Origin of the sequence: Actinoplanes sp. NPDC023936 (genome assembly GCF_040639325.1) — a bacterium.
In the GTDB taxonomy this organism is placed as follows: domain Bacteria; phylum Actinomycetota; class Actinomycetes; order Mycobacteriales; family Micromonosporaceae; genus Actinoplanes.
This window is the reverse complement of record NZ_JBEZZR010000003.1, coordinates 92,651-148,696: the sequence shown is the minus strand read 5'-3', so window position 1 is coordinate 148,696 and position 56,046 is coordinate 92,651. Positions and strand designations below refer to the sequence as shown.

General features: G+C 71.5%; 55 protein-coding genes (2 of these 55 only partly in view). 32 read left to right on the top strand and 23 right to left on the bottom strand.

The genetic code is table 11. The features are described from left to right. The 5 genes from AB0F72_RS05225 to AB0F72_RS05205 all read right to left on the bottom strand — a co-directional run. Positions 1–187, bottom strand: the 5' end (the start) of a protein-coding gene (locus AB0F72_RS05225; RefSeq protein WP_360425428.1) for a hypothetical protein. It extends 518 nt beyond the left edge of the window; only the first 187 of its 705 coding nucleotides appear in the window; its start codon is at positions 185–187; the stop codon falls past the left edge of the window. Further along, positions 184–2,964 (bottom strand): FtsK/SpoIIIE domain-containing protein, encoded by a 2,781-nt coding sequence (locus AB0F72_RS05220; protein ID WP_360425425.1) that lies wholly within the window; start codon positions 2,962–2,964, stop codon positions 184–186. The genes AB0F72_RS05225 and AB0F72_RS05220 overlap by 4 nt, the downstream gene beginning before the upstream one ends. Positions 2,965–2,994: 30 nt before the next feature. Continuing rightward, a complete protein-coding gene (locus tag AB0F72_RS05215; RefSeq protein ID WP_360425422.1) occupies positions 2,995–3,936 on the bottom strand; it encodes a hypothetical protein in 942 nt (313 codons plus the stop codon). Positions 3,937–3,940: 4 nt separating this feature from the next. Next, on the bottom strand, positions 3,941–4,201 hold the full coding sequence (locus AB0F72_RS05210; RefSeq protein ID WP_014445512.1) for a hypothetical protein: 261 nt from the start codon (positions 4,199–4,201) through the stop codon (positions 3,941–3,943). 475 nt (positions 4,202–4,676) lie between these two features. Further along, complete coding sequence (locus AB0F72_RS05205) at positions 4,677–5,141, bottom strand: hypothetical protein (protein WP_360425419.1); 465 nt, start codon at positions 5,139–5,141, stop codon at positions 4,677–4,679. 152 nt (positions 5,142–5,293) lie between these two features. Here AB0F72_RS05205 and AB0F72_RS05200 point away from each other — a divergent pair, with 152 nt between their 5' ends. Further along, positions 5,294–7,897 carry an ATP-dependent Clp protease ATP-binding subunit gene (locus tag AB0F72_RS05200; RefSeq protein WP_360425416.1) on the top strand — a complete coding sequence of 868 codons (2,604 nt, stop codon included), beginning with the start codon at positions 5,294–5,296 and terminating at the stop codon, positions 7,895–7,897. A 402-nt stretch (positions 7,898–8,299) separates the two neighbouring features. Here the strand turns inward: AB0F72_RS05200 and AB0F72_RS05195 are convergent, their stop codons facing one another. Further along, a complete protein-coding gene (locus AB0F72_RS05195) occupies positions 8,300–9,292 on the bottom strand; it encodes a LysR family transcriptional regulator (protein ID WP_360425414.1) in 993 nt (330 codons plus the stop codon). A gap of 116 nt (positions 9,293–9,408) precedes the next feature. After that, positions 9,409–9,975: a hemerythrin domain-containing protein gene (locus AB0F72_RS05190; RefSeq protein WP_360425411.1), complete on the bottom strand. Its 567-nt coding sequence runs from the start codon at positions 9,973–9,975 to the stop codon at positions 9,409–9,411. Positions 9,976–10,030: 55 nt separating this feature from the next. On the opposite strand from AB0F72_RS05190, the gene AB0F72_RS05185 reads away from it, so the two are divergent. Together AB0F72_RS05185 and AB0F72_RS05180 are read left to right on the top strand one after the other, a co-directional pair. Beyond that, on the top strand, positions 10,031–11,338 hold the full coding sequence (locus AB0F72_RS05185; RefSeq protein ID WP_360425409.1) for a M20/M25/M40 family metallo-hydrolase: 1,308 nt from the start codon (positions 10,031–10,033) through the stop codon (positions 11,336–11,338). A 21-nt stretch (positions 11,339–11,359) separates the two neighbouring features. Further along, positions 11,360–12,022, top strand: a complete 663-nt coding sequence (locus AB0F72_RS05180) for a hypothetical protein (protein WP_360425406.1) — start codon at positions 11,360–11,362, stop codon at positions 12,020–12,022. Between the two features lie 192 nt (positions 12,023–12,214). On the opposite strand, the gene AB0F72_RS05175 is transcribed toward AB0F72_RS05180, so the two are convergent. Continuing rightward, a complete protein-coding gene (locus AB0F72_RS05175; RefSeq protein WP_360425403.1) occupies positions 12,215–12,406 on the bottom strand; it encodes a DUF5703 family protein in 192 nt (63 codons plus the stop codon). A 33-nt stretch (positions 12,407–12,439) separates the two neighbouring features. Continuing rightward, positions 12,440–13,429: an aldo/keto reductase gene (locus AB0F72_RS05170; protein ID WP_360425401.1), complete on the bottom strand. Its 990-nt coding sequence runs from the start codon at positions 13,427–13,429 to the stop codon at positions 12,440–12,442. A gap of 114 nt (positions 13,430–13,543) precedes the next feature. On the opposite strand from AB0F72_RS05170, the gene AB0F72_RS05165 reads away from it, so the two are divergent. The 6 genes from AB0F72_RS05165 to AB0F72_RS05140 all read left to right on the top strand — a co-directional run bounded on the left by AB0F72_RS05165 (position 13,544) and on the right by AB0F72_RS05140 (position 18,836). Then, on the top strand, positions 13,544–14,566 hold the full coding sequence (locus tag AB0F72_RS05165; protein ID WP_360425398.1) for an LLM class F420-dependent oxidoreductase: 1,023 nt from the start codon (positions 13,544–13,546) through the stop codon (positions 14,564–14,566). Beyond that, positions 14,566–15,243 carry a histidine phosphatase family protein gene (locus AB0F72_RS05160; RefSeq protein ID WP_360425395.1) on the top strand — a complete coding sequence of 226 codons (678 nt, stop codon included), beginning with the start codon at positions 14,566–14,568 and terminating at the stop codon, positions 15,241–15,243. Before AB0F72_RS05165 ends, AB0F72_RS05160 begins: the two co-directional genes overlap by 1 nt. A 109-nt stretch (positions 15,244–15,352) precedes the next feature. Then, a complete protein-coding gene (locus AB0F72_RS05155) occupies positions 15,353–15,952 on the top strand; it encodes a DUF3090 domain-containing protein (protein ID WP_360425392.1) in 600 nt (199 codons plus the stop codon). After that, positions 15,949–16,764 (top strand): SCO1664 family protein, encoded by an 816-nt coding sequence (locus AB0F72_RS05150; protein WP_360425389.1) that lies wholly within the window; start codon positions 15,949–15,951, stop codon positions 16,762–16,764. Before AB0F72_RS05155 ends, AB0F72_RS05150 begins: the two co-directional genes overlap by 4 nt. Positions 16,765–17,072: 308 nt before the next feature. After that, on the top strand, positions 17,073–18,317 hold the full coding sequence (gene mshC / locus AB0F72_RS05145) for a cysteine--1-D-myo-inosityl 2-amino-2-deoxy-alpha-D-glucopyranoside ligase (RefSeq protein WP_360425386.1): 1,245 nt from the start codon (positions 17,073–17,075) through the stop codon (positions 18,315–18,317). A 228-nt stretch (positions 18,318–18,545) separates the two neighbouring features. Then, complete coding sequence (locus AB0F72_RS05140) at positions 18,546–18,836, top strand: hypothetical protein (RefSeq protein ID WP_360425384.1); 291 nt, start codon at positions 18,546–18,548, stop codon at positions 18,834–18,836. A 22-nt stretch (positions 18,837–18,858) separates the two neighbouring features. On the opposite strand, the gene AB0F72_RS05135 is transcribed toward AB0F72_RS05140, so the two are convergent. Both AB0F72_RS05135 and AB0F72_RS05130 read right to left on the bottom strand, forming a co-directional pair. After that, positions 18,859–19,548, bottom strand: coding sequence for a response regulator transcription factor (locus tag AB0F72_RS05135; RefSeq protein WP_360425381.1), 690 nt, complete (start codon positions 19,546–19,548; stop codon positions 18,859–18,861). A 64-nt stretch (positions 19,549–19,612) separates the two neighbouring features. Next, entirely contained in the window at positions 19,613–20,716 is a 1,104-nt protein-coding gene (locus AB0F72_RS05130) for a histidine kinase (protein ID WP_360425378.1), read from the bottom strand. A gap of 134 nt (positions 20,717–20,850) precedes the next feature. Between AB0F72_RS05130 and AB0F72_RS05125 the strand changes: the two genes are divergently transcribed. Continuing rightward, complete coding sequence (locus AB0F72_RS05125; RefSeq protein ID WP_360425375.1) at positions 20,851–22,212, top strand: hypothetical protein; 1,362 nt, start codon at positions 20,851–20,853, stop codon at positions 22,210–22,212. A gap of 36 nt (positions 22,213–22,248) precedes the next feature. Here AB0F72_RS05125 and AB0F72_RS05120 read toward each other — a convergent pair whose 3' ends face one another. Both AB0F72_RS05120 and AB0F72_RS05115 read right to left on the bottom strand, forming a co-directional pair. After that, a complete protein-coding gene (locus AB0F72_RS05120; protein ID WP_360426041.1) occupies positions 22,249–22,929 on the bottom strand; it encodes a response regulator transcription factor in 681 nt (226 codons plus the stop codon). Between the two features lie 53 nt (positions 22,930–22,982). Next, positions 22,983–24,134 carry a histidine kinase gene (locus AB0F72_RS05115; RefSeq protein WP_360425373.1) on the bottom strand — a complete coding sequence of 384 codons (1,152 nt, stop codon included), beginning with the start codon at positions 24,132–24,134 and terminating at the stop codon, positions 22,983–22,985. Positions 24,135–24,243: 109 nt separating this feature from the next. Here AB0F72_RS05115 and AB0F72_RS05110 point away from each other — a divergent pair, with 109 nt between their 5' ends. Continuing rightward, on the top strand, positions 24,244–25,533 hold the full coding sequence (locus AB0F72_RS05110) for an alpha/beta hydrolase (RefSeq protein ID WP_360425370.1): 1,290 nt from the start codon (positions 24,244–24,246) through the stop codon (positions 25,531–25,533). Here AB0F72_RS05110 and AB0F72_RS05105 read toward each other — a convergent pair. Then, positions 25,525–26,316 carry a GntR family transcriptional regulator gene (locus tag AB0F72_RS05105; RefSeq protein ID WP_360425367.1) on the bottom strand — a complete coding sequence of 264 codons (792 nt, stop codon included), beginning with the start codon at positions 26,314–26,316 and terminating at the stop codon, positions 25,525–25,527. The two genes, AB0F72_RS05110 and AB0F72_RS05105, sit on opposite strands and share 9 nt — an antisense overlap. 370 nt (positions 26,317–26,686) lie before the next feature. Here AB0F72_RS05105 and AB0F72_RS05100 point away from each other — a divergent pair, with 370 nt between their 5' ends. The 3 genes from AB0F72_RS05100 (at position 26,687) to AB0F72_RS05090 (ending at position 28,742) form a co-directional block, all read left to right on the top strand. Continuing rightward, positions 26,687–27,106: a DUF6232 family protein gene (locus tag AB0F72_RS05100; RefSeq protein ID WP_360425364.1), complete on the top strand. Its 420-nt coding sequence runs from the start codon at positions 26,687–26,689 to the stop codon at positions 27,104–27,106. 58 nt (positions 27,107–27,164) lie between these two features. Then, complete coding sequence (locus AB0F72_RS05095; protein ID WP_360425361.1) at positions 27,165–28,073, top strand: helix-turn-helix transcriptional regulator; 909 nt, start codon at positions 27,165–27,167, stop codon at positions 28,071–28,073. 363 nt (positions 28,074–28,436) lie between these two features. Further along, a complete protein-coding gene (locus tag AB0F72_RS05090) occupies positions 28,437–28,742 on the top strand; it encodes a DUF397 domain-containing protein (protein ID WP_360425358.1) in 306 nt (101 codons plus the stop codon). A gap of 60 nt (positions 28,743–28,802) precedes the next feature. Here AB0F72_RS05090 and AB0F72_RS05085 read toward each other — a convergent pair whose 3' ends face one another. After that, complete coding sequence (locus AB0F72_RS05085) at positions 28,803–29,672, bottom strand: PAC2 family protein (protein ID WP_360425355.1); 870 nt, start codon at positions 29,670–29,672, stop codon at positions 28,803–28,805. Positions 29,673–29,788: 116 nt separating this feature from the next. Here AB0F72_RS05085 and AB0F72_RS05080 point away from each other — a divergent pair, with 116 nt between their 5' ends. Genes AB0F72_RS05080 through AB0F72_RS05070 form a run of 3 tightly spaced genes read left to right on the top strand, consistent with a single transcriptional unit; the run spans position 29,789 to position 31,174 of the window. Next, positions 29,789–30,343: a hypothetical protein gene (locus AB0F72_RS05080; RefSeq protein WP_360425352.1), complete on the top strand. Its 555-nt coding sequence runs from the start codon at positions 29,789–29,791 to the stop codon at positions 30,341–30,343. Positions 30,344–30,401: 58 nt separating this feature from the next. Continuing rightward, positions 30,402–30,731, top strand: a complete 330-nt coding sequence (locus AB0F72_RS05075; protein WP_360425349.1) for a metalloregulator ArsR/SmtB family transcription factor — start codon at positions 30,402–30,404, stop codon at positions 30,729–30,731. Continuing rightward, entirely contained in the window at positions 30,728–31,174 is a 447-nt protein-coding gene (locus tag AB0F72_RS05070; protein ID WP_360425346.1) for an SRPBCC domain-containing protein, read from the top strand. The genes AB0F72_RS05075 and AB0F72_RS05070 overlap by 4 nt, the downstream gene beginning before the upstream one ends. A gap of 1,280 nt (positions 31,175–32,454) precedes the next feature. Here the strand turns inward: AB0F72_RS05070 and AB0F72_RS05065 are convergent. From AB0F72_RS05065 to AB0F72_RS05055, 3 genes are all read right to left on the bottom strand, one after another. Next, positions 32,455–34,992 carry an ABC transporter permease gene (locus AB0F72_RS05065; RefSeq protein WP_360425343.1) on the bottom strand — a complete coding sequence of 846 codons (2,538 nt, stop codon included), beginning with the start codon at positions 34,990–34,992 and terminating at the stop codon, positions 32,455–32,457. Further along, positions 34,992–35,759 carry an ABC transporter ATP-binding protein gene (locus AB0F72_RS05060; RefSeq protein WP_360425340.1) on the bottom strand — a complete coding sequence of 256 codons (768 nt, stop codon included), beginning with the start codon at positions 35,757–35,759 and terminating at the stop codon, positions 34,992–34,994. Before AB0F72_RS05060 ends, AB0F72_RS05065 begins: the two co-directional genes overlap by 1 nt. Positions 35,760–35,951: 192 nt before the next feature. Continuing rightward, positions 35,952–36,929 (bottom strand): aldo/keto reductase, encoded by a 978-nt coding sequence (locus AB0F72_RS05055; RefSeq protein WP_360425337.1) that lies wholly within the window; start codon positions 36,927–36,929, stop codon positions 35,952–35,954. An 86-nt stretch (positions 36,930–37,015) separates the two neighbouring features. Here AB0F72_RS05055 and AB0F72_RS05050 point away from each other — a divergent pair, with 86 nt between their 5' ends. From AB0F72_RS05050 to AB0F72_RS05040, 3 genes are read left to right on the top strand one after another with little or no spacing between them, the layout of a single operon-like run. After that, positions 37,016–37,714, top strand: a complete 699-nt coding sequence (locus tag AB0F72_RS05050; protein WP_360425334.1) for a neutral zinc metallopeptidase — start codon at positions 37,016–37,018, stop codon at positions 37,712–37,714. A 52-nt stretch (positions 37,715–37,766) separates the two neighbouring features. Then, positions 37,767–38,414, top strand: coding sequence for an HAD family phosphatase (locus AB0F72_RS05045; protein ID WP_360425331.1), 648 nt, complete (start codon positions 37,767–37,769; stop codon positions 38,412–38,414). A 15-nt stretch (positions 38,415–38,429) separates the two neighbouring features. Beyond that, on the top strand, positions 38,430–38,678 hold the full coding sequence (locus tag AB0F72_RS05040) for a hypothetical protein (RefSeq protein WP_360425328.1): 249 nt from the start codon (positions 38,430–38,432) through the stop codon (positions 38,676–38,678). Positions 38,679–39,131: 453 nt separating this feature from the next. Here AB0F72_RS05040 and AB0F72_RS05035 read toward each other — a convergent pair whose 3' ends face one another. Both AB0F72_RS05035 and AB0F72_RS05030 read right to left on the bottom strand, forming a co-directional pair. Continuing rightward, entirely contained in the window at positions 39,132–40,061 is a 930-nt protein-coding gene (locus AB0F72_RS05035) for a response regulator transcription factor (RefSeq protein ID WP_360425325.1), read from the bottom strand. A gap of 163 nt (positions 40,062–40,224) precedes the next feature. Then, positions 40,225–41,268: a PD-(D/E)XK nuclease family protein gene (locus AB0F72_RS05030; RefSeq protein ID WP_360426038.1), complete on the bottom strand. Its 1,044-nt coding sequence runs from the start codon at positions 41,266–41,268 to the stop codon at positions 40,225–40,227. 410 nt (positions 41,269–41,678) lie between these two features. Here AB0F72_RS05030 and AB0F72_RS05025 point away from each other — a divergent pair, with 410 nt between their 5' ends. Genes AB0F72_RS05025 through AB0F72_RS05015 form a run of 3 tightly spaced genes read left to right on the top strand, consistent with a single transcriptional unit; the run spans position 41,679 to position 44,474 of the window. Beyond that, positions 41,679–42,824 carry a site-2 protease family protein gene (locus tag AB0F72_RS05025; RefSeq protein WP_360426035.1) on the top strand — a complete coding sequence of 382 codons (1,146 nt, stop codon included), beginning with the start codon at positions 41,679–41,681 and terminating at the stop codon, positions 42,822–42,824. 43 nt (positions 42,825–42,867) lie between these two features. Further along, the gene (locus AB0F72_RS05020) at positions 42,868–43,824 is read left to right on the top strand and encodes a tRNA (adenine-N1)-methyltransferase (RefSeq protein WP_360425322.1); all 957 of its coding nucleotides are present in this window, start codon (positions 42,868–42,870) and stop codon (positions 43,822–43,824) included. A gap of 59 nt (positions 43,825–43,883) precedes the next feature. Further along, positions 43,884–44,474: a hypothetical protein gene (locus AB0F72_RS05015; protein WP_014445473.1), complete on the top strand. Its 591-nt coding sequence runs from the start codon at positions 43,884–43,886 to the stop codon at positions 44,472–44,474. A gap of 28 nt (positions 44,475–44,502) precedes the next feature. Here the strand turns inward: AB0F72_RS05015 and AB0F72_RS05010 are convergent, their stop codons facing one another. Further along, complete coding sequence (locus AB0F72_RS05010; RefSeq protein WP_360425319.1) at positions 44,503–44,793, bottom strand: ferredoxin; 291 nt, start codon at positions 44,791–44,793, stop codon at positions 44,503–44,505. 174 nt (positions 44,794–44,967) lie between these two features. On the opposite strand from AB0F72_RS05010, the gene arc reads away from it, so the two are divergent. From arc to AB0F72_RS04965, 9 genes are all read left to right on the top strand, one after another. Then, positions 44,968–46,749, top strand: coding sequence for a proteasome ATPase (gene arc / locus AB0F72_RS05005; RefSeq protein ID WP_360425316.1), 1,782 nt, complete (start codon positions 44,968–44,970; stop codon positions 46,747–46,749). Between the two features lie 59 nt (positions 46,750–46,808). Then, positions 46,809–48,002 carry an acyltransferase gene (locus AB0F72_RS05000; RefSeq protein ID WP_360425313.1) on the top strand — a complete coding sequence of 398 codons (1,194 nt, stop codon included), beginning with the start codon at positions 46,809–46,811 and terminating at the stop codon, positions 48,000–48,002. Between the two features lie 47 nt (positions 48,003–48,049). Next, positions 48,050–49,567 (top strand): depupylase/deamidase Dop, encoded by a 1,518-nt coding sequence (dop, locus tag AB0F72_RS04995; protein ID WP_360425310.1) that lies wholly within the window; start codon positions 48,050–48,052, stop codon positions 49,565–49,567. 80 nt (positions 49,568–49,647) lie between these two features. Beyond that, positions 49,648–49,863, top strand: coding sequence for a ubiquitin-like protein Pup (locus AB0F72_RS04990; RefSeq protein ID WP_014445468.1), 216 nt, complete (start codon positions 49,648–49,650; stop codon positions 49,861–49,863). 196 nt (positions 49,864–50,059) lie between these two features. Continuing rightward, a complete protein-coding gene (prcB, locus tag AB0F72_RS04985) occupies positions 50,060–50,899 on the top strand; it encodes a proteasome subunit beta (RefSeq protein WP_360425306.1) in 840 nt (279 codons plus the stop codon). 33 nt (positions 50,900–50,932) lie between these two features. After that, positions 50,933–51,748, top strand: coding sequence for a proteasome subunit alpha (gene prcA, locus AB0F72_RS04980; RefSeq protein ID WP_360425304.1), 816 nt, complete (start codon positions 50,933–50,935; stop codon positions 51,746–51,748). 144 nt (positions 51,749–51,892) lie between these two features. Continuing rightward, the gene (gene pafA / locus AB0F72_RS04975; protein WP_360425301.1) at positions 51,893–53,251 is read left to right on the top strand and encodes a Pup--protein ligase; all 1,359 of its coding nucleotides are present in this window, start codon (positions 51,893–51,895) and stop codon (positions 53,249–53,251) included. A gap of 23 nt (positions 53,252–53,274) precedes the next feature. Beyond that, entirely contained in the window at positions 53,275–53,481 is a 207-nt protein-coding gene (locus AB0F72_RS04970) for a hypothetical protein (RefSeq protein ID WP_360425298.1), read from the top strand. Positions 53,482–53,520: 39 nt separating this feature from the next. Further along, the gene (locus tag AB0F72_RS04965) at positions 53,521–54,171 is read left to right on the top strand and encodes an O-methyltransferase (RefSeq protein WP_360425295.1); all 651 of its coding nucleotides are present in this window, start codon (positions 53,521–53,523) and stop codon (positions 54,169–54,171) included. A gap of 17 nt (positions 54,172–54,188) precedes the next feature. Here the strand turns inward: AB0F72_RS04965 and AB0F72_RS04960 are convergent, their stop codons facing one another. Both AB0F72_RS04960 and AB0F72_RS04955 read right to left on the bottom strand, forming a co-directional pair. Beyond that, entirely contained in the window at positions 54,189–55,271 is a 1,083-nt protein-coding gene (locus AB0F72_RS04960) for a DUF3866 family protein (RefSeq protein WP_360425292.1), read from the bottom strand. Positions 55,272–55,290: 19 nt separating this feature from the next. Continuing rightward, on the bottom strand, positions 55,291–56,046 hold the 3' portion of the coding sequence (locus tag AB0F72_RS04955; protein ID WP_360425289.1) for a cation diffusion facilitator family transporter. The gene runs 213 nt beyond the window's last position; 756 of the gene's 969 nt are visible here — the last part of the coding sequence; its start codon lies off the right edge, out of view; its stop codon occupies positions 55,291–55,293.

Here is a 56,046-nt window from a genome sequence, read left to right as displayed (position 1 = left end):
CGGCCCGCGCCTCGCGTACCTCGTCCTCGGTGGCCCGGACCGCCTCGGACGCGGACGCGGCCCGCTCGGCGTGCCACCGCTCGGCTTCCTCGCGCAGCCCGGCGGCGCGCTGGTCCAGCGTGGTGAGACGGCGCAGGACGGTACGGTAGTCGGCCCGCTCGAAGTCGGACGGCTGCAGTTCGCTCATGAGGTTCCGTAAGGGATGATGACCTCGGCGCCCCGGTGCACCGAGCGGTCGAAGTGCAGGGCTCGCCACGGGCGCGGGTACCAGTTCGGCGCCCCGGTGCCCGGGTAGTACGGCGCGAGCTCGCTGCCGTGCACGTCCAGCGCCACCCAGGCGCCGATCGGGTCGGTCCGGGAGGCCTGCCCGCCCAGGCTGTCCCGCAGCAGACCCGCCCCGCGCCACCAGCCCAGCACGTGCAGGCGCCGTTCCGGGCCCTGCCGCAGCACGGTGCGCAGCTGATCGGCGGCGGTCCGGCCACCGGGCAGCGCGTCCGCCGCGTAGATCAGGATGAAGTGCGGCCGGTCCGCCGGCCACGCGGCGGTCGCCTCGGCGGCGGCGTCCTCCAGCAGCCAGTCCACGTTCTCGGTGTCGTACCAGCCGCACTCCGGCAGGCGGGCGTGCAGCGCCTCGGCGGCGGCCCGGGCGTCCTGGTCGAGACAGACCACCGAGAACCGGGCGCCCTCCGGCGGGAACTGGGCGGCCAGCGAGCGGCCGGCGGTGGCGAGCACCGCGCAGGCCTCGTCCACCCGGGTGCCGAGCACGGCCAGGTTGCGGCCCGGCGCACGGCGCAGCACGGTACGCGCGGAGCGTGCCGTCACGTCGATGGTCTCGCCGAGCAGGGCGATCGGGGCGGCCGGCGACTCGGACGCCCGCAGCCCCCGGAAGTCCGGGCTCTCCGCGAGCCGCGGCACCACGTCGCCGTCGAAGAGCCGGGGCGGCCCCAGCTCGGCCGGCCGCCGGCGCCAGAGCCGGTGCTGCAACGCGCTCCACTGGTCCCGGTCGCCGGCGGCGGGCACCCGCACCACCCGGTTCGCCTCGGCGGCGCCGGAGTCGGCGTTCACCACGGCGTGGTACCGGGGCAGCGTGTCGGCGGCGTTGTTCTGCTCGGCGAGCACCCGGCGGGCCTTGGGCAGGGCGATCCGCAGCGAGAACTGGGCGACCAGCGCGGGACGGCCCCAGAGCGCCTCGATGCCGGAGATGTCCTGGCTGGCGAGGACCAGGTGGATGCCCTGCGAGCGGCCCCGCCGGGCCAGGTCCTCGAGCAGGTCGACGGCTTCGGCGGCGACCGCGTCCCGGCCGGCGAGCAGCACCTGGAACTCGTCGACCACCGCGACGATCCGCGGCCACGAGCCCTCCGGGTCCTCGGCGCGCAGCTCGGCCAGGTTCGTCACCTCGTGCTGTTTCGCCGCGTCGGCCCGCCGGCGCAGCTCACCGCTGAGGAACCGGAGCAGCGCGAGCCCGAACTCCCGGTCGGTGTTGACGTTCACCCCGACCAGCCGGACGTGCGGCAGCCAGCTCGGGTCCCGCCGGCCCGGCGCGAACCGGGCGAACGACACGCCCTCCTTGAAGTCGAGCAGGTAGAACGCCAGCTCCTCGGGGGAGTAGCGGGCGGCGAGCGCCCCGAGCCAGGCGTAGATGAAGTTGGTCTTGCCGGTGCCGGACGGCCCGGCGATCAGCGCGTGCGGCGGGTAGTCGCTCAGCGTCACCTGCACCGGCGAGCCCTGCGGGCTGTCGCCGAGCGGCGCGGTCAGCGCGGCCGCCGAGCTCTGCCGCCACTCGTCGCCGGGCTCCGGCAGCAGGCTGTCCAGCGCCACCGGGGCGGGACCGGCGGCGACCGTCTCGGCGATCTGCCGGCAGGTCGCGGTGACCAGTTCCGGCCACGGGCCGCGGTCCAGGCGGACCGGCAGGTCACCGGCCCCGGAGACGCGCGCGTCGTCACCGGCGGCCGCGTGCACGAACTCGATGCCCGGCCCCGGATCGACGGCGATCCCGCGGATCACCAGGTGCACCCCGCAGGCGGCGCCGGAGCGCAGCAACCGGTCCAGCTGGGAACGCTCGTGCCGGGACAGCTCCGGCGCGCCGAGCAGCACGGCCACCCGCCACGGCTCCGGCCGCCGCTTGGTCGCCGCGTGCAGCTCGCGCAGGGACGTGTACTCACCGGCGAGGACCTTCTCGTTGATCCGGCGCACGTGGCCGACCAGGTCCTCCAGCAGACCGGGCAGCTCGCTCGGCCCGGAGAAGGTGAGCACGCCCGCACCGGCGAGCGGGGCGAAGCCGGCCAGTCCGCCACCGAGGTGCTCGGGGTCGTACCCGATGATCCGCACCCGGCCGGGCTCGCTGGTCCCGAGCGCGCGCAGCAGCAAGCTCGCGACCAGCTCGTCGGCGAGCCGGTCGTCGCCACCGATCACGATGTGCCCGTGGTCGAGCAGCGGGACCAGCGCCGGCACCTCCGGCGGGTCGGCCACCTCCGTCGCCGGGCCCTCTGGCGCCAGGCCGTCCGCCGCCGGGCCCTCCGGCGCCGGTTCCCGCGGCGTGCCCGGCGCGGTCGCCCACGGACCGGTCTCGGCCCGCCGGGTGCGCTCCGGGTGCGGTATCGGCGCCTCCGGCAGCAGCAGCCGGCCCACCCGCAGCTCGGCCGCCCGCGGCAGCGGGGTCGGCTCCCAGCTGTGCCAGGGCTCGCCGGCCGCGCCGGGCGCGGCCCGGTCCGCCGCCGCGGCGGCCGCTCCGGCGAGCGCCGCCAGCTCGGTGTCGTGCCACTCGTCGATCTCGGAGATCCGCTCGTCCCGCGCCGCCGCGAGCTTCCGCCGCCGGGCCGTCACGGCGCCGGTGACACGACGGCGGCGCTCGTCCGCGGCGGCCGCCGCCTGCTGGGCGATCTCCAGCGCGGTCTGCGCCGCCCCGAGCGCGTGCGAGAGGCCGGCCCGGATCTCCATGACCCGCTGCTTGGTGGATTCAGCCATTTCCTACCATTTTGGGAAGCGGGGGTTTGTTCATCGACGGTCCTCGTCCGCCTCGGTCGGCCGGCGCACCGGCTCCGGTGCGTCCGGGTTCAGGGCCGCGGCGTCCCGGCCGAGCCGCGCGAGCAGCACCCCGGTCAGCACGCTCGCGGTCACCGCGTTGTCGGCGGGGTGAGGGCTGCCCGCGGGGTGCCCGCTGCCCGCCGGATCCGTGGCCGGGTCCGCCGCCGTGCCGCCGCGCGGCTGCTCCTTGACCGGCGCCCGGCAGATCCGGCCGATCAGCGTCTCCAGCACCGCCGGGGGCGTGCCCGGCAGCAGCGCCCGCACCCGGGACTCGGCCGCGCTGCGCAGCCGGGGCACGTCCTCCGGGCGCGGCTCGTGACCGAGCAGGTCGCCGGCGAGGCGGTGCAGCACCGGCGCGGTCACCGCGGACAGGCCCAGCCCGGTCGACGCGGTCACCGCGTGCAGCTCCCGGCCGAGGCGGGCGCGGTCGCCGGCCCGCACCCCGGCGGCCACCCGCCGCAGCAGCTCGGGCGTGCCGGTCTGCTCCGGTGGCTGCTGTTTCTCCGGGGCGGGCTCGCCGGTCAGCTGTGCGACGCGCTGCTGCCACCAGGGGCCGAGCGCCTCGGGCTTCTCCGCCGGGCCGGGCGCCTCCGCCGTCGGGCGGTCGTCCTCGCGCAGGGCGGCCCGCCACTCCTGACCGGGCGCGGCCCCGGGCGTCCCGGCCAGCCCGATCGCCGCCAGATAGGCCTCGATCGCGTCCTGCGTGGCCCGCAGGGCCGCTGCCGCGCGTTCCGCGTGCTCGGTGGCATTTCCCAGCATCGGTACGCCCAGATCGTCGACGGACTGCTCGCGAACCCAGTTCAGAATCTCGGTGGCGTTGCGCAGTCGTTCCATCGCGGCCGTGACGAGGCCGGTGGGTAGCTCGTCCGACGTGGCGCGAAGCTGGGCGCCGAGCTCCTGCAGCAGCGACATCGCGTCAGAGCTGCGCCGTGTAGGTCTGTGCCTGCTCGACTGCCACGAACGTCGCGCCCAGGCACTCCTCCAACTGCTGATCCGCTTGCGAGAGTGAGGCGTGCGCCGCGCCGACCAGGTCGCTGGCGCTGCCGTCGAGGGCCGCCGCGAGGCTCTGCTGCGCCTCGCCGATCCGCTGCCGAGCCGCCTCGATCGCCGCCTGGCCCTCGGAGACCTGCTGAAGAGCGGCGTCCACGGCAGCTCTGACTTCGGCGACACTGGCCACCCGTGCAGCCTCCTGTACGAAACTCTTGCTTGCTGTGCAGCCTACCGCCCGATTCTCGCCCGGCCGTCCTCGGATGCCCCAATTTGGCAGAGCCCGGGGTATCCGGTGTTCGGTGTGGACGTAGCGCCGGACGAGCGATCCGCCCTGGTGATCGCCGCGTCCATTGTGGATCATGGCGTGTTCCGGGGCGTCGCCGGGGCCCCGATAGATCCACTCGCCCGTGGCACACGCCCGCCCGCACAGTGTGCTGACGTGGGGCGCGCCCCGCACCTGGAGTCCCCACGGTCCCGACACCACCACCACGCGTGTGGAGTTGGGGTTCGCTCCGCGCCCTATTTCCACACGCTGCGGGTGTTCCGGTTGTGCGTGTGGAGTTGGGGTTCGCTCCGTGCCCTATTTCCACACGCTGGGGGTGTTCCGGTTGTGCGTGTGGAGTTGGGGTTCGCTCCGCGCCTGAACTTCACACGCGGATGGGTCAGCGGGGGACCGCGGACGGGCCGCGCACCTCGGCGCCGAGCGCCGTCACCCGCTGCCGCAGGCCGCGATCGGCGGTGACCACGACGACCCGGCGGCCGGACGCCGCGGCGGCCAGCTCGACGATCGTGTCGTCGCCGGAGCCGGCGGCGCGGACGACCCGGACCGGGCCGGGACCCGCCGGGATGTCGCGCGCCCGGCCCTCGACGACGAGCGCCACCTCGACCGGCCCCGGCAGGTCGGCCAGGCCGGCCGCCGGCACCGTGGCCAGGCTGTCGCGGAGCCGGACGGCCGCGCCCGCCCGGTCGCGCCACCAGCCGTCCGGGACGGAGCCCACCACGTTCGCCCCGTCCACGACGATCAGCGGGACTCCGATCTCGCGGGATATGGGCTCGCGCTCGCCCGGCTCCTGGAACTCTGGTGTCAGAGACCCTGCCGAGGAGGGGGCGGGCTCCGGTGAACTCATGAAGTTGAGCGTACTCCAGTCAACTTTTTCGCCGAATCGGGAATCAGGAGGGCGATGCGAGCGCTGTGATCCCCGGCAACGCCGTTTGTTGCCTGGATCGGCCGGGTAGGCCGCCATCCGCCTGAGTGAGGTACCAGAGAGAAGAGACCCTGATGAGCATCGGACCGTTCGGACCAGCTGGGTCCGGTAGTTGGGACGACCTGTTCGCACGCTTCTTCGGCGCCACCGGAGGTGCCGCCGGTCCGCAGCGGCCGTCGCAGCGTTTCGACATCGCGCGTTACATGAGCAACGACGCCCGGCAGGTTCTCGCCGACGCGGCGCGGCGGGCCGCCGAGCTTTCCGGCGGCGGGAACGCGCTCGCCGATCTGGACACCGACCACCTGCTCTGGGCCGTGCTCCAGCAGGAGCCGATGAAGCAGACCGTGCGCCGCGCCGGCACCGACCCGGTCGCGCTCCTCACGGAGCTGGACACGCAGGCCAACAACGAGGTCGCCCGCACCGCCGCCGCGAACCGTCTCGCCGACATGGGCGCGGCCGGCCGGGAACTCCCCGAACAGGTCGCACTGACCCCGGCCGCCAAGCGCGCGCTGCTGGACAGCCTGCAGATCTCCCGGGCCGTCGGCGCCTCCTACATCGGGCCGGAGCACATCCTGATGGCGCTCGGCCTGAACACCGACTCCGCGGCGGGACGGCTGCTCGCCGGCCGGCTCGACCCGCGCACCATGCCGCACCCGGAGACCACAGCGGGCTCCGGCGGGGGCGGTCACCAGCCGCACCAGAGCAACCCGAACACGCCGACTCTGGAGCAGTTCGGCGTGGACCTCACCGAGTCCGCCCGCCGCGGCGAGATCGACCCGGTGATCGGGCGTGCCGACGAGATCGAGCAGGCCGTGGAGATCCTCTCCCGGCGTACCAAGAACAACCCGGTCCTGATCGGTGAGGCCGGCGTCGGCAAGACCGCGATCGTCGAGGGCCTGGCCCAGCGGATCGTGGACGGCGACGTCCCGCTCACCCTGCAGGACAAGCGGGTCATCCAGCTCGACCTGGCCGGCCTGGTCGCGGGCACCCGCTACCGGGGCGACTTCGAGGAGCGCCTGCGCAAGGTGATCGAGGAGATCCAGTCCTCCGGTGACGGCCTGATCGTCTTCCTCGACGAGATCCACACCCTGGTCGGCGCCGGTGGCGGCGGCGGCGAGGGCGGCGGCATGGACGCGAGCAACATGCTCAAGCCGGCGCTCGCCCGCGGCAAGCTCCGCGTGATCGGCGCGACCACCCTCGACGAGTACCGCAAGAACATCGAGAAGGACGCCGCCCTGGCCCGCCGGTTCCAGCCGGTCCTCGTCGGCGAGCCGTCGGTCGAGGACACCGTGGCGATCCTGCGCGGACTGCGGGACAACTACGAGGCCCACCACCAGGTACGGATCACCGACGAGGCGCTGGACGCCGCCGCGGTGCTCTCCGACCGCTACATCACCGACCGGTTCCTGCCGGACAAGGCGATCGACCTGATCGACCAGGCCGGCGCGCGGGTGCGGCTGCGCACCAAGACGCCGGACGCCGGGCTGCGCGAGCGGGAGCGCCGCCTCGAGCAGCTGTCCCGGGACCGCGACCAGGCGGTCGCGGCCGAGATGTACGAGCGTGCCTCCGCGCTCCGCGACGAGATCAACGCGCTGAAGGAGCAGATCTCCAGCGCCGGCGTCGGCCCGGACGGGGTGCCGCAGGTGACCCAGGACGACATCGCCGAGGTGGTGTCGCGGTCCACCGGCGTGCCGGTCGCGCAGCTCACCGAGGCCGAGCGGGACCGCCTGCTCCGGCTCGAGCAGCACCTGCACGAGCACGTCATCGGCCAGGAGGACGCCGTCGAGGCGGTCGCCGAGGCGGTCCGCCGCTCGCGGGCCGGACTGGGCGACGAGGACCGGCCGGTCGGCAGCTTCCTCTTCCTCGGCCCGACCGGTGTCGGCAAGACCGAGCTGGCGCGTTCGCTCGCGGAGGCGCTGTTCGGCGAGCCGGACCGGATGATCCGCCTGGACATGAGCGAGTTCCAGGAGCGGCACACCGTGTCGCGGCTGGTCGGCGCCCCGCCCGGCTACGTCGGCTACGACGAGGCGGGACAGCTGACCGAGGCGGTGCGGCGGCGTCCGTACAGTGTGGTGCTGCTCGACGAGATCGAGAAGGCCCACCCGGACGTCTTCAACATCCTGCTCCAGGTGCTCGACGACGGCCGTCTCACCGACAGCCAGGGCCGGACGGTCAGCTTCAAGAACACCGTCCTGATCATGACGTCGAACCTCGGTTCGGACCTGATCAGCGGCTCGACCCGCAGCGTCGGCTTCGGCGCGGCCGACAACGGCCGGTCCGCCGACGACGAGCTGCGTGACCGCCTCGACCGCCGGCTCAAGGAGTCGCTGCGGCCGGAGTTCATCAACCGGATCGACGAGATCATCATCTTCCGGCAGCTGGAGACCGCGCAGCTGCACAAAATCACCGAGATGATGCTCGACGAGACGCGCCGCCGCCTGCACGCCCAGGACGTCCAGATGGAGATCACCGACGCGGCCGTGGACTGGCTCGCCGACCGTGGCTTCCAGCCGGAGTTCGGCGCGCGCCCGCTGCGCCGCACCATCCAGCGCGAACTCGACAACCGGCTGTCCAGGATGCTCCTCGCCGCCGACCTGGCGCCGGGCCGCAGGGTCCGCGTCGGCGTCGCCGACGACAAGCTGACCTTCGAGGTGGAGTCCTCGGTGGCAGCCCACTAAGGCAAGTGCACGGAAGGGGCCGGAGCTGACGCTCCGGCCCCTTTTGCGTTCCCGCCGCCGCGTTCCCGCCGCCGCGTTCCCGCCGCCGCGTTCCCGCCGCCGCGTTCCCGCCGCCGCGTCCGCTGCCGCCGCGTCCGCTGCCGCCGTCGCCTCCCCCTGCCGCCGTCGCCTCCCCCTGCCGCCGCGATCTTGGAGGGTTGGGTTCGGACGTTGTTGGACGTCGTTGTGGAGTTCGCCAAGATCGGGGAGAGGTGGCGGGGAGAGGTCGTGGGGCGGGGAGCGGTATACGCGGGCCGTGGGGGGACGCCGGGGCCGGCGGCGGGTCGCGCCGGCGGGAGGGGCGTCAGTCAGGGGAGGTGGCGGGACGGGGGGAAGTGCGGGGGCGGCGGTGCGCGTACCCGATCAGGCTGCTGCCAACTGGGTGGGTACCGGTCCGATGCCGCTGAGGTCGGGGTGGGCGGCGACCCACTTGACGTAGTTCTCGTTGCGGGCGATGACGTCCTGGTACGCCTCGGTGGCCATCTGCATGAGCTTGGGCGCGCTGCGGGCGGCCGGGGACTCGGGGTGCCAGCCGACGGCGATGCGCCAGCGCAGGGGGGCGCCCTTGAGCGGGCGTGAGGTGAGGCCGACCGGTGGACGGAAGGTGGGCTGGCAGAGGCCGACCGCGAGGCCCAGCTCGACCATGTCGACGCAGGCCCGGGGGTCGGTCTCCAGGACCTTCTTCGGTGCGAAGCCGGACCTGGCGCAGGCCGCGGCGAAGCAGTCGGCGAAGCAGCCGTCGCCGGCGCCGGCCACCCACTGCTCGGCGGCGAGGTCGGCGAGGTCGACCTCGGGCTCGCCGGCCTGGGGGTGGTCCTCGCGCAGCAGGGCGCAGACCGCGTCGACCGCGACGGTGTTCCAGACCAGGCCGTACTCCGCCGAGGGCAGGGCGTCGCCGCAGACGCCGACCTGGGCGTAGTCCAGTTTGCCGGCGAGGACCATGGTGGCCAGCTCGTCCACGTAGTACGACGCGTGGGTGGAGATCTGGGCGTCCGGCTGGGTCACCGAGAGGCGGTGCAGCAGGTGGGCGACGACCGGGCCGCCGATGGCGCCGATCCGGTACCGGGTCATCAGCATGTCGTCGCCGCCTGCTGCCAGGCGTGCGGCCTCGTCCTGCAGGCCTTTCATCGCGGGCAGCAGCACCCTGGCGCGGGAGAGCACCAGTTCGCCCAGTGCGGTCGGGCGCGCGCCGCGACGGTCCCGGTCGAAGAGCGGGCCGCCGAGGGTCCGCTCGATGCGCTGTAGTTGCGCGGTGAGCGCCGGCTGGGCGAGGCCCAGTTGCGACGCGGCCTTGGTGACGCTGCCGGTCTCCGCGATGGCGCAGACCACCTTCAGATGCCGCAGCTCCAGGTTCATAGCGTGACGTTAGGACCAAGACACGATTTAACGCTAGCCCTGTGAGCGGGGGAAAGATCGGCAACCTGTGACAAACGTATTAACGAACATGACAAAATGTACGAATCGCCCGCTCGTTACAGATCGCGCGTATATGTGGTACGTGCGGTGACGACATCGCGGACCTTGTCGACCACCCCGACGAGCGGGTCGACGACCTTGTTCCACGGTGGCGTCGACGGGGTCGCCGGGTGCGGGCGGGTCGGCGCGGCCTCCGCGGCCGTCTCCATCCGGTTGCCGAGCCGGACCAGATCGTCGGACGGGACCATCTGCTCCAGCATCGGCAGCAGCTCCTCGGCGTCGGCCGCGACGTGCCGGCGGATCGCCGCGGCGGCGTCGGTGATCGAGCCGTCCTTGAGCAGGTTCAGCAGCGCCTGGTCCTCGGCGAGCTCGCGGTCGGCCAGGTCGTCGCCGCCGGGCACCGCGGTGCGGATCGCGGGGTAGAGGTACTGCTCCTCGGCGCAGAGGTGCCGGGAGGCCGTGGCGACGAGGACGGAGGCGAGCTTCTTGTCGCCCGGATCGGTGTCCAGACGGGTGATCAGGTCGAGGAGCTCCCGGTGCTGCTTGTTGACGATATCGACGATGCTGCGCCCGGGAGTCTCACCGCCGGTCGGCGGCAGCGGGGGAAGATTCACTTCTGACACGGCCGCCAAGTTCCCCGTCCGGATCGTTGTTACACCTTGCTGGTATGAAGGGCGGATGGACACCACCGCCGTGGACGAGGTCGTCGGCCTCTGCCGTGACCTGCTGCGTATCGACACCACCAACACCGGGGACCCGCGGACGACCGTCGGCGAACGCGTCGCCGCCGAGTACGTCGCCGAGCGCCTCGACGAGGTCGGCATCGAGACCCGGCTGCTGGAGTCCGCGCCGACCCGGGCCAACCTGATCGCCCGGATCCCCGGCGCCGACAGCTCCCGCGGCGCGCTGCTCGTGCACGGCCACCTCGACGTGGTGCCGGCCGACGCCGGCGAGTGGTCGGTGCCGCCGTTCGCCGGCGAGGAGAAGGACGGGTACCTCTGGGGCCGCGGCGCTGTCGACATGAAGGACTTCGACGCGATGGCGCTCGCGGTGGTCCGCGAGTGGAAGCGGACCGGGTACGTCCCCCCGCGTGACATCGTGCTCTGCTACACGGCCGACGAAGAGGCCGGGATGGAGTACGGCTCGCAGTGGCTGGTGCGCAACCACGCCGACGCGTTCGAGGGCGTGACCGAGGCGATCGGTGAGGTCGGCGGGTACTCGTACACCGTCAACGACGACCTGCGCCTCTACCTCGTGCAGACCGCCGAGAAGGGCCTCGACTGGCTGCGCCTGCACGCGCACGGCCGGCCCGGCCACGGCTCGTTCATCCACGACGACAACGCGGTCACCGCGCTCGCCGAGGCGGTCGCCGCGGTCGGGCGGCACCGGTTCCCGACGGTCGTCACGCCGACCGTGCGGCAGTTCCTCGAACAGGTCAGCGAGGCCCTGCACATCGACCTGAACCCGGACGAGCCGGAACTGGCCATCGCGAAACTCGGCCCGATCGCCAACCTGATCGGCGCGACCATCCGGAACACCGCGAACCCGACCCGCCTGGAAGCCGGTTACAAGGACAACGTGATCCCCGGCAAGGCGTCCGCCACCATCGACTGCCGGACCCTGCCCGGACAGGCCGACTCCTTCCTCGCCGAGCTGCGCGACATCATCGGGCCGGACATCGAGATCGAGCACGTGCACCAGCAGTCGGCCGTCGAGACCAGCTTCGACGGTGACCTGGTCGACGCGATGGGTGCCGCGCTGCGCGCCGAGGACCCGGGTGCGCGTACCGTGCCGTACCTGATGTCCGGGGGCACCGACGCCAAGGCCTTCGCCACCCTCGGGATCCGCTGCTTCGGCTTCGCGCCGCTGCGGCTGCCCCCCGACCTCAACTTCAGTGCACTGTTCCACGGCATCGACGAGCGGGTCCCGACCGAGGGGCTAAAGTTCGGCGTGCGTGTGCTGGACCGACTGCTTCGAAACAGCTGAATCCGGAAGGAACCAATTTCGATGACCGACCAGAATGCGGAGCTCGACGCCGCCCTCGAAGCTGTGATCGAGGCGGCCCGGGCGCACCTCGCGGCCGTCAAGGCAGCCGCCGGCCGCATTGACGACGACGACGTGTGGCAGGCGTACGTCCACCTGAACAACACCTCGTACGCGTACGACGAGAAGCTGCTCGACGCGTTCGGCGAAGTCACGCCGTGGGACGTCGAGTCGATCGACCCGGACGAGGCGGACCAGCGGTTCGGGATGGCCGGCGCGGGGGCGGACGGCGCGGCCGACGACCCGTACGACCAGGTGATCTCGGTCCGGCAGCGCCGTGACTACCGGGTGCCGAGCGTGGCCGCCCTGCTGAAGGTGGCCGAGACCGCCCGCCGCGGCGCGGTGCCGGAGGACGAGGACGCCGGACCGGTCGAGTCGGTCGGCGAGGCCGTGCTGGAGCTGCTCCAGGCCGGCGACGGCTCACTGGCGTCGCTGGACGTGCCCGAGCTGGAGCCGCTCGACGGCCTGCTCACCGTCACCGAGGTGACGGCGCCGCTGGACCTCGAGGCGTTCGACGACGCGGACGGGGCCGGTCCGTTCGCCCCGGCCGAGGGCGACCAGCTGGTCGGGCGCCTCGACGAGCACCCGTTCCTGCCCGACGACGAGGACGACCACAACCATGCCTGATGGCCTCGCTCCGCTCGGCGGGCGTTTCGCCCCTGAGAGTCGATGACGAGAGCACCGGAAACGACCACGCTTCGCTAGTCGTTTCCGGCACTCTCGTCATCGACGGGCGAAACGCGACTCCGGTTGCGCAGCGACGGCGTGGCCTCGGTTGCACAGCGACGGCGTGGCCTCGGTTGCGGCGACAGCCCGGCCTCAGTAGCTGAGGCCGGGCTGTGGGTTGCCCGCGAGCCGGCGGCGGAGCATGACCTTCCGGGTTCCGTCGGCGAAGAGCTGGACCCGGGCCAGCTCCCATCCGGAGAACTCCGCCTGAATCGCGAGCTGCGCCGCGGCGGTCAGCCGATCGACATTCGAGGGCAACCGCAGCGGCGCGTATTCGTAGTCCATGACCTCTAATATGCGTCAGCCACCAGGGCGGCCTCAAGCTTCTGGATAGCCTGTTCCCTCACGTTCCGGGTACCCCACGTCGATCGCCGACACGTCGTCCAGCGCGGTAGCGATCTCGGCCGGCAGCACCAGTTGCTCGCTGCGCAGAGCGCCCTGCAACTGCCCCGCGGTGCGGGCGCCGAGGATCGCCGACGCCACACCGGGCCGGTCCCGGATCCAGGCGAGGGCCACCTCGAGCGGGGAGACGCCCAGCCCGCCGGCCGCTATCACCACCGCCTCCACGATGCTCGAGCTGCGCGGCTCCAGGTAGGTCCGCACGAACGGCGCCATGTGCTCGGAGGCGGCCCGGGAGTCCAGCGGCCGGCCGTTGCGGTATTTCCCGGTGAGCACGCCCCGGCCCAGCGGCGACCAGGCGAGCACCCCGAACCCCAGCGCCGCGGCGGCCGGCAGCAGCTCGCGCTCGATGCCGCGCTCCAGCAGCGAGTACTCCATCTGGGCGGCCACGATCGGGGCGCGTCCCGGGTACGCGGACTGCCACGTCGCCGCCCGTGCGGTCTGCCAGGCCGCGAAGTTGGAGACCCCGACGTACCGCACGCGGCCGCTGGTGACGGCGTGGTCCAGCGCGGCCAGGGTCTCCTCGAACGGGGTCTGGCCGTCGTAGCCGTGCACCTGCCACAGGTCGACGTAGTCGGTGCCGAGCCGGCGCAGCGACGCGTCCAGCGAGCGCAACAGGTTGCCCCGCGAGCCGTCCCGGGCACGCCAGCCGCGCGGGGTGAGCCCGGCCTTGGTGGCGATCACCACCTGGTCGCGGGGCACGAGGTGGTCGAGCAGCGAGCCGATCACCGACTCGGCGTCGCCGTCGCCGTACACATCGGCGGTGTCGATCAGCGTGCCGCCGGTCTCGAGGAACAGCTTCAACTGGGCGGCCGCGTCATCGGGGTCGGTGTCACGGCCCCAGGTCATGGTGCCGAGCGCGAGCCGCGAAACCGCTAGCCCGCTTCGGCCGAGCGGTCGCTGGTGCATGAGTGAACCTTATTCAGACCTCGCACTTCGCGAAATGGCCGAGCACCCGCGTGGCGCGTCGGTTACCGGACGGAAATATGCTTTGCGGCGAAGACCACCATCTCGGGAGGGCATGTGCGGCTCGGACTCAACCTCGGCTACCAGACGGCGTGGAGCACACCCGCTGACCATCTCGCGATGGCACAGGAGGCGGATCGCCTCGGATACGCCGTGGTGTGGGCCGCCGAGGCGTACGGCTCGGACGCCGTGACCATGCTGGCCTGGATGGCCGGGCAGACGCAGCGGATCGACCTGGGCGCCGCGGTCATGCAGATCCCGGCCCGCACGCCGGCGATGACCGCGATGACCGCCGCCACTCTGGACACGCTCTCCGGTGGCCGGTTCCGCCTCGGCCTCGGGGTGAGCGGCCCGCAGGTCTCCGAGGGGTGGCACGGCGTGCGGTTCGCCAAGCCGCTGGCCCGGACCCGGGAGTACGTGGACATCGTGCGGATGGCCCTGGCGCGGGAGCGGGTCGCCTACGACGGTGAGCACTACCGGCTGCCGCTGCCGGACGGCGCGGGCAAGGCGATCAAGCTGGGCTTCCACCCGTACCGCTCGGAGATCCCGCTCTACCTGGCCGCGGTCGGCCCGAAGAACCTGAAGCTGGCCGGCGAGATCGCGGACGGCTGGCTGGCGATCTTCTTCGCGCCGGACATGGCGGGGGAGTACATCGAGCAGATCGGCCCGAAACCGGGTTTCGACATCGCCCCCACGGCCCCGGTCGTGGTCGGCGACGACCTGGCCGCGTGCGCCGACGTGATCCGCTGGTACGCCGCGCTCTACATCGGCGGCATGGGCAGCCGAGAGCAGAACTTCTACAACCAGCTGGCGGTCCGGATGGGCTACGCGAAGGAGGCGAAGCTCGTCCAGGACCTCTACCTGAACAAGCAGGTCGCCGAGGCGGCCGCCGCCGTCCCGCAGGAGTTCATCGAGCGCACCTCGCTGATCGGCACCAAGGAGCGGATCCGGGACCGGATCCGCGAGTACGCGGCGGCCGGCGTCGGCACGCTGTCGGTCAGCCCGTACGTGGGCGACCTGGAGGACGGCATCCGGACGCTGCGCACTGTCGCCGAGGCGTTCGAGGAGTCCGGCGTCTGATGGCCACCGTTCTGTTGCTCCGGCACGGCCGGACCACCGCCAACGCGACCGGTGGGCTGGCCGGCCGCCGGCCCGTCGAGCTCGACGACACCGGCCGCGACCAGGCCGCCCGGGTCGGCGAGCGGCTGCGCAAGCTGCCGATCGTGGCGGTCGTGACGAGCCCGCTGATCCGCTGCCGGCAGACCTTGGAGATCGCGCTGCCGGACGCCGTCCACGAGCCCGAGGAGGGCTTGATCGAGTGCGGCTACGGCGACTGGGAGGGCCGGCCGCTGAGGGAGCTGGCGAAGGATCCCCTCTGGCCGGTCGTCCAGCAGCACCCGAGCGCGGTGGTGTTCCCGAACGGCGAGGCCATGTCGGACATGTCCGCCAGGGCGATCAAAGCCGTGAAGAAGTGGGACGAGCTGGTGACCCGGGAGCACGGCCCGGAGGCGGTCTGGGTGGCGTGCAGCCACGGCGATGTGATCAAGGCCATCGCGGCCGACGCGCTCGGCCTGCACCTGGACCAGTTCCAGCGGATCGTGGCCGATCCGGCGTCGATCACCGCGATCCGCTATACCCCGACCCGCCCTTTCCTGGTGCGGCTCAACGAGACCGGGGACCTGGCCTCGGTCGTACCCCCGAAGCAGGTCGACAGCGACGCGGCGGTCGGCGGAGGCGCCGGAGGTGGCACCGTTTGACGACGCTGCGTGACCGATGGATAGCCGCAGCGTGCAGGGCGTTGCGCCCTCGGCGAACCGGCCTGGACGACCCGCGCGGTTGCCGTCGCGGATGGCTAGGGTTGTCGGTATGACCCACCAAGTGCATGCCTTCGAGCCGCCGGAGCGGTTCGTCGCCGGGACGGTGGGCGAGCCGGGGGACCGCACGTTCTTCCTCCAGGCCCGCGGTGGCGGCCGGGTGATCAGCGTGGCGCTGGAGAAGGTCCAGGTGTCACTGCTCGCCGAGAAGCTCGAGGAGCTGCTTCTCGAGGCCAACAAGCGCTTCGGCGTGAGCCTCCCGGACGGCGTTCTGCCGGCCGTGCACGACAACGAGCCCCTGGACACCCCGGTCGACGAGGAGTTCCGCGTCGGCACGCTGGGCCTGGCCTTCGACGTCGACACCAGCACCGTCGTGATCGAGGCGATCGAGGCCAGTGAGCCGGAGACCGACCTCTCCGGCGGCCCGCTCGACGACGACGCCGACGAGGACGACGACGCCGATGAGGACGACGACGAGCCGGACGACGACCTCGATCGCCTGCGGGTGCGGCTGACCCCCGAGGCGACCCGGGCGTTCATCGACCGCGCGCGCCGGGTGGTCGCGGCCGGGCGTCCGCCGTGCCCGCTCTGCGGCCAGCCGCTCGACCCGGCCGGCCACCTCTGTCCCCGGCACAACGGTTACCACCGGTGACGGCGGAGCCCACGGCGGTGCTGGCCGAGGCCGACGCCCTCGAACTGCTCGGCCGGGGCGCCATCGAGATCGAGGGGCGTCTCGTCGACGCCTCCAACACCACGCTGCGTGCCGAGATCAGCCTGGGCGGGCTGACCCGGCGCTGTGTCTACAAGCCGGTCCGCGGCGAGCGCCCGCTCTGGGACTTCCCGGACGGGACGCTCGCCGGCCGGGAGGTCTCGGCCTACCTGGTGTCCCGCGCGACCGGCTGGGACCTGGTGCCGCCGACGATCCTGCGCGACGGGCCGCTCGGCCCGGGCGCGCTGCAACTCTGGATCGACGAGCCGTCGGAGGTCGACGGGCTGATCGGTTTCGTCCCGGCCTACGACGTGCCCGAGGGCTGGCTCCCGGTCGCCGCCGCCCGTGACGACGACGGCGACGCCTACGCCCTCGCGCACGCCGACGACCCCCGCCTGGCCCGCCTCGCGGTCTTCGACGCGGTGATCAACAACGCCGACCGCAAGGGCGGCCACGTGCTGTACCCGTCCACCGGCGGCGTGCACGGCGTCGACCACGGCGTCAGCTTCCACGTGGAGAACAAGCTGCGCACCGTCCTCTGGGGCTGGACCGGCAAGCCGCTGTCCGGCGAGGCCGTCGACGTGCTCACCAAACTCGGCGCCGACCTCGCCGGCCCACTCGGCGAGGCCCTGGGGGAGCACCTGACGCTCTCCGAGGTGCAGCATGTCCGCCTGCGCGTGAAAAGGTTGCTGCGCGCCGCACGCTTCCCGCAACCCCCCACGGACTGGCCGGCCATCCCCTGGCCGCCCATCTGACAAACCCCATTCGGGTACGCGTCCCGGCCCTCCCCACCCGCACCAACCCACGTGAGCGTGTTGAGTTGGGGTTCGCTCCGCACCCGAAATGCACACGCCTGGCTGGTTCCACGTGAGCGTGTTGAGTTCGGGTTCGCTCCGCACCCGAAATGCACACGCGGGGCTGGTTCCATCCGAGCGTGGTGATTTCGGGCGCGTTCGGTGCCCCGGGAACCACGTGCGCGCTGTCCGGCCGTACCCCATCGGGGGTGACGAGGTTTAGGTCACGCGGTGGGCCATGTCGGTCATCGCCTGGATAGGCTCCGAGCATGGATGCTTGGACCGGCCATGACGTGCCCCGCCTGCCGGACACCCCGGGGCGACCGCCGCTGCGGCTCTACGACACGGCGCGCGGCTCGGTCGAGCCGAGCACGCCGGCGGGGACCGCGACCATGTATGTCTGCGGGATCACCCCCTACGACGCCACGCATCTCGGGCACGCCGCCACGATGATCGCGTTCGACCTGGTGAACCGGATGTGGCGGGACGCGGGCAACGACGTCGACTACGTGCAGAACGTGACCGACATCGACGACCCGCTGCTGGAGCGCGCGGCCCGCGACGGCGAGGACTGGATCGTCCTGGCGATGCGCGAGACCGCGCTCTTCCGGGAGGACATGGAGGCGCTGCGGATCATCCCGCCGGCGCACTACGTGGGCGCCGTCGAGTCGATCCCGCGCATCGTCGAGCACGTCGTGGAGCTGGTGGGCAAGGGCGCGGCCTACCGTCTCGAGGACGGCACCGGTGACGTCTACTTCGACATCACGTCCGCGCCGGACTGGGGTTACGAGTCGCACCTCTCGGCCGCCGAGATGCGGGTGCTCTCCGCCGAGCGCGGCGGCGACCCGGACCGGGCCGGCAAGCGTGACCCGCTCGACCCGCTGCTGTGGCGCGGCGCCCGCGAGGGCGAGCCGGTCTGGGACGGCGGCGAGCTCGGTCCGGGACGCCCCGGCTGGCACATCGAGTGCGCCACGATCGCGCTGGGGCTGCTCGGCGACACGATCGACGTGCAGGGTGGCGGCAGCGATCTGCTCTACCCGCATCACGAGTGTTCGGCCGCGCACGCCGAGGTGCTCACCGGCGTCGCGCCGTTCGCCCGGCACTACTCGCACGCCGGCATGATCGGCCTGCAGGGCGAGAAGATGTCGAAGTCCAAGGGGAACCTGGTCTTCGTGTCCCGCCTGCGCGGTGACGGCGTCGACCCGATGGCGGTGCGGCTCGGGCTGCTCTCCGGGCACTACCGCAGCGACCGGGAGTGGACCGACGAGGTGCTCAAGGAGGGCCTCGAGCGGCTGGCCCGCTGGCGCCGCGCGGCGGCCGCGGCGTCCGGGCCGTCCGGGGCCGGGCTGCTCGGCGCGGTCCGGGAGGCGGTCGCCGACGATCTGGATGCTCCGGCCGCGCTCGCCGTGGTGGACGCGTGGGCCGAGGCGGCGCTCGCCGGCGCCGGCGACGACACGGAGGCGCCGGCCCTGATGGCCCGGACCGTGGACGCGCTGCTCGGTATCCGCCTCTAGGCGCGCTTTTCGACAAAGGCCCCCGTTCGCGGGGGCCTTTTTGTTTTCCCGGCCCCTTCCGTTCGCAGGGTAGGTGGCCCCCGCGGCGACCCTAGACGCCCCTGACCTGGTACGTAGCGAGAATCAATAAAAAATGCACCATTGTTCTTTTGTCACGGAAAATGCGCGCAATGCGGATCGCGAGAGGCAAGACTGAGTCCGGTCATAACATCTCTGAAGGGAAGAATCATGCGTCGTACGGCTCTGTTCCTCGGGGGTCTCGTCCTGGCCGCCGGCTCGAGCCTCGCGCTCTCCGGCCCGGCCCTCGCCACCGACAGCACGGCCCAGCGGGATGCCGGCGCCACCGCCGTCGTCCGCACCGCCGACTGGCCCTACCCGGGCCCGTACGCCCACTACTACCCCGGCCACGGCTACGTGGGGTACAGCTCCCACTACTGGCTCGGACTGGGCTTCAACTTCCACGTCGGCGGCGGCGGCCACTACTACCCGGGTTACGGCTACGGGTACTGGTACTGGTAGAGACTCGGCACCAACAGGAACATCACAGGCCCGGGACGCCGCCGCGTTCCGGGCCTGACCCGTTCCCGGCCCGGACCAGTCCCGACTCGTACGCGTAGACGACCGCCTGCACCCGATCCCGCAGCCCCAGCTTCATCAGCACCCGCGCCACGTGGGTCTTCACCGTCGCCTCGCCCACGATGAGCGCCGCGGCGATCTCACCGTTCGACATGCCCCGGGCGATCAGCCGCAGCACGTCCGTCTCCCGCGGTGTCAGATCACCGAGCTCGGGCGGCGGCACCGGGCCCGGCCGTCCCGCGAAGGCCGCGATGACCCGGGTGGTGACCGCCGGGTCGAGCAGCGAGTCCCCGGCCGCCACCACCCGGATCGCGGTGATCAGATGCTCCGGGGACGACACCTTCAGCAGGAAGCCGCTCGCGCCGGCCCGCAGCGCCCGATGCAGGTTCTCGTCGGTGTCGAACGTGGTCAGCACGATGATCCGGGGCGGGTCGGCGTCGGCGAGCAGGGCCCCGGTGGCGGTCAGGCCGTCCTGGCGGGGCATCGCGATGTCCATCAGGACCACGTCCGGACGCATCCGCCGGACCAGCGCCACCGCCTCCGCGCCGTCGCCGGCCTCACCGATCACGGTCATGTCGGGCTCGGTCTCGATCACCATGCGCAGGCCGGCGCGCACCATCTTCTGATCGTCGGCGACGACTACCGTGATGCTCATCGGGGCGCCCTTCTCCGTGGGTGCCCGCTGTCACGGCTCATCGGGGCGCCCTCGCTGCGACGGCTCATCGGGGCAGCCTCGCCGTGATCGCGAAGCCGCCGCCCGGGCACGGCCCGGCGGTCAGCTCGCCGCCGAAGAGGGCGGCCCGCTCCCGCATCCCGATCAGCCCCTGCCCGCCGCCCGCCGGCGCCGCCGCGACCGGCCCGTCATTGACCACCGAGAGATGCACCCCGTCCCCGCGATAGGCGATGCCGACCGTCACCCGCACCGGCCCGGCGTGTTTCAGCACGTTGGTGAGCGCCTCCTGGACGATCCGGTACGCCGAGAGATCGACAGCGGGCAGCAGCGGCGCCGGCGTTCCCTCCCGGCGCACCGACACGGTCAGCCCCGCCTCCCGGACCTGGCCGATCAGCTCGTCCAGGCGGTCCAGCCCGGCCGGCGGCAGCACCGCGTCGGTCTCCTCGCCGCGGAGCAGGCCCAGCGTGCGGCGCAGCTCGCCGACCGCGTCCCGGCCGCCGGACTCGATGCTGCGCAGCAGGTCGTGGTCGACGTCGAGGCCGGCCTCCATCCGGCGGCGCACCACCCCCGCCTGGATCACCATGACGGTCACGCTGTGCGCCACCATGTCGTGCAGCTCGCGGGCGATCCGGACCCGTTCCTCCATGATCGCGTCGTGCGCCTGCTGCTCGCGGAGGTCGGCGAGCGCCCGCGCCGACTCCGCGCTGCGCCGGGCCTGGGTCGCCACGCCCAGCCCCAGCAGGTAGGGCGCGATCGGGAAGAAGATGTCGGCCATCGGATCGCCGGGGTTGAAGCTGAAGTACATGACGAAGGTGAACGCGACGGCCGCGATGCCACGCTTGTCGGACGGCCGTTCGCGGCCCACCGTGTAAGAGATGATCATCATCGAGACGACCTGCCAGAGCCGGAAGTTCACGGTCTTCTCGGCGTCGATGGTCGCCTCCACGTAGAACACGTGGATCGCGGCCAGGGCGTTCGCGACCATCGCTAGCAGCGGGATCCGCCGGCGGAACAGGATCAGCAGGGTGAAGCCGGCCAGGGCGTAGGGCCACCAGCCCCCGGGCATCCGGATGGTGAACTCCTCGAAGAGCGCGAAGACGGCGAACGCCGCGGCCACCGCCACGTCCGACCGCTTCACGCTCACGCTCACGTCACGACGGTAGGGGTTGGACGGTGCGGCGCGGACCCACCTCGGGGATGACTCGCGGATCCCCCGTGCGGGGGAGAACCGATCATTCCGGGTACGGGTGACGACGGGTCCCGGCCTTCCTAGCGTCCGATGACATGTCTACCAAGGATTTCCTCGGCGCCGCCTGCCTCGTCACGGCGCCCGTGCTGCTGGCCGTGGCGACCGGAGTCGACCCGGCGCTCGGTCTCACCGAGGGCTACGGGATCTACCGGCAGCATCCGGACGGCGTGCTGGCCCATGCGATCCTGCTGCACTGGGCATGGGTTCTGTTCGTACCGGGTCTGCTCGCTCTTCTCGCACCCGTCCGCCGGCGCGGCGCCGTCCTCGCCCGGATCGCCTGGATCGCGGTGATCATCGGACTGACCACGTTCTCCGCGCTGATGGCGAACGACTTCGTGCTGCTGGCCCTGGAACAGACTCTGCCGGACGCCCAGGTGGCGGCGGTCGACGAGCGTTTCCGGTCGCTCGGCGTGACGGTCGCCGGCTGGCAGTGGCCGGGCCTGATCGGCTGGGGACTCGCGCTGGTGCTCACCCCGATCGCCGCGGCGCGCGGTGGCGTGATCGGCTGGTGGACCGCCGGGGCCGCGCTGCTCGGCACCGGCCTCTACTTCGCGTTCGCCATCTCACCGGTCCCGCTCTGCCTGCTCGGCCCGCTCGTGATGACCGGCGCCTACGCGACGGCCGCCGCGCGCCTGCTGCGCCCACGACCGGAGTCGGCATTGGCATTGGCATCGGCATCGGCATCGGTCGAGCCGGACACCTTCGGCGCCTTCCGGCGCCGGTTCGGCCTGGTTGCCCTGTACGCGGCCCCGCTCACGTTCGCCGCCGGAATGGCCACCGTCCCGGACCACACCGGTGACATCACCGAGTCCCTGGCGGCGCCGGTGCAGACCCAGATCAGCGCGTTGCTCCTGCACCTGGGCTGGCTGCTGTTCATCCCCGCGGTGCTGCTCCTCGCCGCACCCGGCGCGCCCTCGCGGGCAGGCGCGCCCTCGCGGGCAGGCGCGCCCTCGCGGGCAGGCGAGTCCTCGCGGGCGGGCACGTTCACCAGGGTGGCCGCGACGATCACGGTCATCGCGCTGATCAACTTCAGCGGGCTGATGGTGGGCGACAGCGCCGACCTGGCCGCCCACCAGGTCCTGGACGAATCCACCGCGACGAGGGTGAGCGACACTCTGGGCGGATATCCGGCGTTCACGTTCGGCTGGGCGCTGCCCGGCATGGCCTTCAGCCTGCTCGGCCTGATCGCGGTGGCCGCCGGCGCGGCCGCGAGCCGGACGGTCCGCTGGCCGGGGGCGGCCCTGGTGGCGGCCGGCATCGTGGCGTTCCTGACCCTGGGGCTGGGCCCGATCGGCGTGACCGGCCCCCTCCTGCTGCTGGCCGGCTGCGCCCTGATGGCCCACGACCTGAACCGTCCCGCCGCCCTGCCCACCCCGGCCCCGGCCGTCCCGGCCTGACCCGTCCCGGCCTGACCCGCCCCGGCCACCGCCGGGTCAGAGCAGCTCGGCGTCGTGGACCAGCAGGGCTATCTGGACCCGGTTGTTCAGGTCGAGTTTGGTCAGCAGCCGGGACACGTGACCTTTCACGGTCGGCACGCCCATGCCCAGATCACCGGCGATCTCGGCGTTGGAACGACCGTGGCCGACCAGCACCGCGACATCGGTCTCCCGGCCGGTCAACTCGGCGAGCCGGGCTCGTGCCCGGGCCCGCCGGTTGCCGGCCGCCGGGTCGGCCACGTGGTCGATCAGCTGCCGGATCGCGGTGGGGGAGAGGATGGCGGCCCCCGACGCCACGGTGCGCACTGCTTCCAGGATCTCCCGCGGCGGCGTGTCCTTCAGCAGGAACCCGCTGGCCCCGCCGCGGAGAGCCTCCAGCACATACTCGTCCACGTCGAACGTGGTCAGCACGATCACCTGCGGCGCGTTCGCCCGGCCGCGGATGCGCCGGGTGGCGACAAGCCCGTCGACCCGCGGCATCCGGACGTCCATCAGGATCACATCGGGCCAGTGCGCCTCGGCGGCGGTCACGGCCTGCGCCCCGTCGCCGGCCTCACCCACGATCTCGATGTCGTCGGACCCGCCCACCAGAATCCGCAGACCGGCCCGCACCAGCGGATCGTCATCCACCAGAAGCACCCGAATCGGTCGCGCCCCGCCGGTCACCCCAGCGTCGATCGCCCCCGGACCGGCCGCCCCCGGACCGGCCGCCCCAGTGCTCAACCCGGCGGTCACCTCGGCCACGGCAGCTCCGCCTCCAGCCGGAACTCGTCCTGCTCCCTGCCGAACCGGACGGTCCCGCCGGCGAGCGCCACCCGCTCCGCGATGCCGACCAGACCGAGGCCGTCTCGCGGGGCGGCTGCTCCACCCGTACCCGCAAGGGGGTTGATGATCGTGATGCGCAGGCCGTGCCCGGCGGCACCCCGCACGCGAACCGACGCGGCCGGCCCGGACCCGTGCCGGTGCGCGTTGGTGAGGCCCTCCTGGATGATCCGGTAGGCGGTGCGCCCGAGCACCACCGGTGGCCCGTCGGCCGCAACCGCGCTCGTGAAGTCGACGCTCATCCCGGCCTCGCGCACGCCCGCCACCAGGTCCGGAAGGTCACCGAGACCGGGCTGCGGCGGCTCCGGACGGCTGCGTGCCACCCCGACGACCGCCCGCAGCTCGTCGAGGGCCTCGTGCGCGCCGGTCCGGATCGCCCCGGCCGCGATCGACAGCTCCTCCGGGGAGACCGTCCCGCGCACCTCGAGAGCGCCCGCATGCAGGCTGATCAGCGACATCCGGTGCGCGAGGACGTCGTGCATCTCCCGGGCGATCCGGGCCCGCTCGGTGAGTTTCGCCTGGTCGGCGCGGAGCTGCTGCTCGGCCTCGAGCCGGGCCGCCTGCTCGCGCAGCGAGGCGGTGAGCCGCCGGTACGCCTGCGTGAACAGCCCCCAGCCGAGCGCCGCCACGGTGACCACGCCGCGCATCGCGAAATCCACCCAGATGTCGAAGGCCGGACTGTCGTGCAGCAGGAAGTAGAGACCGGCGGTGGCCACGTTGAGCGCGCCGAGCAGGAGCGCCACCCGCGGGCGCAGCCGGATCGCCGCGGTGAAGAGCGCGATCAGAATCGGACCGGTGGCCATCACCGAGATCGCGCCGAGCGGCAGCAGGGCCACCGTCACGCCGAGCGGATGCCGGCGCCGGACCAGCAGCGCGGCCGCGGCGGCGACACCGATCGCCACGTCGGCCGGGAACGGCAGGAGAGCGCCCGGATCGGTGGCGTCGCCCAGCACCACCATGACCGACCCGTAGGCCAGCGCCAGGACGATCGCGATGCCGTCGGCGAGCCGGTCCCGGTGACCGGTGTCGCCGGTGTCCGGCACCAGCAGCGCGAAAAGCATCTCCGAAGCCTAGAAGCCGGGACGGCCGCCGAACACCTACCAAAGTATCGCCGGCGGTATATCCCCCGGCCGGTGTGCCCGGACCAGCGCCGCCGCCATCGTGTTCGCCATGATCTGGTTGCTTCCCGCCGTGCTCTGGGGCGCGGTCTGCGCCTGGTGGATGCCGCGCGGCCCGCTCACCAATCCGGAGGCGATCCTGACGATCGCCATCAGCTTCGCGGTGGGCCGGCTCGCGGCCCGCTTCCGCTGGGCGTTCCTCATCGCCCCTTTCCTGTACGTGGTGACCTGCGAACTCGTCCGCCTCCGCATCTCCGGCCCGTCCGTCGACGCGCCGCACCTCAGCCCGTTCGGCGTGATCGCGCTGGTCACCGGCCGGGGCGTGCACGGCTTGCTGGCGCTGCTGCCGATGACGCTCGGCGCGCTGACGCCCTGGCTCCTCCGCCGACGGATCCTCGCCGGGACGGCGGCCGCGCTGCTCCTGACGCTGACCGTGGCCGTCGCGATCCCGGCCCGCACCCCACCGATCCCCGGCGGCGTCGCCGAGCTGACCAGCGTGAACGGCCTGAGCCTGCTGATCCGGGGCCGGGACGCCGCGCGGCCGGTGCTGCTCTTCGCGCCGGGCACGCCGGGCGGCTCCGAGCAGGGCGCCATGCGCACCCACCTGGCCGGTCTGGAGCGGACGTTCGTGGTGGCGACAATGGATCGGCGCGCGTACCCGTCCCCGGACGTGACGGTCGCCGACGAGGTCGCCGACGTCCTGGCCGTCACCGACTACCTGCGTGACCGCTTCCACCAGCCGAAGATCTACCTGCTCGCCTTCTCCGGCGGCTCGATCCCGGGTGTGCTGGCGGCAGCGCGGGAGCCGAGTCGGTATCACGCCTACATCGGGACCGGCCAGGCCGTGGATCTGCGCGCCAGTGATCAGATCTTCTACGCCGACATCCTGGGATGGGCGCGCTCCACCGGTCGTGACGACGTGGCAGCGCAGCTGGAGCAGCAGGGCCCACCCCCCTATCCAGATTTCTGGGGGTACGAGCCGTTTCTTCAGTACGAGAACGCGGCTTACGAGCAGCGCACTCCGGCCCTGGAGCTCGGCGCCTCGGAGTACACGCTCCTGCGGAAAGCGCACACCCTGACCGCGATCATGGACACCTGGCACCTGCTGTATCCCCGGATGCAGGAGGTGGACCTGCGCCGCGACGTGCCCCGCCTGGAGGTGCCCGCCTACTTCGTCCAGGGTGAGCGCGAGATGCGCGGGCTGGCCGAGCTGTTCCAACCCTGGTACGAGTCGTTGCGGGCCCCGTCCAAGCGGCTCTTCGTGCTGCCCGGCACGGGACACCGGGCGATGTTCGAGGACCCGGACGGATTTCTCGCCGTGATGACGGAGATATCAGGCTAGCGTCAGGCCCGGATCGGGGTCGGGATCCGGTGCGGGCGCCGGGATCCGGTACTCCTCGGTCAGCGTCGTCATCGGCCCCGGCCAGGTCGCCTGCGCCACCTCGATCGGCTTGCGGGTCTCGTCGAACGCGACGTGCAGCAGGTGCAGCACCGGGGTGTCCGGCCGGATCTGGAGGATCTCCGCCTCCTCCCGGCTGGGCTGCCGGGCGCTGATCGTGTCGGTGGCCTGGGCGTACCGGCGGCCGATCGCCTCCTCGGCCTCCTGGTAGAGCGGGCGGCCGAACGCTTCGAGGCGTTCCAGCGAGGTGCCGCTCGCGTCGGTGACCCGGAACCAGGACGCGCCGAGCTCGACCGTCGCGTCGTCGGTGCGGACCACATGGCGGCGGACCAGCAGCTCGGTGCCGTCCCGCACCCCGAACGCGTCGGCCACCTCCGGCGGGGCGGGCTCGCGGCCGACCCGGACGAGCTGCTGGCGGTATCGGGCGGCGAGGTCGGCGTGGTAGCCGCGGTGCGCGCCGTACCGGCCACGGGACAGTCGGTTCAGGCGGCGGCGGGTGCCCCGGACGTACGTACCCGATCCGGGTTTGGTGATCAGGATGCCCTCGACCCGCAGCTGGTCGACGGCGCGCTGGACCGTCTGTTTCGCCACCCCGAACATCTCGGCCATGGCCGGGATCGAGGGGAGGCGCTCGCCGGGCTGCCAGTCGCCGCGCCGGACCCGTTCCTTGAGCTGGTTGGAGATCTGCCGATGGGGAAACTCCGGGTTCCCCGGATTGATCGTCATCTGCCCTCCCGGACGTCCGCCTTCCGGCTAGGTTCCTAGGATGCCCTACCGAGCGGGTCACCACGTGGCGACACGCCTTGTTTGCCGATCACCGGTGCATGAGGCTCCGTTCAGCAGCCGTCACCGGCCGCTGCCTGATGCTATATAGCAGGTATGAGGCACTACAGTCGCGCGCATCGCCACGCTCAGCATGCATTTTTATCACTATTGTCGGCTTTGATGGCGCGTCGTACACTGGTCAGGCGGTCAGGTTTTTTCGCTATCAGCTACGTAGCAGTCAGAGGGGTGGTGCTTGCCCGCAGGCTGTCGGATAGTCAGCAGTCAGGGAGGACCCGTCCGAGGTCATCTCGCTGGAGCGGGGAGGTGGCGCATGCCGATCTACTATCGGGCGCCGGATCTCGTGGTCAGTCACCGGTCGATCGACGTCACGATCACGGTGCGGCGTGCCTACGCGTTGTCCGAGCTCACCGATCTGCACATCGTCGCTCCGGTCCGGCCCGGGGTCACGGGCCCGCGGTTGCTCGGGGTGTCGTCGCTGGCGGGTGCGCTGGTGACGGTTCCGGTGATCGGCCCGATGTCCCAGATGCTGATGCTCGTCGTGGTGGGCCTCCAGGTGGCGGCGGCCTGCGCGTGCCTCCGGGTCCGTTCCCGCCCTGCGTGGCAGCTGAGGGCGTGGTACCGCGGCGAACCGGTGCGGCTGTACGAGTCGGGCGATCGGCGTACGTTCGACGCGGTGTGCCGTGCGGTCGCCCGGGCACGGGAGTACGACGCGGATCAGAGGCTGGAGTGACAGTGGGACGCGAAGCCGCGCCGTGTGCCTCGATTCGGGCACACGGGGAGGCTGGCCGGTGACGGCCCCGGAGGAGGATCTGCCGGCGGTCGCCCGGCGGCGAGTCCGTCTGGCCCTGCGCCGGGCGCGCGACGAGCGCGGGAGCAGCCAGGGTGAGATCGCGCGGGAACTCGGCTGGTCGCTTTCGAAGCTGCAGCGGATCGAGTTGGGCGACGTCGCGGTCTCGCCGGCTGACGTGCGGGTGCTGCTCTCCTGTTACGGGATCGGTGACGAGCAACTGATCAATCGGCTGGTCTCCGACGCGAAGGTCGCCCGGCGTGAGCGTTACTGGGCCGAGATGGAGAATCGTCATCTGCTGCGTCCGGTCGTGCGGCAACTGATGCAGTTCGAGGAGGCCGCGACCAGCGTCAGTGTGTTTCAGCCGCAGGTGGTGCCCGGGTCGCTGCAGACGCCGGAAACGGTTCACACGATCCTGGACCGGTGGCGTGCCAGCCATACCGACGAAGAGTCCCGCGCCCTGGCCGAGAGCCGCGCCCGGCGCCGTCGGCTGCTGACCGAGGAGAGCGGTGCTCCCGAGTACCGGCTGCTACTGGATGAATGTGTGCTGCAGCGGGTGATCGGCGGATATCGCACGGCTGCGGAACAGTGGGACGAGGTCGCCAGGGTGGCCGAACGTCCCAATGTCCGGATCCGCCTGCTTCCGGCAGGAGAGGGAGCGTTCGCCGGCGCGATGGGTGGTTTCTCGCTCATGCAGCTCGACCCGAACGATTCCTCCGACGCGGTTCTCTACGTCGAAAGTTTCTTGTCCGGCGAAATCATTCAGGCGGGTACGACGGTCGAGATCTATCGCAAGTATTTCGAGGAATTCTGGGCGCGGGCCCTGGATGAGACGGCGACGACATATGCGATCCGAGCTCGAGCTTTCGCGCTCCACGCGGAGCACGCGCGCGGTCAGGGAGGGCAATGACGCTGATCACCCGGAATGATGATTCAGGTGTGACGAAGACGAACTGAGCAGGGTGTACGGCCCCGGGTCAGCCGGGGCCGTTCCCCTTGCCGGAGGCCGCGTGGCGACCGCGCGGGGCGCCGGCACCCCGTCGCTCCGATGTGGAACTCAGAAAGTTCCCAGCTGCAGTCTCTTGACACTGCAGCCTTCCAAGATGCGATTCTGAAAGGGTCGCTTGTGTTGTCGGCGGCCTTCTCGAGGAATGATCATTTGTGGACTTAGGACATTGCGCGAATGGGTATTGTTAAACTGAGTTCGATCGTTGGATAGTTTGCTGGACGTGGTCGCTTCTGCTGACAGTCGGCCTCGTTATGCTGGCACCTGGTGATCGAATCGCAGCATCAACTTCCGTTCGGCAATGGTTGCCGGGTGGATGCGCATGTTCATGAGTGTGAGTGGAGGATTTGGATGGTTCGGCTGGCGGAGCCCACGCGGCAGTGGACTCGAAGCACCTTCTGCGCTGATAACGCCTGCGTGGAGGTCGCGCCCACCAGGGGAGGGAACGTCCTGGTCCGGGACTCGAAGAATCCGGAACAGCCATTTCTCAAATTCTCGAAAGACGACTGGTCGATCTTCCTGGACAGAATCCGCGACGGGCGGTACGGATCCCTCGACCCGAGCCTTTCCTGAATTCTAAGAAAGCGCAGGCCGCAGCGGCCTGCGCTTTCTCGTGCGTGTCGCCGGTGGGTCCTACCAGGAGCCGGCCGTCGGGCCCGCCGATCCGCCCCGCCTCCGCAGGTACTTCTCGAACTCGCTGGCGATCTCGTCCCCGGTCAGCGGTTGGATCCCGGCGTCCCCCACGCGCTCCTCCAGCTCCCGGACATACTCTCCGAGCTCCGCGTCCTGCTCCGCCGCCGCCCGCACCCGCTTCTCCCACTCGTCGGCCTGCTCGGCCAGGTCGGCCATCGGCACCGGCAGATCGAGGACGTCCTCGATCCGGCTGAGCAGGGCGAGGGTCGCCTTCGGGCACGGGGGATTGTTCGCGTAGTGCGGCACGTGCACCCAGAACGACAGCGCGTCCACGTCGGCGCGGGTGGCCGCCTCCTGGAGGACGCCGACGATGCCGGTGGGGCCGTCGTACCGGGTCGGGACCACGTTGTACTTCTCGGCGACCTCGCTGTGCGAGGCGCTGCCGCTGATCGGCAGGGGCCGGGTGTAGGGGACGTCCGCCAGCAGCGCGCCGAGCAGGACGATCCGGTTCACCTCGAGGCTGTGGCAGATCTCCAGGACGTTCTCGCAGAACGTGCGCCACCGCATGCTCGGCTCGATGCCGCGGATCAGGACCACGTCGCGGTCGCTGCCGGGCGGGCTCGCCACGGTGAACCGGGTGGTCGGCCACTCGATCTTGCGGGTCTCGCCCTCGGCCATGGTGATGGTGGGGCGGCTGACCTGGAAGTCGTAGAAGTCCTCCGGGTCGATGCTGGTGATCTCCTTGGCCTGCCACACCTGTTCGAGGTGTTCCACGGCCGCGGTCGAGGCGTCCGCCGCGTCGTTCCAGCCCTCGAAGGCGGCGATTGCCACAGGCGAGCGGAGGATCGGGAGGCCGTCGAACTCAGTCATGCAACACAGCCTACGTGCGGGCTCGCGGAGGCACCCGGCGGCCGCGCCGTGGGTCAGGCCACCCGGAGTACCTCATCTATCGGATCAACCGGGTGAAATCCGCGCATAATCGCACCATGACCGACCACGTGGATCAGGTGCTCGGACCCACCGACGACACCGTGAGCTTCGTCCAGGCGCGCGGCATGTTCTTCGTGACAGCCCTCTGGGTTCTCGCCGCCGCCTGGGTGCCGATGCTCGCCCTGTACCTGCTCATCAAGATCGCCGCGGGGCACCGGCCGGAGCCCGCGGACATCGTGATCTACATCGAGGCGGCCCTGATCGTGCCGGCCGTCTCCGCGGCAGTGGTGATGCTGGTCGTCTGGCGCCGTCTCGGCTGGCTGCACACCTCCGTGCACGGCCTGGACTTCGCCGCGACCGGCCGCCGCCCGGTGCACATCCCCTGGTCCGGCATCGCGTCGGTGGCCCTGCACGGGCGGGGCGCGTTCACCGAGTTGATCGTCACGCCGGTGAGCGACGACTACGCGACCGAACTGTCCGGTAAGGGCGGCCATCCGCGCATCCGCCGTCGTGGGGCCGAGACCGCCTACGTCGTCGACGTGGGGCTGATGTCGCCCGGCCCCGAGGTGCTCCTCGCCGAGCTGCATCGCCGCGTACCCAGCAAGGTTTGACGCCGTGACGAGAGGGGTCTATGTTCTTAACGCATCCGTTAATTAACAGAGGTGTTAAGTGCCCGACGACCGGCTCAGCGTGATCTTCGCGGCCCTCGCCGACCCGACGCGCCGCGCCATCCTGGCCCGGCTCGCCGAGGGCGAGGCGACCGTGACGCAGCTGGCCGAGCCGTTCGACATCAGCCTCCCGGCGATCTCCCGGCACCTGAAGGTCCTGGAGAACGCGGGTCTGATCTCCCGCAGCCGGTCCGCGCAGTGGCGTTCCAGCCGGCTCGAGCCGGAGCCGCTGCGCGAGGCCACCGCGTGGATGGAGCGGTACCGCCGGTTCTGGGACGAGAACTTCGCCCGGCTCGACGCCCACCTCAAGCGCATCCAGGAGGAACCGTGACCGACCTCGTCATCACCCGCGTCTTCGACGCCCCCCGAGCCCTGGTCTACCGTGCGTTCACCGACCCCGACCAGCTGGCCGCCTGGTTCGGCCCGGTCGGCTGGTCCGTGCCCCGCGACTCGGTCGACATCGACGCCCGCGTGGGCGGCCACCAGCGCTTCACCATGGTCAACGACGACGACCCGAGCATGAGCGCCCCGCAGAACGGCACCTTCATCGAGGTGATCGAGAACGAGCTGCTGGTCGGCGAGGAGTCCGTCGCCCACATCCCCGAATTCGGCGCCGACAAGCTGCGCCTGCGCCTGGAGTTCCACGACGAGGACGGCGGCACGAAGACCCGCCTGGTCGTCACCCAGAGCCCGTTCCCCGAGGCCATGGCGGAGGACGCCCGCGAGGGCTGGGGCAGCAGCTTCACCAAGCTCGACAAGCTCCTCACCGCCTGACCACCGATCGGGTACGCGTCACCCCGTCCCCGGACACACCCCGGCCGTCCCCGAGAGTCCACCCCTGACGTCCATGCCCCGGCGCGTCCCGCCGCCGGCCCCGGCGGCACGCCGGCCTTCCCGGCCGGCGCTGACCTCGCCGGCGGGGCGACGAGCCGTCGCCCCGTAGTGATGTGAGGCGGCGCCGCTTGCTGATCGTGGAGCGGCGTGGTCGGGCTGGCGCTGACGACCAGCTGGTCCGGCTGATCCGGCTGGTCCAGCTGGTCGGGCTGGTCGGGCTGGTCGGGCTGGTCCGGCTGGTCCGGCTGGTCGGGCTGGTCCGGCTGGTCCGGCTGGTCCGGCTGGTCGTCACTGCTCCCGGGCGCGGCGATGTTTCTCGAGCGCGGCGATGTTTCTCGAGCGCGGCGGTGTTTCTCGAGCGCGGCGAAGCTGTCGGGACGCGGCGAGGCTGTCGGGATGCGTCATCGTTCTCGGGGCGTGTCATCGCCGCTGGGGGCCGGCCCAACACCGGGGTGCCCGTCACCGCGAGTCCTTGTCACTGTGCGTGCCGACAACCACGGTAAACCCGGCGCGTCACGGAAACCCGTGGACGCTCCAAGCCCCGCAGAATCACGCGGACCCGCAGTGTTCCACCGTCGCCCGCCACTCACCGTGACACGCAGCGGATTCGGAGCCCCCGGGGCGGCGAAGTCCCGAGTCCCGCGTCCCGAACAGCACTGACCCGGTCGGCTACTACCCGCCGCCCGGTCGTGCACCGATACCGCCCGGTAGTGCACCGATGCGGCCACGCGTCACGGTCGGTTGCCGGTGACCGTGGAGCGCTATGGGGTCTGCGTCATTCTGCGGGGCACGGGGCGTCCGCGCGTTTCCGTAAAGCGCGACGTTGACCGCGGATGCCGGCACGCTGGGTGACAACGGTTCGCGCTGACGGGCGGCCCGGCCCTGGTCGTCGGCTGGCGTGGATCGTGGAAAGGCGCGGCTCGGCTGGCGCTCAGTGCTACCCCGGCCAGCCGGCGAGAACACTGAGCGCCAGCCGGGCACGACGAGCTGGTCACCAGTGCTGCCGGATGTCTGTTCCGAGAGCACTGAGCGCCAGCCCGCCCGCACCGCTCCACGATCCACGATCCACGCCAGCCGACGACCGGTGGCGCCACGTCCGGACCGAGGGCGCCACCGCACGTCCCTACCGGGCGACGGCTCCACGATCAGCCGGCAAGGTCAGCACGGTGAGCCAGCCGGACCAGCTGGCTCACCGTGCTGTTCGCGTGGTGCGGAACGGGTCAGTCGTGGGCGATCGCGTTCAGGATGTTCAAGCGGGCCGCCCGGATCGCCGGCGCCACCGCGGCCACCACGCCGACCAGCGCGGCCAGCCCCAGGTAGGTGCCCATCCGGCCCCAGGGGAGCACGATCTCGCTGATCCCGTCGTTCTCCAGGGCGCGGGCCACCGCGCTGCCCATCCCGGCGCCGACGGCGACGCCGAGCAGCGCGCCGAAGACCGAGATGACGACGGCCTCCACGGTGACCATGCGCATGGTCTGTGCCCGGCCCAGGCCGACCGCGCGGAGCAGGCCGAGTTCGCGGGTGCGTTCCAGGACGGACAGGGCCAGGGTGTTCACCACGCCCAGGACGGCGATCAGGATGGCCAGTCCCAGCAGGATCTGAATCATCGTGATGATCTGGTCGAACTGCGCCGCCTGCCCGTCGACCCAGGTCTGCTGGTCGGTCGCGGACACCTCGGGACTGTCCGCCAGCAGCGCCTTGACCTGCGGCAGGACGGCCGAGACCGGGACGCCGTCGTCGAGCCGCACGAAACCGAAGACCGGCTGGGTGATGCCGAAGTCCTTGATCGCGGCACCCGGCAGGATGATGCTGCCCGGCAGGGTGTTCTCCGCGAAGATCAACGACACCGTGTACGTGTGCTCCTCGCCCCGCGACGTCTGGATCGTCACCGGGGTGCCGACCTGCCAGCCGCTCTCGGTGGCCTGCGGCGCGCTCACCGCGATCTGGTCGTCGCGCAGCGTGGCGGCGCTCGACCCGTACGCCTGGGCCAGGGTCGCCAGGTCCTCGCTGGCGGCGACGTACTCCCGCTCGCCACCCACGGCGACGAGGTCGTTGTACAGGCCGGCCGCCGCCCGTACCCCGGGGATCTCCGCGGTGTCGGTGATGACCGCCGGGTCGTAGGTCGGTGGCCGGGGACCGTTCTGGTCGCCGCTGATCATGATCTGGGCCTTCAGGATGCGCGCGGCCTCGGCCTTGAGGCTGCTCTTCGCCGAGTCCATGACGACCGTGACGCCGGTGACCAGGGCGATGCCGACCATCAGGGCGGCGGCCGTGATCGCGGTGCGGCGCGGGTTGCGGCCGGAGTTGAGGCGGCCCAGGCGGCCCGGCACCGACCAGGAGAAGATCCGGCCGAGCAGCGACACCACCGGCTTGCTGATCAGCGGGGTGAGCAGAGCGACCCCGATGAACGTGACGAACACGCCACCGAAGATCAGCCAGAGGTCGGCGTCGCCCGCGTCGGCGAAGAGGCCGACGCCGAGCGCGGCCGCGCCGGCCGCCGTGACCACCCCGCCGGACATGCTGATCCGGGTGAGCGGGCGGTCCGGGGTGGCGACGTCCTGCATCGCGGCGACCGGGGCGATCCGGGACGCGCGCAGCGCCGGCAGCACTGCCGCCACCACTGTCACGACCAGGCCGACAACGAACGAGGCGATCACCGCGGACAGCGGCACGCCGACCGGGGCCAGGTCGAGCCCGCCACCGCCCAGGGAGCCGAACAGGTAGCCGAGGCCCGCGCCGGCGCCGATCCCGGCGGCCAGCCCGAGGACCGAGGCGATTAGGCCGACCACCACGGCCTCCACCAGCACCGAATTGATCACCTGGCGGCGGCTGGCGCCGATCGCGCGGAGCAGGGCCAGCTCACGGGTGCGCTGGGCCACCACGATGGAGAACGTGTTGAGGATCAGGAAGACGCCGACGAACAGCGCGATGCCGGCAAAGCCCAGCAGGATCTGGTTGAAGAAGCCGAGACCCTCCTTGATGCTCGCCGAGCTCTCCTTCGCCAGGTCGTCGCCGGTCTTCACGACGTAGCCGGCGCCGAGCGCCGGCGTCAGCGAGTCGCGCAGCTCCGCCGGGCTGACCCCGTCCGCGGTCTCGACGGTCACCGAGGTGAAGACGTCCTTCTCGCCGAGCATCAGCTCCTGCGCCACCGGCGTGGTGAACGCGACCTCCTGGGTGCCGCCGATGCTGTCCCGGTCACCGGTGTAGCCCCAGATCCCGACCAGGGTGAACTCGCGCTTGGGCTGCTGGGTCAGCACCGGGACGGTGTCGCCGATCCGGTATCCGGACAGCTCGGCGGTGGTCGCGTTCATCGCGATCTCGCCGGCCGTCTCCGGGCCGCGGCCCGCACGCAACTCCATGACGCCGTCGGTGCCGGTCCAGTTGCCGCCGAGCCGGGGCGGGCCCATCGAGGTGAGCACCTTGCCGTCGGAGCCGATCACCCGGGCTCCGTCGGTGTCGACGCGGCCCACCGCCGACCGTACCCCCGGCTGGTTTTTGATCTTGTCCACCGTCGCGGCCGGCAGCGGCGCGGCGACCTCTTCGCCATCGAACTCCGAGACCTCGACCTTGGGTTTCGCGGTGACCGAGACGTCGGTCGCCGAGTAGGCGTCGGCGAAGATCGAATCGAAGGTGCGGTTCAGTGTGTCGGTGAGCACCAGCGCGCCCGACACGAACATCACCCCGAGCACCACGGCCAGCCCGGACAGGACCAGCCGCAGCTTGCGGGCGAGCAGGCTCTTCAGCGTCGCGCGCAGCATCAGAGCGTCACCGGCTCGATGACGGTGTCCAGCCGCTTCATGGTGTCCAGCACGGTCTCCGCGGTCGGGTCCGCCAGCTCGTCGACGATCGCGCCGTCGGCCAGGAACACCACCCGGTCCGCGTAGCTCGCCGCCACCGGGTCGTGGGTGACCATCACGATGGTCTGGTCGTGCTCGCGCACGCTCTCCCGCAGGAAGCCCAGCACCTCGGCGCCGGACCGCGAGTCCAGGTTGCCGGTCGGCTCGTCCGCGAAGATCACGTCGGGGCGGGCGACCAGGGCCCGCGCGCACGCGACCCGCTGCTGCTGGCCGCCGGAGAGCTGGCTCGGCCGGTGGCTCAGCCGGTCCCGCAGGCCGACCGTGTCGATCACGGTGTCCCACCAGGCCTGGTCCGGCTTGCGGCCGGCGATGTCCAGCGGCAGCCGGATGTTCTCCGCGGCGCTCAGCGTCGGCAGCAGGTTGAACTGCTGGAAGATGAAGCCGATCCGGTCCCGGCGCAGCCGCGTCAGCGCCTTGTCGCCGAGCTTGCTGATCTCGGTGCCGCCGACGTGGACGGTGCCCTTGTCGACCGTGTCCAACCCGGCCAGGCAGTGCATCAGTGTGGATTTGCCGCTGCCCGACGGACCCATGATCGCCGTGAACCGGCCACGGCCGAACTCGGCGCTGACCCCCCGCAGCGCCACGACCCGGGCCTCACCCGAGCCGTAGACCTTCCAGATCTCGTCCGCTCGCGCCGCTACCGGCCCGCCGGCATTCGTCGCTGCCACTTCATCCCCCTGGTTTCGACCGACTGTGGTCCTGGTCCTGTGTGCTTCGTGGTCCGGCCGGGGCAGCCTGCCCCGGCCGGCCAACCCAGTCTGTTGGCGGAATCAGCGGGCGGCGTCCGCCCGGGGGAGTACTTAGCGCGGAGAGTTCGATGGGGGAGTCACCCAGGGAACTCTCAGGGTGGTCCCTGACTGCTACCGTCGTACGGCACTCATGTCGGCGTAGCGCGCCCCGGCCGGCGGGGTGATCGCGGTGAGCCGGCCGAGCTGGTCCGCGGTGAGCCGCAGGTCCGCGGCCGCGGCGTTCTCCTCCACCCGGGACACCCGTTTCGTACCCGGAATCGGGGCGACGTCGTCGCCCTGCGCGAGCACCCAGGCGAGCGCCACCTGCGCCGGGGTCGCGCCGGCCTCGGCCGCCACCGCCCGGACCTCGTCCACGATCCGCAGGTTCGCGTCGAAGTTCTCCCCGGTGAACCGGGGCAGCCCGCGGCGGAAGTCGTCGTCGGCGAGGTCGGCCGCCGAGGTGAGCGCCCCGGTGAGGAAACCCCGGCCCAGCGGCGAGAACGGGACCAGGCCGATGCCCAGCTCCCGGATCGTGTCCAGCACGCCGTCCTCCGGGTCCCGGGTCCAGAGCGAGTACTCCGACTGCAGCGCGGCGACCGGATGCGTGGCGTGCGCCCGGCGGATCGTCTCCGGCGCCGCCTCGGAGAGTCCGATGTGGCCGATCTTGCCCTCGGCGACCAGCTCGGCGAGCACCCCGATGGTCTCCTCCACCGGCACCGCCGGATCCATCCGGTGCTGGTAGTAGAGGTGGATGTGATCGGTGCCGAGCCGGCGCAGCGAGCCCTCCACGGCCGGCCGCACGTTGTCCGGGTGGCCGTCGACGGTCATCCCCGCGGGCCCGCCCGGCCGATGCGACAGCAGGCCGAACTTGGAGGCCACCACCACGCCGTCCCAGCGGCCGGCCAGCGCCCGCCCGACGAGCTCCTCGTTCGTGTACGGCCCGTAGACCTCCGCGGTGTCCAGGAACGTGACACCCAGGTCGAGGGCCCGGTGAATGGCCCGGATCGACTCGTCGTCGTCGCTGCCGTGGCCGGTGTAGGCGTGCGACATCCCCATGCATCCGAGCCCGACCGCCGAAACCTCGAGCCCGCCCAGTGAAATCGTCCTCATACCGGCCGGACGATACCGCTCCATGACGAGACCGGCCCCCTGATGCGCGCCGCGCGGATCCGGTGTCGCGCGTCTACCGTGGATGCATGCGCGCACGTGCGGCCCTCGTACCCCTGATGGTCCTGATCCTCACCGCCGGTTGCGTGGTCGAGGAGCCTCTCGACGACGACGGCGGCCCCGGCCCGGCGCCGACCGCCACCGAGGTCTCCGCGGACGCCGACGGCACCGACAGCCCCGAGGAGTTCACCCGTGACATCGAGGCCGCCCAGGAGGTCGCCGAGGAATACTGGGGCCAGCGGCTCGGCGCCGGCTTCTCACCGGTCCGGCAATTGATCGCGTACGAGCAGGAGGGTGACGTGGCCTGCGCGCAGGAGCCGCTTCCCCGGAACAACGCGGTGTACTGCTCCGCCGGTGACTTCATCGCCTACGACGTGAACTGGGCGTACGCCGCGTTCCGGCAGATCGGTGACGCGTTCCTGTTCTACCTGCTCGGCCACGAGTACGCGCACGGCATCCAGGCCCGGCTCGGCATCCGGAAACAGTTCACCATCGAGCAGGAGCTGCAGGCCGACTGCATGGCCGGCGCGTTCATCGGCGACAAGGCCCGCGAAGGCCGGCTGCGGATGCAGGACGACGACACCCGGGAACTCGCCGACGGCCTGGAGGCGGTCGGCGACCAGCCCGGCCAGCCCTGGTTCGCCGAAGGCTCACACGGCACCGCCGAGCAGCGGATGGACGCGTTCGCCGGCGGGTACCAGAACTCCCTGGAGTCCTGCGGGCTGTAGGGGTCGTCACGTTCCCTGGGGATCTTCGCCCGGCCCCCGCAGAATTGCCGCGATGGACGCCGTACTTTTCGACATGGACGGGACGCTGGTCGACAGCGAGCGGATCTGGGGCATCGGGCTGGCCGAACTGGCCGTCCGGGCCGGCGGGACGCTCTCCGGCACCGCGCGCCTCGCCATGGTCGGCAGCAGCATGACCACCAGCATGCGGATCTTCCGCGAGGACCTGGGCCAGCCGGACCGGCCGGAGGCGCCCGACGTGGCGTGGCTGACCGACCGGGTCTGCGAGATGTTCGCCGACGGCCTCGTCTGGCGGCCCGGCGCGATGGAGCTGCTGTTCGCCGTCCGGGACGCCGGGATTCGCACCGCGCTCGTCACCTCGACCGAGCGGCGGCTCGTCGAGATCGCCCTCAAGACGCTCGGCGCGGAGAACTTCGACGTGGTCGTCTGCGGCGACGAGGTGACGAAGCCGAAACCGGACCCGGAGCCGTACCGGACCGCGGCGGAGCTGCTCGGCGTGCCGATCTCCCGGTGCGTCGCGATCGAGGACTCGCCGAGCGGCCTGGCCAGCGCGGTGGCCGCCGGGGCGGCGGTGCTCGCGGTCCCGGCGGAGCTGGAACTGCCACCGGTCGACGGCGTGCACCTGCGGTCGTCGCTGGCCGGGGTCGATCCCGCTTTCCTGGCCGGTCTGATCCGCCGCTGAGGCACGATGGGTCACGTGGACCTTCACGTGGACCTTCCCCTCGCCTCGCCGGTCGACGGGGACGCGGACCTGGCGCAGCTCATGGTGCAGCTGCCGGAGTCGCTGCGGACGCACGTCGAGCAGATAGCCGCGGTCGAAGGTATCTCGGTCAACGCGTGGCTGGTCCGGGCCGTGACCGTGGCGGTCAACCAGCAGCACGGGCCGCCGCCGGCCGCCCATGGGGCCTGGTCCGGCAAGCGGGTGACCGGCTACCTTCCGTCCTGAGGGCTGCCCGGTTGCGGCGCGTCCCTGTGGTCGTGCGCCCCTGTGGTCGTGTGTCCCTGTGGTCGTGTGTCCCTGTGGTCGTGTGTCCCTGTGGTCGTGTGCCCCCGTGGTCGTGCGTCTCCTGGTCGCGGGCGGGCGGCCGCGCGAGCCGTAGCGTAGGCAGGTATCGGGGCCGCCGTGATCCATCCGACGGCCGTCAGCGCACCCATCGCCGTACCCGCGATCCCGGAGCTCCGCCCGAGCCCGCCCGGATTTCACGGTGGGTCACCGGGATGGCGGAGCGTTCGCGCTGTGCGTCATTCTGCGGGGCCCGGGGCGTCCGCTGTCTTCCGCGAAGCGCCGCCTTTACCGCTGATGCCGGCACTCCGGGTGACGATCATCGGCGCTGACCGGCGGGCCGCTCTGATCCGCTCCGGTCCGCTTCCGTCTGCTACGGCCGGGCGCGGCGGTGGGTCAGGTGCCGGGCTTGACGAGGCCGGTCTCGTAGGCGAGGACGACTGCCTGGGTACGGTCCCGGAGCCGCAGTTTCGTCAGGACGTGCCCGACGTGGGTCTTCACCGTGGTCTCGCTGACCTGCAGCACCTCGGCGATCTCGGTGTTGGCGAGGCCGCGGGCGACGTGGACGAGCACCTCACGTTCCCGGCTGGTCAGCGCGTCCAGGGCGGCGGCGCCGTTGCCGGAGCGAGTGGGCAGCGACTCGGTCAGCCTGCGGAGAACGCGGGCCAGCAGTTGCGGCGCGATCACCGCGCCACCGGCGGCGACGGTACGGACCGCGGCGATCAACTCGTCGCGGGGCGCGTCCTTGCAGAGGTAGCCGGTGGCACCCGCCCCGACGGCTGCCACGATCCGGTCGTCGGTGTCCTCGTCGGTGACGACCAGGATCCGCACCGGCAGGCGGGCCTCGGTGATCGCCCGGATCACGGCGAGACCGTCGAGCCGGGGCAGAGCGAGCTCGGTGATCAGCACGTCGGGGAGGAGCCGGCGGGCCAGGTCCAGAGCTTCCACGCCGTCAGCGGCCTCACCAGCGATCATGATCTCCGCGGCGGCTGCGGCAGCGGTGGTCGTCTCGGCTGCGGCCGCGGCGGTGGTCTCGGTGCCGGCCGCGGTGGCTGTGGTGGCCGTCTCGGCGGCGGGGGTTGCCAGGAGCGCCCGCAGACCCGCCCGCTGCAGCGGCGCCGGGTCGGCCAGAAGCACCCGCAACGGCGGCCGCCGCCCGGCCTGCCCCGACGCGCCCGTCGCGCTGATCGGGTGGCTCGGGCCGATCGGGGGGTTCGAGCTGGTCGGGGCCGTCGTGCCGGTCATGCCGGGCAGGCCGGTCGTGCCGGTCATGCCGGGCAGGCCGGTCGTGCCGGTCATGCCGGGCGGGCCTGTCGTGCCGGTCACGCCGGGCGGGCCTGTCGTGCCGGTCGGGTGGTCCGCGGCTCTCGCGCCGGTCGGGCGGCTCGGGCCCGTCTGACCGGCTGGGCCCGGGGCTGCGGCGGGCCTGTCGGTGGCTGATGCCGCCGCGCGGTGCCCCGGGGGCGCGGCGGGCCGGGCGGCGGGTCGGTCAGCCAAGGGGATCGTCTCGCAGGAGGGCGCCGACGCGGTCCGGTTCGACGTCGGGGGCGGTGGCCGGGACGGTGGTCAGCGTCAGCTCGGGGAACGGTGGCGGGGTGCCGCCGAACTCGGGGCACAGCTGCTGGTGGCGGCACCAGCCGCAGAGGCGGCTCGGCTTGGGGCGGAAGTCGCGGTCGCGTTTGGCGCGCTCGATGGCGGCGGAGAGGGCGGTCAGGGTGCGCTCGAAACGCTCCAGCTCGCCGGCCTCGGGGCTGTAGTCGCAGACCTCGGCGTCTTTCAGGTAGAGCAGGCGGAGGACGCGGGGCACGATGCCGCGGGTACGCCACAGGACCAGGGCGTAGAACTTGAGCTGGAACAGGGCCCGGCCCTCGAACGCCTCGCGGGGGGCGCCGCCGGTCTTGTAGTCGACGACGCGCATGTCACCGGCGGGGGAGACGTCCAGCCGGTCGATGTAGCCGCGGAGCAGGAGATCGTCGCCGATCACCGTGGAGATCAGGGTCTCCCGCTCGGCGGGCTGGAGGCGCTGCGGGTCCTCCACCGCGAAGTAACCGCTGAGCAGCGCGGTCGCGCTGGACAGGAACGCCGCGACGCGGGCCGCCTCGGCGTCGGCGGCCGGCACGTCGATCAGCGCGGCCTGGCCTGTCGCGTCGGCCTCGGCAGCGACCGCGGCCGGATCGACGGCGACTGCGGCGGGGTCGACGGCGGGTGGCAGCGCCCCGGCGGGTGGCAGCGCCCCGGCGGGTGGCAGCGCCCCGGCGGCACCGGAAGGGGCAGCAGAGGGCGGGGGCGTAGTGAAGATCTCGGCCAGGGACGGGTCCTGGGTGAGCAGTTTGTCCCACTCGGGGGCGACCAGGGCGGCCGCGGCCTCCGGGGTGCGCTCGGCGGCGGGCAGGTCGAAGAGGCGCTCCAGCACGGCGTGCACCAGCGTGCCGCGGATCTGGTCGGCGGACGGCAGCTCGGGCAGCTTGTCGATGGTCCGGAAGCGGAACAGCAGCGGGCAGGTCTTGAAGTCGGCCGCCCGCGACGGTGACAGCGACGGCCCGGCGGGCGCCTCCGGCCGGCGGCCACGTCCCGCCGCCCCGGCATCCGCGCCGCTCGCATCGCCGGTCTCCGCGACGCCGGGCTCCGGGCCGCTCGCGGCGGGCTCCGTGCCATGAGCCGCACCGCCGGTCCCCGCGGCGGCGGGGCGCGGGGCGCCGGCTGGCGGGAGGGGGTCGCCGGGCTGGGGCGGGATCGGGGCCGCCGGTGCCGTCGTGGGGGAGTGCGCCGTCATGTCCAAGAGGCTAGGCCAGAGGTATGACGAAAACGCCGGGGTGGGTCCGGCGGCGGCGTGTCCGTAGCATCGGTCGCGTGGAGGACCAGGGACGCGCGACCCGCAATCCGCCGGCGGGTGGCCGGCCGGTCGGGCATGTGCTCGGCATCCCGGTGCACGCCAACGCGTCGATGCTGCTGCTCGCCGTCCTGGTCACTGTGGTCTATGGCAACTACGCCCAGTCCGAGCTCGGACTGGGCGCGCCATGGTCGTACCTGGTCGGTCTGGGTTTTGTGGTGTGCCTGCTCGGTTCGGTGCTGCTGCACGAGCTGGGGCACGCGGTGACCGCCCGGCGGCACGGGATCGGCGTGCGGCGGATCACGCTCGAGCTGCTGAGCGGCTGGACCGAGATGGAGCGCGACGCGCCGACGCCGCGGGTGGACGCGCTGGTCTCGCTCGCCGGGCCGCTGGTGTCGCTGCTGCTCGGCGGGATCGCCACGGTCGCGGCGCTGCTGCTGCCGGCCGACACCGTGCCCGGGCAGATCGCGTTCCAGCTGGCGGTCAGCAACGTGCTCGTCGCGATCTTCAACGTGTTGCCGGGGCTGCCGCTGGACGGCGGGCGGGCGCTGCGGGCCGGGATGTGGGCGCTGCTGAAGGACCGCAACCGGGCGACGGTGGTGGCCGGCTGGGCGGGCCGGATCCTCGCGCTGCTGACCGTGGTCGTGGTGTTCGCGTTCTACCGGCTCGGGTTCCTCACCGTGTTCGGGCTGGTCTTCGTGCTGCTGGTGGTGCTGACCCTGTGGCAGGGCGCCGGCCAGTCGATCCGGCTGGGGCGGATGACCGGCCGATTCCCGCTGATCGACCTCGGCGCCCTGGCGCGGCCGGTGCTCGCCGTGCCGGCCGGGACCCCGCTCGGCGAGGCGCAGCGCCGCCGTGCCGAGGATCCGCGGCCGGACGTGGTGCTGGCCGTCGCCGACGCGGCGGGTAGCCTCACCGCCGTGGTCGACCCGGTCGCCGCCGAGCGGATCCCGGTCGACCGGCGGCCCTGGGTGAGCGTGGAGAGCGTCGCGCGATCCCGCGACGCGCTGACCACCCTGCCGCTGGGGCTCACCGGCGAGCAGGTGGTCCGGGCCCTGCAGGCTCACCCGGGTGCGCAGTACCTGGTGACGGCAGGGGAGGATGTCGTGGGCGTTCTGCGGGTCGCCGACGTGGCGGCGGTCCTCGAACCGCGCCGCACCGTGCCGAGCCCGAGAAGAGACAGCCCGGGTCCGAGAAGAGACAGCCCGGCTCCGAGAAGAGACAGCCCGGGCACGAGAAGAGACAGCCCGGGCCCGTGACCGGACAGCCCGAGCCCGAGAAAAGACAGCTGAGAGTAGATCTGTGACGACAACCCCGACCACCGCCGCCGCCGCCGAGCAGGTGCCCGCGCACCGCGGACCGTTCCGGGTGGGTGACCGCGTGCAGCTGACCGACCCCAAGGGGCGGATGCACACCATCGTGCTGGAGCCCGGCAAGGCGTTCCACACCCACCGCGGCGCGCTGGAGCACGACGCCCTGATCGGGCTGCCCGACGGCAGCGTCGTCACCTCGACGGGCAACACCGCGTACCTGGCGCTGCGGCCGCTGCTCAGCGACTACGTGCTCTCCATGCCGCGCGGTGCTCAGGTGATCTACCCGAAGGACGCGGCGCAGATCGTCGCGATGGGCGACGTCTTCCCCGGCGCGAAGGTCCTGGAGGCCGGCGCCGGCTCCGGCGCGCTCACCTGCTCGCTGCTGCGGGCCGTGGGCAGCACCGGCGAGGTGCACAGCTACGAGCTGCGCGACGACTTCGCGGCGATCGCGCGGAAGAACGTGGAGGCCTTCTTCGGCGGCCCGCACCCGGCGTGGCACCTGCACAACGGCGACGTCGCGGGCAACGACATCACCGGTTTCGACCGGATCGTCCTGGACATGCTGACCCCGTGGGAGGCGCTCGACATGGTCGAGAAGTCGCTCGTGCCGGGCGGCGTCTTCATCGGGTACGTGGCGACCACCCCGCAGCTCTCCGAGCTCGTCGAGGCGCTGCGCGAGCGTGGCGGCTGGACCGAGCCGCGGGCCTGGGAGTCGCTGGTGCGCGACTGGCACGCCGACGGCCTGGCGGTCCGCCCGGACCACCGGATGATCGCGCACACCGCGTTCCTGGTCTCCGCGCGCAAGCTGGCGCCCGGTGTCATGGCGCCCCCGCGGCGCCGCAAGCCGAGCAAGGGCGCCGAGGCGTACGCGCTGCGCAAGGCGACCCAGGCCGCCCTGCACGCCCAGCAGGCCGAGGTCCAGCCGGAGGACCCCACCGGGGAGTGACCACCGTCGTCGGGTCCGGTAGGTTCCGATCGGATCCGACAACCGCCGGAAGGGGCACCATGAGCTCACCGCCGTTCGGGGGCAGCAACGAGATGCCGGCGGTCTTCCCGGACTGGTCGCCCTACCCCGACCTGGATTCGGCGGCCCGGGCCTATCTGCGCGACCCCGACGTGGCCCTGGAGGCGCTGTTCGGGGTGCTGCGCGGCGCGTCGGTGCTCTGCTTCACCCTGGAACGCTTCGTCAACGAGGTGAACGGGGTCTGGCAGGAGGTGGTGGTCTGCGACGGCAGCCGCCTGGTGCTCTGGCACGGCGAGGACGTGGCGCCCGGCGACGGCCCGGCCGGGTCGATGACGTCGTCGCTGCGGGTGGTGCCGCTCTCCACGGTCACCGAGGTGGGCTGCCGGCGGCGGCTCACCCGCACGCCGAACGGGCAGGCGCGGGTCGACAGCATCGACGTCTACCTGCTGCTCAGCTCGGTGGACGACGCGGTGCCGCCGCCCGGCGTCGGCGAGGACGAGGGGCGGGCGCCGCTGCGGCACGACGCGCTGCGCTTCGGCAAGACCATCGACGACGGCGGCGCCGGGCAGATCGCCCGCCTGGAGGAGTTCTCCCGGGTGGTGGCGTCGCTGGTGGGCCGGCCGACGCTCTGACCGGCGTCCGGGCCGGCCGGCCGACGCTCTAATCCGCGTCCGGGCCGGCCACTTCGACGCCGTCGGCCCGGCGCTCGACGTGGATGCAGTCGCCGGGGCACTCCTTCGCGGAGTCGATCACCTCTAGCAGCAACCGGCCCGGCACGTCTGCCCGGACACCGGGTTCCTGCAAAAGATCACCCGTGTCGTTCTTCACGTAGGCGAGACCGTCGATGTCGAGCTCGAAGACCTCCGGCGCGTACTGCGCGCAGAGCCCGTCACCCGTGCACAAGTCCTGATCGATCCAGACCCGCAGGTCGTCCGCAGTCTCCGCCGACACCCATACCTCCCGCAACGCGCCCGCTCCGACCGTACCCGAAGATCCGATACACCCATCGGCCGCAGGTTGATCAATCGATCAAGAGTCGGTGACGAGGGTGTTGCATGGGTCGAAAACCGGCTCGCAACAGCTAGTGTTATCCCAAGACGTTCGAGCCCCCCGGGGAGGTGGGACGTGGCACGTAGCGACGAAGCGGACTCCCGCGCCGCACGATGGGAGAAGGAAGCCAACGATCTCTCCAGCCAGGTTGCGTTCCTGCAAGAGGAACTCGCCCTGGTCAGGAGGAAGTTGACGGAAAGCCCCCGACACGTCCGGCAGCTTGAGGAACGGCTCGCGGCAACGCAGGCGCAGCTGGCCCGAGTGACCGAGAACAACGAGCGGCTCGTGGCGACCCTCAAGGAAGCCCGGACCCAGATCGTCACTCTCAAGGAAGAGATTGACCGGCTCGCCCAGCCGCCCAGCGGCTACGGCGTTTTCCTGTCGGCACACGAGGACGGCACGGTGGACGTGTTCACCGGCGGCCGCAAGCTCCGGGTGGCGGTCTCGCCGTCCCTGGAGACCGATGAGCTGAAGCGGGGCCAGGAGGTCCTGCTCAACGACGCGCTCAACGTGGTCGACGCGTTCGGCTACGAGCGCACCGGTGAGGTCGTCCTGCTCAAGGAGGTCCTCGACAATCCGGCCGGCGGCCTCGCCGACCGGGCGCTGGTGGTCTCGCACGCCGACGAGGAGCGGATCGTCTCCCTCGCCGACTCGCTCGAGATCAGCAAGCTGCGCGCGGGTGACTCGCTCATGATCGAGCCCCGCTCGGCGTACGCGTACGAGCGGATCCCGAAGAGTGAGGTCGAGGAGCTCGTCCTCGAGGAGGTCCCCGACGTCGACTACACCGACATCGGTGGCCTGCACTCGCAGATCGAGCAGATCCGTGACGCCGTGGAGCTGCCGTTCCTGCACGCCGACCTGTTCCGGGAGCACCAGCTGCGCCCGCCGAAGGGCATCCTGCTCTACGGCCCGCCCGGCTGCGGCAAGACCCTGATCGCCAAGGCGGTCGCCAACTCGCTGGCGAAGAAGATCGCTGAGCGGCGCGGCGAGGAGAAGCACACCAGCTACTTCCTCAACATCAAGGGTCCGGAGCTGCTGAACAAGTACGTGGGTGAGACCGAGCGGCACATCCGCCTGGTCTTCCAGCGGGCCCGGGAGAAGGCCGGCGAGGGCACGCCGGTGATCGTGTTCTTCGACGAGATGGACTCGATCTTCCGGACCCGTGGCTCCGGTGTCTCCAGTGACGTGGAGAACACCATCGTTCCCCAGCTGCTCAGCGAGATCGACGGCGTCGAGGGCCTCGAGAACGTGATCGTCATCGGCGCGTCGAACCGGGAAGACATGATCGACCCGGCGATCCTGCGCCCCGGCCGTCTCGACGTGAAGATCAAGATCGAGCGTCCGGACGCCGAGGCCGCGAAGGACATCTTCGCCAAGTACATCCTCTCCGACCTGCCGCTCAGCTCGGACGACCTGACCGAGCACGGCGGCAACCGGGACGCCACGGTCGCCGCGATGATCGAGGCGGTCGTGCTCCGGATGTACACGGAGACCGAGGAGAACCGCTTCCTCGAGGTCACCTACGCCAACGGTGACAAGGAGGTCCTGTACTTCAAGGACTTCAACTCCGGCGCGATGATCCAGAACATCGTGGACCGCGGCAAGAAGATGGCGATCAAGGAGTTCCTCACCTCCGGCAAGAAGGGGCTGCGGCTGCAGCACCTGCTCGACAGTTGCGTCGACGAGTTCCGGGAGAACGAGGACCTGCCGAACACCACCAACCCCGACGACTGGGCCCGCATCTCCGGCAAGAAGGGCGAGCGGATCGTCTACATCCGCACGCTCGTCTCCGGCGGCAAGGGCGCGGAGGCCGGCCGGTCCATCGAGACCGCCTCCAACACCGGTCAGTACCTGTAACGGTTCGGTGAGCGGGACCGCAGGGGCAACCCTGGCGGTCCCGCTCTCGTTCACCCCGTGTGACGACAGCACCCCGACTCGCGTGGCTCGACGCGCTCCGCGGCTACGCGGCCGTCGTGGTCGCCCTCTTCCACCTCAGCCCGGTCGTCCTCGGCACGGCCCTGCACCTGCAGATCTACCGGGCCTTCGACGCCGGTAAGTACGCGGTTCTGCTGTTCTTCCTGGTCAGCGGATACGTCATCCCGATGTCGCTGGAGCGGCACGGCTCGCTGCGCCGGTTCTGGACCGGCCGGCTGTGCCGGATCTACCCGGCGTACCTGGTCACCGTCGTCCTCGCCGCCGGCCTGGCGGCCGCCGGCCTCCATCGCCTGCCGGACCAGCTGCGGACCGAGACGCCCGCCGCCGTGCTGGCGCACGCCACGATGCTTTCCGACCTTCTGGGGGTACGGGGCCTCGTCCGGCCGTTCTGGACGCTGAGCTTCGAGATGCTCTTCTACCTGCTGGTGGCCGGACTGTTCGGGTGGCGGCTGCACCGGTTCAGCGCGTGCTGGGCGGCCGGGCTCACGGCTGTCGCGGCGGCCGGCGGGACGAGGCTGCCGGACGACCTGCTCGGCGGTACCGGCTTCGCCCGGGCGGCGAGCGCGGGTGGAGCCCTCCTGGTGGTCACGGGAGTGCTCTGGGCGTACCGGAAGGGTCCGGCAATGGCCCGCGTCGCGGGCGTCGCGGCACTCGGCCTGGTCGCGCTCCCGCTCGCGAACGGCCATGCCACCAGGTGGGTGACCAGCGCGTCCTCGGCGCAGGCGCTGACCATGCTGGCGGTGATGTTCGCGGGGACCGTGATCTACCGCGCGCAACAGCGGCAAACCGGGCTAATCGCCACGATCGGCGGACTTGCCGCGGTGCTCGCCGGAGTGACAGCGCAGTTCGGCGCGCCGTGCGCCCTCGCGGTGGCCGGCACGTTCGGGATCGCTTTCGCCCTCCGCCGGCGCGCCGTGCCCGGCATCCTGACCTGGCTCGGGACCATCAGCTACTCGCTCTACCTGCTGCACCTGCTGGTTCTCGGCGTCCTCGTCCGGCTCACCGACAACCGGCCGCTGATCGTTTTCGGTTTCGTGGCCGGGAGCCTGCTCGCCGCGCACGCCTGTCATCGCCTGATCGAGCGGCCCGGGCAGCGGCTCGCGGTGAGCTTTCTCGCCACGCAAGGTGAAACGCCGCGCACGGGCAGCTTCGTTAGGCGCCGCGAGAGCGTCTAGGCTCAATGAATGAGCACGCTTGGCTTCGTGGCGGACAGGGTGGTCGCATGAGCGTTCGACGGATTATGGGTACCGAGGTCGAATACGGCATTTCGGTGCCCGGACAGCCCGGAGCCAACCCGATGGTGACCTCCTCGCAGGTGGTCAACGCCTACGGCGCCCGCCCCGAGCTCAACCGCGGTGGCCGGGCCCGCTGGGACTACGAGGAGGAGTCGCCGCTGCGCGACGCCCGCGGCTTCACCTACTCCGGCGCCGCCTACGACCCGGCCGAAGCCCTCGCCGACGAGGATCTCGGCCTGGCCAACGTGATACTGACCAACGGCGCCCGGCTCTACGTCGACCACGCGCACCCGGAGTACAGCACGCCCGAGTGCACCAACCCGCTCGACGTGGTCAAGTGGGACAAGGCCGGCGAGCGGGTGATGGCCGAGGCATCCCGCCGCGCCGCCACCATCCCCGGCACCCACCGGATCCAGCTCTACAAGAACAACACCGACAACAAGGGCGCCTCGTACGGGTCCCACGAGAACTACCTGATGCGCCGGCAGACCCCGTTCGCCGACATCGTCGCCCACCTCACGCCGTTCTTCGTGACCCGGCAGATCTTCACCGGCGTCGGCCGCGTCGGCATCGGGCAGGACGGCACCGGCTCCGGCTTCCAGATCTCCTCGCGCGCCGACTTCTTCGAGGTCGAGGTCGGTCTGGAGACGACACTCAAGCGGCCGATCATCAACACCCGGGACGAGCCGCACGCGGACGCCGACAAGTACCGCCGGCTGCACGTCATCATCGGCGACGCCAACCTCTCCGAGATCGCGTCGTACCTGAAGATGGGCACCACCTCGCTGGTCCTCAACATGATCGAGGAAAAGGTGTTCACCGGCGAGCTCGGCATCGCCGACCCGGTCAGCGAGCTGAAGGCGGTCAGCCACGACCCGTCGCTGAAACACCTGATGCGGCTGCGTGACGGCCGCCGGCTCACCGCGCTCGACCTCCAGTGGGCGTACTACGAGCGGGCCCGCACGTTCGTCGACGAGCGGTACGGCACCGACGCCGACGAGCAGACGGTCGACATCATGAACCGCTGGGAGGACGTGCTGACGAAGCTCGGCGACGACCCCATGCAGCTCTCCGACTCGCTCGACTGGGTGGCGAAGCTGCGCCTGCTGGAGGGTTACCGGGAGCGCGAGGAGCTCGGCTGGAACTCGCCGAAACTCCAGCTCGTCGACCTGCAGTACGCCGACGTGCGCCCGGAGAAGGGCCTCTACCACCGCCTCGTCGCGCGTGGGTCGATGAAGACCCTGCTCGACCCGGACGAGACCCAGCGCGCCATGTACGAGCCGCCGGACGACACCCGGGCCTACTTCCGCGGCCGCTGCCTCGCGCAGTACGCCTCCGAAGTGGTCGCCGCCAGCTGGGACTCGGTGATCTTCGATGTCGGGCGGGAGTCTCTCGTGCGGGTGCCGATGATGGAACCCGAGCGTGGCACCAGGAAGCATGTCGGCGCGCTGTTCGACACGTGCGAGAGCGCCAAGGACCTGCTCGAGGTGATCACCAGCCGGTGATGCGTTTTGTCACAGGCGCGAGGTAGGTTTTTTCCAACCCGATGTTGCAGGACTTCGGGTGGCTGAGAAGGGGGACATCCATGGCAACCCGAGACACAGGTGGTCAGTCGCAGTCCGAGCGCGGGCGCAGCGGCGAAGAGGTCGAGGACGTCACCGTCGAGGCCAATCCCGAGGTCGCCGAGCGGCACGCGGAAATCACCGAGGACGTCGACGATCTGCTCGACGAAATCGACAGCGTTCTCGAGGAGAACGCCGAGGAATTTGTCCGTGGATACGTCCAAAAAGGCGGCCAGTGAGTTAATTGTCCGTTTAGCCGGGCGTCAGCGATGGTTCGTGGCCGTCGCGGCGTCCGGCGCGCCATTCCTGTGGCGCGGGCTACTCGCAACACGTCGATGATGTTCATCGCTCCTGGTCGGCGAGCGCGATAGTGTGCTTCAACTGCAACGGCGGTCATTCTCGCGCCGGTGCGATCACGTATCTGAAAGGAACCACGTGGCGACGGGCTTTGATCCATCCGGGCGTCTACCGGATTTCTTCACCAACACGGGGACGTCCTCCTTCACGCAGTTCCTGAGTCAGGCCGCTCCGGAGATGTTGCCGGGGCGGCGGCCGCTTCCGCCCGGGCTCTCCGGCGACGTCGCGCCGCACGGCACCACGATCGTCGCGATCGCGACGGCCGACGGTGTGGTGATGGCGGGTGACCGGCGCGCGACCATGGGGAACCTGATCGCGAGCCGCGACATCAGGAAGGTCCACCCGGCGGACTCGTACTCGCTGATCGGCATCGCGGGTACGGCCGGCATCGGCATCGAGCTGATCCGGCTGTTCCAGGTGGAACTGGAGCACTACGAGAAGATCGAGGGAGCGATGCTCTCCCTCGACGGTAAGGCGAACCGCCTGGCCGCGATGGTGCGGGGCAACCTGGGCGCGGCGATGCAGGGCCTCGCGGTCGTGCCGCTGTTCGCCGGGTTCGACCTGTCGCCGTCCGACAGGGCGCGAGCCGGGCGGATCTTCAGCTTCGACGTGGCCGGCGGTCTCTACGAGGAGACCGGCTACGAGGCGATCGGCTCGGGTTCGCTCTTCGCGAAGTCGGCGCTGAAGAAGCGGTACCGGGCGGGCGTGAGCACCGCGGACGCGATCACGCTCGCGGTCGAGGCGCTCTACGACGCGGCCGACGACGACACCGCGACCGGCGGGCCGGACGTGACCCGCAAGATCTACCCGGTGGTCATGACGGCCACCGCGAACGGCACGCAGCGGCTGAGTGACGAAGAGATCACCACGGTGGCCGAGCGGGTCGTCCAGGGACGCATGGAGAACCCGGGCGGCTGATTCCGCTCTTCGCACAGATAGGAGAAGCCACCCGTGGCCATGCAGTTCTACGCATCGCCCGAGCAGGTCCAGCGGGACCGCTCGGAGTACGCCCGTAAGGGCATCGCCCGCGGCCGGTCAGCCGTGGTGCTCACCTACGAGGGCGGCATTCTGCTGGTCGCCGAGAACATCACCACCCTGCGCAAGATCAGCGAGATCTACGACAAGATCGCGTTCGCGGCCGTGGGGCGGTACAACGAGTTCGAGAGCCTGCGCCGGGCCGGCGTGCGGATGGCCGACATGCTCGGTCTCAGCTACGACCGTCGGGACGTGACCGGGCGGGCGCTCGCGAACGCGTACACCCAGACGCTCGGCGCGATCTTCTCGGAGACGCAGAAGCCGTACGAGGTGGAGCTCTGCGTCGCCCAGGTCGGCGCGTCCCCGGAGCAGGACGAGCTCTACCGGGTCACCTACGACGGCTCGGTCATGGACGAGCCCGGCTTCATGGCGATGGGCGGCCAGGCCGAAGCCATCTCCAACGTGCTGCGCGAGCGGCACGACACGGCGGCCGACCTGCAGACCGCCCTCGCGCTCGCCGCGGAGGCGCTGGGCAGCGTCGGCGGGGAGAACGGCCAGGCGCGCACCCTGACGGCCAAGCAGCTCGAGGTGGCGGTCCTGGACCGGCGCCGGCAGGGCCGGGCGTTCCGGCGGCTCACCGGCGCGGCGCTGACCACGCTGATCGGGCACGAGTCGGTGCCCGAGGCGGAGCTCGGTGACGTGGACGCGGCGCCGCCCGCGCCCGGCGAGGCCAAGCCGACGATCTCGGCGGCGTCGGCGGACACTGAGGAGACTCCTCCCGAGAAGTCCTGAGGTTCGGCGTCTCGAGGGCACGGTCCATCCGGGTGGGTGGGGCGTGCCCTCAGACGTACCCGGAAATGGGCCGTTGCGGGGTGTGTGCGGGAAAGAGCGAGTTGTGACTGCCGCTGAACCGTTTCTTGCGGCTAGTGTTCTGTCATGGAACGGCGAATTTTCGGCCTCGAGACCGAGTACGGAGTCACGTGCACCTATCGGGGGCAGCGGCGGCTGTCTCCGGACGAGGTGGCCCGCTACCTGTTCCGCCGAGTGGTCTCCTGGGGACGCAGCAGCAACGTGTTCCTTCGCAACGGCGCACGCCTTTACCTCGATGTCGGTTCCCACCCTGAGTACGCGACCCCCGAATGCGACTCCGTCACCGACCTGGTCGCCCACGACCGGGCCGGCGAGCGGATCCTGGAAGGCCTGCTCGTCGACGCGGAGAAGCGTCTGCACGACGAGGGCATCGCGGGGGAGATCTACCTCTTCAAGAACAACACCGACTCGGCCGGCAACTCCTACGGCTGCCACGAGAACTATCTCGTCAGCCGGCACGGCGAGTTCGGCCGTCTCGCCGACGTCCTGATCCCGTTCCTCGTCACCCGCCAGCTGATCTGCGGCGCGGGCAAGGTGCTGCAGACGCCGCGCGGCGCGGTGTTCTGCCTGTCGCAGCGCGCCGAGCACATCTGGGAGGGCGTCTCCAGCGCGACGACACGCAGCCGCCCGATCATCAACACCCGTGACGAGCCGCACGCGGACGCCGAGCGGTACCGCCGCCTGCACGTGATCGTCGGCGACTCGAACATGAACGAGGTCACCACGCTGCTGAAGGTCGGCAGCGCGGACATCGTCCTCCGCATGATCGAGGCCGGCGTGGTGATGCGCGACCTGACCCTGGAGAACCCGATCCGGGCGATCCGCGAGGTCAGCCACGACGTCACCGGCCGCCGCAAGATCCGGCTGGCGAACAACAAGGAGGTCTCCGCCCTGGAGATCCAGCAGGAGTACCTGGCGAAGGCCACCGAGTTCGTCGAGCGCCGCGGCGGCGACCCGGTCGCCAAGCGGGTCGTCGAGCTGTGGGGCCGGGTCCTCAACGCGATCGAGAGCGGTGACCTCGACCCGGTCGCCCGCGAGATCGACTGGGTCTCGAAGTACAAGCTGATCGATCGCTACCAGGCGAAACACGAGATCCCGATGTCGCATCCGCGGATCGCGCAGCTCGACCTGGCGTACCACGACGTGCGCCGCGGCCGGGGCCTCTACGCGCTGATGGAGAAGCGCAAGCAGGTCGACCGGATCGCCAACGACCTGCAGATCTACGAGGCCAAGGAGACGCCGCCGCAGACCACGCGGGCCCGGTTGCGCGGCGAGTTCATCAAGCACGCGCAGGAGAAGCGCCGCGACTTCACCGTCGACTGGGTGCACCTGAAACTCAACGACCAGGCGCAGCGGACCGTGCTCTGCAAGGACCCGTTCCGCGCCTACGACGAGCGGGTGGAGCGCCTGATCGCCAGCATGTAGCCCACGGGTAGGCTGGTCGGGTTATGACGACGCCCGACCAGCCCTCTCCCGAGCCGCCCGAGCGCACCGAGCACGAGGTGCGCTGGAACCGGATCGAGCGCCGCCGTGAGCGGATCTACCGCCAGATCCAGAAGGATCGCGCGGGCAATCACAAGATCCCGACGTGGCTCTACGCCACGATCCTGGGGCTGCTGCTGGCCGGCTGGCTGTACCTGATCATCACCTCCTGAGGGGTTGTCGCCGGGGCCTCGATCGTGTGGGGTCGGGGTATGGCAGACATCGTTGACCCGGCCGTCTCCGACTACGTGCTGGCGCACTCGACACCCGCGGACGACCTGTTGCGGGAGCTGGCCGCGGAGACATACACGAAATATCCGCCCGAAGACGCCGGTATGCAGATTTCCGCCGACGAGGGCGCTCTGCTGACGATGCTGACCCGGCTGACCGGGGTCTCCTCGGCGCTCGAGATCGGCACGTTCACCGGGTACTCGTCGATCTGCATCGCCCGCGGGCTGCGGCCGGGCGGGCGGCTGATCGCCTGTGACGTCTCCGAGGAGTGGACGTCGATCGCCCGCGCCTACTGGGCGAAGGCCGGCCTCGCCGACCGCATCGAGCTGCGGCTCGGGCCGGCGATCGAGACGGTCCGCGCGCTGCCGGCCGATCCGGTGATCGACTTCGTGTTCCTGGACGCGGACAAGACCGGGTACCCGGCGTACTACGACGAGATCGTGCCGCGCCTGCGCCCCGGCGGGTTGCTGGTGATCGACAACGTGCTCCGGGGTGGGCAGGTCCTCGATCCGCGTGACGCGTCGGCGGTGGCGGTGGCCGGCCTCAACGACCGTATCGTGAGCGATGAGCGGGTGGAGTCGGTGATGTTGCCGGTCCGCGACGGCGTGACGCTGGTGCGCCGGCGCGGCTGAACGCTCGCGGCGGGTGGTCAGGGCAGGAGGGCTGCGGCGTGGCGGCCGGCTGCGGCGGCGGCCAGGAAGTAGCTGTGGTCCTGGTCCAGCTTGCGGCCCATCGTGGAGAGGGCGACCGGCGACGCCCGCAGCGCCTCGTCCAGGCCCTCGGTGGCGACGCTGACCAGGTGGTGCCGGGCGCCGAGCGGGGCCAGCGCGGCGTCCACGTCGGCGGCCAGGTGGGGGGCCAGGCCGCGGGGCACGGCCAGGTCGGCGCGGGCCAGAGCGACTTTCCCGTACGCGGTGAGGCTGTGATGGGAGACGCCGCGATGCCGGTCGCGGCCGTCGGCGTCGGAGATGCGCAGCGACCCGATCGGGCGCCCGCCCAGCACGGCGATCGCGTTGATCGCCTCGCCCAGCGCCACCCCGGAGAAACCCCAGGTGGTGCCGGTGCCGAGGTTGCCGGGGCCCTGGGCGACGATCGCGACGTCGGCGCCGAGCACGTGCCGGGCCGCGAGCAGGCCGGTGTGCACGGTGCTCGCCTCCAGGTCGCCGCCGAACGACTGGCCGGTGGTGACGGTCCCGGCCAGGTGGCCGCCCAGGCCGTCGAGGGTGCGGGAGAACCAGGCCGGCAGGGCGCCGCCGTCGGTCATCACGTAGGCGACAGCGGCGTCCGGGCGGTCGGCGTGGATGCCGGCCAGGATCGCGGGCAGCGCCGAGTGCAGGTCCGCGGTGACCACCGGCATGCCGTCGAGCGAGGTGGCGGCGGCCATCACCTCGCGGTGCGGCGAGGCCTCCTCGTCGACGCCGAGCAGGATCGCCTGCAGCGGCGTGTACCGCGCCTTCACCAGGTGGCCGCTGTCGCGGGTGGCGCCGTCGGCGGGCGGGTCGGCGGGCAGCCGGTCGGGCAGCGCGACGACCAGGGCGTAGCCGCCGGTGCCGAGGCCCATCACGAGCGCGCCGACGTTGAGCAGCACCCGGTCGCCGGGTTCCGGCGCGCCGACCAGGTGCGGGTAGGCGAGGGCGCGCAGCGGGCCGTCCGGCGTCTCGACGTCCAGCTCGCACGCGCCCCGCCAGTCGCGCCGCACCGACAGAACCGTCCCGGACCGCCACCGCACCATGCCGGGGACCCTACAAGGGTCAGGCGTCGAGGCCGCCGTCGAGGTGGTTGCGGCCGGGCTCTCCCCGGGTCGGGTCGAGGAACACGTACCGGATCTCGGGGAACCTGGCGCGCAAGCGCCGCTCGGCCTCGTCCGAGACCTTCTCGATCTCGCCGCCCGGAGCGTCGTCGGCGAAGTCGACCTTGGCGGCGACCAGGATGCCGTCGGGTCCCAGCTGCATGGTGAAGAGGGTGGGCACGGCGGTGACGACCGGCAGCGCGGCGATCTCGGCGGCGATCGCGCTGTGCACCCGGCGCGGGACGGCCCGGCCGACCAGCAGGGACACGTTGCTGCCGGCGAGGACGGAGGCGACCACCAGCAGGAGCAGGCCGATCACGATCGACGAGACGCCGTCCCAGAGGCTGTTGCCGGTCAGCTCGGTCAGCCCCAGCCCGGCGGCCGCCAGGACCAGGCCGATCAGCGCGGCGGAGTCCTCGAAGTAGACCGCCTTGACAGTGGTGTCCGGGGTGAGGCGCAGGAACCGCCGGGTCGTCACCTTCCAGCGGCTCGACTCGGTGCGGATCTGCCGGCGGGCCTTCAGGAACGACACGCCCTCGGCGGCGAACGAGACGGCCAGGACGATGTACGACGCGAGGAACGGGCCGGACTCCTCGCCCTCGACGATCGTCTCGATGCCGTGGTAGATCGAGAACCCGGCGCCGGCGACGAACGTGAAGAGCGCCGCGATGAACGCCCAGACCCAGCTCTCCTTGCCGTACCCGAACGGGTGTTCCTC

Bases quoted from the DNA above. Each gene is read 5' to 3' on its own strand.
- AB0F72_RS05185 (WP_360425409.1), top strand. From the start codon at position 10,031: ATGGACACCACCGCCGTGGACGAGGTCGTCGGCCTCTGCCGTGACCTG.
- dop (WP_360425310.1), top strand. From the start codon at position 48,050: ATGAGCGTTCGACGGATTATGGGTACCGAGGTCGAATACGGCATTTCG.
- AB0F72_RS05100 (WP_360425364.1), top strand. From the start codon at position 26,687: ATGCCGATCTACTATCGGGCGCCGGATCTCGTGGTCAGTCACCGGTCG.
- AB0F72_RS04960 (WP_360425292.1), bottom strand. From the start codon at position 55,271: ATGGTGCGGTGGCGGTCCGGGACGGTTCTGTCGGTGCGGCGCGACTGG.
- pafA (WP_360425301.1), top strand. From the start codon at position 51,893: ATGGAACGGCGAATTTTCGGCCTCGAGACCGAGTACGGAGTCACGTGC.
- AB0F72_RS05025 (WP_360426035.1), top strand. From the start codon at position 41,679: ATGCTGCTGCTCGCCGTCCTGGTCACTGTGGTCTATGGCAACTACGCC.
- AB0F72_RS05140 (WP_360425384.1), top strand. From the start codon at position 18,546: ATGCGTCGTACGGCTCTGTTCCTCGGGGGTCTCGTCCTGGCCGCCGGC.
- AB0F72_RS05160 (WP_360425395.1), top strand. From the start codon at position 14,566: ATGGCCACCGTTCTGTTGCTCCGGCACGGCCGGACCACCGCCAACGCG.
- AB0F72_RS05055 (WP_360425337.1), bottom strand. From the start codon at position 36,929: ATGAGGACGATTTCACTGGGCGGGCTCGAGGTTTCGGCGGTCGGGCTC.
- AB0F72_RS04970 (WP_360425298.1), top strand. From the start codon at position 53,275: ATGACGACGCCCGACCAGCCCTCTCCCGAGCCGCCCGAGCGCACCGAG.
- AB0F72_RS05115 (WP_360425373.1), bottom strand. From the start codon at position 24,134: ATGCTTTTCGCGCTGCTGGTGCCGGACACCGGCGACACCGGTCACCGG.
- AB0F72_RS05045 (WP_360425331.1), top strand. From the start codon at position 37,767: ATGGACGCCGTACTTTTCGACATGGACGGGACGCTGGTCGACAGCGAG.
- AB0F72_RS04965 (WP_360425295.1), top strand. From the start codon at position 53,521: ATGGCAGACATCGTTGACCCGGCCGTCTCCGACTACGTGCTGGCGCAC.
- AB0F72_RS05170 (WP_360425401.1), bottom strand. From the start codon at position 13,429: ATGCACCAGCGACCGCTCGGCCGAAGCGGGCTAGCGGTTTCGCGGCTC.
- AB0F72_RS05125 (WP_360425375.1), top strand. From the start codon at position 20,851: ATGTCTACCAAGGATTTCCTCGGCGCCGCCTGCCTCGTCACGGCGCCC.
- AB0F72_RS05220 (WP_360425425.1), bottom strand. From the start codon at position 2,964: ATGGCTGAATCCACCAAGCAGCGGGTCATGGAGATCCGGGCCGGCCTC.
- AB0F72_RS05105 (WP_360425367.1), bottom strand. From the start codon at position 26,316: ATGACGATCAATCCGGGGAACCCGGAGTTTCCCCATCGGCAGATCTCC.
- AB0F72_RS05110 (WP_360425370.1), top strand. From the start codon at position 24,244: ATGATCTGGTTGCTTCCCGCCGTGCTCTGGGGCGCGGTCTGCGCCTGG.
- AB0F72_RS05015 (WP_014445473.1), top strand. From the start codon at position 43,884: ATGAGCTCACCGCCGTTCGGGGGCAGCAACGAGATGCCGGCGGTCTTC.
- AB0F72_RS04990 (WP_014445468.1), top strand. From the start codon at position 49,648: ATGGCAACCCGAGACACAGGTGGTCAGTCGCAGTCCGAGCGCGGGCGC.
- AB0F72_RS05215 (WP_360425422.1), bottom strand. From the start codon at position 3,936: ATGTCGCTGCTGCAGGAGCTCGGCGCCCAGCTTCGCGCCACGTCGGAC.
- AB0F72_RS05085 (WP_360425355.1), bottom strand. From the start codon at position 29,672: ATGACTGAGTTCGACGGCCTCCCGATCCTCCGCTCGCCTGTGGCAATC.
- AB0F72_RS05065 (WP_360425343.1), bottom strand. From the start codon at position 34,992: ATGCTGCGCGCGACGCTGAAGAGCCTGCTCGCCCGCAAGCTGCGGCTG.
- AB0F72_RS05195 (WP_360425414.1), bottom strand. From the start codon at position 9,292: ATGAACCTGGAGCTGCGGCATCTGAAGGTGGTCTGCGCCATCGCGGAG.
- AB0F72_RS05050 (WP_360425334.1), top strand. From the start codon at position 37,016: ATGCGCGCACGTGCGGCCCTCGTACCCCTGATGGTCCTGATCCTCACC.
- AB0F72_RS05155 (WP_360425392.1), top strand. From the start codon at position 15,353: ATGACCCACCAAGTGCATGCCTTCGAGCCGCCGGAGCGGTTCGTCGCC.
- AB0F72_RS05205 (WP_360425419.1), bottom strand. From the start codon at position 5,141: ATGAGTTCACCGGAGCCCGCCCCCTCCTCGGCAGGGTCTCTGACACCA.
- AB0F72_RS05175 (WP_360425403.1), bottom strand. From the start codon at position 12,406: ATGGACTACGAATACGCGCCGCTGCGGTTGCCCTCGAATGTCGATCGG.
- AB0F72_RS05080 (WP_360425352.1), top strand. From the start codon at position 29,789: ATGACCGACCACGTGGATCAGGTGCTCGGACCCACCGACGACACCGTG.
- mshC (WP_360425386.1), top strand. From the start codon at position 17,073: ATGGATGCTTGGACCGGCCATGACGTGCCCCGCCTGCCGGACACCCCG.
- AB0F72_RS05135 (WP_360425381.1), bottom strand. From the start codon at position 19,548: ATGAGCATCACGGTAGTCGTCGCCGACGATCAGAAGATGGTGCGCGCC.
- AB0F72_RS05200 (WP_360425416.1), top strand. From the start codon at position 5,294: ATGAGCATCGGACCGTTCGGACCAGCTGGGTCCGGTAGTTGGGACGAC.
- AB0F72_RS05180 (WP_360425406.1), top strand. From the start codon at position 11,360: ATGACCGACCAGAATGCGGAGCTCGACGCCGCCCTCGAAGCTGTGATC.